This window comes from Bacteroides neonati (assembly GCF_000499785.1).
Classification (GTDB): Bacteria; Bacteroidota; Bacteroidia; order Bacteroidales; family Bacteroidaceae; genus Bacteroides; species Bacteroides neonati.
Map to the genome: position 1 here is coordinate 705,186 of NZ_HG726020.1, position 57,671 is coordinate 762,856.

The 57,671-nt window shown below is 42.6% G+C and carries 44 protein-coding genes and 3 pseudogenes (2 of these 47 cut by a window edge); 21 read left to right on the forward strand and 26 right to left on the reverse strand.

Annotation, left to right across the window (positions count from 1 at the left end; all coding sequences use genetic code 11):
• From TY03_RS05990 to TY03_RS06010, 5 genes are all read left to right on the forward strand, one after another.
• On the forward strand, positions 1-1,079 hold the 3' portion of the coding sequence (locus TY03_RS05990) for a phosphoglycerate kinase (protein ID WP_042368237.1). 181 nt of this gene lie to the left of the window's left edge; 1,079 of the gene's 1,260 nt are visible here — the last part of the coding sequence; the start codon falls outside the window, past its left edge; its stop codon occupies positions 1,077-1,079.
• A gap of 84 nt (positions 1,080-1,163) precedes the next feature.
• A complete protein-coding gene (locus TY03_RS05995; RefSeq protein ID WP_042368239.1) occupies positions 1,164-2,120 on the forward strand; it encodes an ABC transporter substrate-binding protein in 957 nt (318 codons plus the stop codon).
• Positions 2,121-2,135: 15 nt separating this feature from the next.
• Positions 2,136-3,149 (forward strand): porin, encoded by a 1,014-nt coding sequence (locus TY03_RS06000; protein ID WP_042368241.1) that lies wholly within the window; start codon positions 2,136-2,138, stop codon positions 3,147-3,149.
• Positions 3,150-3,153: 4 nt separating this feature from the next.
• A complete protein-coding gene (locus TY03_RS06005; protein WP_042368243.1) occupies positions 3,154-4,335 on the forward strand; it encodes a DUF418 domain-containing protein in 1,182 nt (393 codons plus the stop codon).
• A 12-nt stretch (positions 4,336-4,347) separates the two neighbouring features.
• A complete protein-coding gene (locus TY03_RS06010) occupies positions 4,348-6,546 on the forward strand; it encodes a tetratricopeptide repeat protein (protein WP_042368245.1) in 2,199 nt (732 codons plus the stop codon).
• A 9-nt stretch (positions 6,547-6,555) separates the two neighbouring features.
• On the opposite strand, the gene TY03_RS06015 is transcribed toward TY03_RS06010, so the two are convergent.
• From TY03_RS06015 to TY03_RS06035, 5 genes are all read right to left on the reverse strand, one after another.
• Positions 6,556-7,137 carry a Maf-like protein gene (locus tag TY03_RS06015; RefSeq protein ID WP_042368247.1) on the reverse strand — a complete coding sequence of 194 codons (582 nt, stop codon included), beginning with the start codon at positions 7,135-7,137 and terminating at the stop codon, positions 6,556-6,558.
• Between the two features lie 22 nt (positions 7,138-7,159).
• Positions 7,160-7,681 (reverse strand): KdsC family phosphatase, encoded by a 522-nt coding sequence (locus TY03_RS06020; protein WP_042368249.1) that lies wholly within the window; start codon positions 7,679-7,681, stop codon positions 7,160-7,162.
• Positions 7,682-7,708: 27 nt separating this feature from the next.
• Positions 7,709-8,512: a Rossmann-like and DUF2520 domain-containing protein gene (locus TY03_RS06025; protein ID WP_042369210.1), complete on the reverse strand. Its 804-nt coding sequence runs from the start codon at positions 8,510-8,512 to the stop codon at positions 7,709-7,711.
• A 26-nt stretch (positions 8,513-8,538) separates the two neighbouring features.
• Positions 8,539-9,075 carry a nitroreductase family protein gene (locus TY03_RS06030; protein ID WP_042368251.1) on the reverse strand — a complete coding sequence of 179 codons (537 nt, stop codon included), beginning with the start codon at positions 9,073-9,075 and terminating at the stop codon, positions 8,539-8,541.
• Positions 9,076-9,289: 214 nt separating this feature from the next.
• Complete coding sequence (locus TY03_RS06035) at positions 9,290-9,844, reverse strand: porin family protein (RefSeq protein ID WP_042368254.1); 555 nt, start codon at positions 9,842-9,844, stop codon at positions 9,290-9,292.
• Between the two features lie 503 nt (positions 9,845-10,347).
• On the opposite strand from TY03_RS06035, the gene TY03_RS06040 reads away from it, so the two are divergent.
• The 6 genes from TY03_RS06040 to TY03_RS06065 all read left to right on the forward strand — a co-directional run bounded on the left by TY03_RS06040 (position 10,348) and on the right by TY03_RS06065 (position 16,332).
• Positions 10,348-11,331: a GNAT family N-acetyltransferase gene (locus TY03_RS06040; protein WP_042368256.1), complete on the forward strand. Its 984-nt coding sequence runs from the start codon at positions 10,348-10,350 to the stop codon at positions 11,329-11,331.
• Between the two features lie 356 nt (positions 11,332-11,687).
• Complete coding sequence (gene mce, locus TY03_RS06045) at positions 11,688-12,092, forward strand: methylmalonyl-CoA epimerase (RefSeq protein ID WP_042368258.1); 405 nt, start codon at positions 11,688-11,690, stop codon at positions 12,090-12,092.
• Positions 12,093-12,137: 45 nt separating this feature from the next.
• Positions 12,138-13,691, forward strand: coding sequence for an acyl-CoA carboxylase subunit beta (locus TY03_RS06050; RefSeq protein ID WP_042368260.1), 1,554 nt, complete (start codon positions 12,138-12,140; stop codon positions 13,689-13,691).
• Positions 13,692-13,713: 22 nt separating this feature from the next.
• Positions 13,714-14,712 (forward strand): OadG family transporter subunit, encoded by a 999-nt coding sequence (locus tag TY03_RS06055; RefSeq protein WP_042368262.1) that lies wholly within the window; start codon positions 13,714-13,716, stop codon positions 14,710-14,712.
• A gap of 26 nt (positions 14,713-14,738) precedes the next feature.
• Positions 14,739-15,167 (forward strand): biotin/lipoyl-containing protein, encoded by a 429-nt coding sequence (locus tag TY03_RS06060; RefSeq protein WP_042368263.1) that lies wholly within the window; start codon positions 14,739-14,741, stop codon positions 15,165-15,167.
• Between the two features lie 4 nt (positions 15,168-15,171).
• A complete protein-coding gene (locus TY03_RS06065) occupies positions 15,172-16,332 on the forward strand; it encodes a sodium ion-translocating decarboxylase subunit beta (protein ID WP_042368264.1) in 1,161 nt (386 codons plus the stop codon).
• Positions 16,333-16,422: 90 nt separating this feature from the next.
• Here the strand turns inward: TY03_RS06065 and TY03_RS06070 are convergent, their stop codons facing one another.
• The 5 genes from TY03_RS06070 to TY03_RS06090 form a co-directional block, all read right to left on the reverse strand.
• Positions 16,423-19,470, reverse strand: a complete 3,048-nt coding sequence (locus TY03_RS06070; RefSeq protein ID WP_042368265.1) for a glycoside hydrolase domain-containing protein — start codon at positions 19,468-19,470, stop codon at positions 16,423-16,425.
• 197 nt (positions 19,471-19,667) lie between these two features.
• Positions 19,668-20,144, reverse strand: a complete 477-nt coding sequence (locus TY03_RS06075) for a DUF5018-related domain-containing protein (protein WP_042368266.1) — start codon at positions 20,142-20,144, stop codon at positions 19,668-19,670.
• A gap of 34 nt (positions 20,145-20,178) precedes the next feature.
• Positions 20,179-22,008 carry a RagB/SusD family nutrient uptake outer membrane protein gene (locus TY03_RS06080; protein WP_042368267.1) on the reverse strand — a complete coding sequence of 610 codons (1,830 nt, stop codon included), beginning with the start codon at positions 22,006-22,008 and terminating at the stop codon, positions 20,179-20,181.
• Positions 22,009-22,037: 29 nt separating this feature from the next.
• The gene (locus TY03_RS06085; protein WP_042368268.1) at positions 22,038-25,187 is read right to left on the reverse strand and encodes a SusC/RagA family TonB-linked outer membrane protein; all 3,150 of its coding nucleotides are present in this window, start codon (positions 25,185-25,187) and stop codon (positions 22,038-22,040) included.
• 461 nt (positions 25,188-25,648) lie between these two features.
• Entirely contained in the window at positions 25,649-26,566 is a 918-nt protein-coding gene (locus TY03_RS06090; protein ID WP_042368270.1) for a tyrosine-type recombinase/integrase, read from the reverse strand.
• Between the two features lie 535 nt (positions 26,567-27,101).
• On the opposite strand from TY03_RS06090, the gene TY03_RS06095 reads away from it, so the two are divergent.
• Positions 27,102-28,427, forward strand: coding sequence for a tetratricopeptide repeat protein (locus TY03_RS06095; RefSeq protein WP_042368272.1), 1,326 nt, complete (start codon positions 27,102-27,104; stop codon positions 28,425-28,427).
• 103 nt (positions 28,428-28,530) lie between these two features.
• Positions 28,531-30,381 carry a glycoside hydrolase family 13 protein gene (locus tag TY03_RS06100; RefSeq protein ID WP_042368274.1) on the forward strand — a complete coding sequence of 617 codons (1,851 nt, stop codon included), beginning with the start codon at positions 28,531-28,533 and terminating at the stop codon, positions 30,379-30,381.
• A 58-nt stretch (positions 30,382-30,439) separates the two neighbouring features.
• Here the strand turns inward: TY03_RS06100 and TY03_RS06105 are convergent, their stop codons facing one another.
• From TY03_RS06105 to TY03_RS06115, 3 genes are all read right to left on the reverse strand, one after another.
• Complete coding sequence (locus TY03_RS06105; RefSeq protein WP_042368276.1) at positions 30,440-30,811, reverse strand: hypothetical protein; 372 nt, start codon at positions 30,809-30,811, stop codon at positions 30,440-30,442.
• Between the two features lie 161 nt (positions 30,812-30,972).
• Entirely contained in the window at positions 30,973-31,977 is a 1,005-nt protein-coding gene (locus tag TY03_RS06110; RefSeq protein WP_042368277.1) for a class II fructose-bisphosphate aldolase, read from the reverse strand.
• A gap of 178 nt (positions 31,978-32,155) precedes the next feature.
• On the reverse strand, positions 32,156-33,166 hold the full coding sequence (locus tag TY03_RS06115; protein WP_042369212.1) for an endonuclease/exonuclease/phosphatase family protein: 1,011 nt from the start codon (positions 33,164-33,166) through the stop codon (positions 32,156-32,158).
• Between the two features lie 198 nt (positions 33,167-33,364).
• Here TY03_RS06115 and TY03_RS06120 point away from each other — a divergent pair, with 198 nt between their 5' ends.
• The 3 genes from TY03_RS06120 (at position 33,365) to TY03_RS06130 (ending at position 37,773) form a co-directional block, all read left to right on the forward strand.
• Positions 33,365-33,622 carry a type B 50S ribosomal protein L31 gene (locus tag TY03_RS06120; RefSeq protein ID WP_042368278.1) on the forward strand — a complete coding sequence of 86 codons (258 nt, stop codon included), beginning with the start codon at positions 33,365-33,367 and terminating at the stop codon, positions 33,620-33,622.
• Positions 33,623-33,749: 127 nt separating this feature from the next.
• Complete coding sequence (locus TY03_RS06125) at positions 33,750-36,161, forward strand: transglycosylase domain-containing protein (RefSeq protein ID WP_042368279.1); 2,412 nt, start codon at positions 33,750-33,752, stop codon at positions 36,159-36,161.
• Positions 36,162-36,264: 103 nt separating this feature from the next.
• Positions 36,265-37,773, forward strand: a complete 1,509-nt coding sequence (locus tag TY03_RS06130; protein ID WP_042368280.1) for a M48 family metalloprotease — start codon at positions 36,265-36,267, stop codon at positions 37,771-37,773.
• Positions 37,774-38,138: 365 nt separating this feature from the next.
• On the opposite strand, the pseudogene TY03_RS06135 reads toward TY03_RS06130, so the two are convergent.
• Together TY03_RS06135 and TY03_RS06140 are read right to left on the reverse strand one after the other, a co-directional pair.
• Positions 38,139-38,459, reverse strand: a pseudogene (locus TY03_RS06135) (hypothetical protein); the annotation flags it as partial.
• Between the two features lie 246 nt (positions 38,460-38,705).
• Positions 38,706-39,371, reverse strand: a complete 666-nt coding sequence (locus TY03_RS06140) for an SGNH/GDSL hydrolase family protein (protein WP_042368281.1) — start codon at positions 39,369-39,371, stop codon at positions 38,706-38,708.
• A 309-nt stretch (positions 39,372-39,680) separates the two neighbouring features.
• Here TY03_RS06140 and TY03_RS06145 point away from each other — a divergent pair, with 309 nt between their 5' ends.
• The 4 genes from TY03_RS06145 to TY03_RS06160 all read left to right on the forward strand — a co-directional run bounded on the left by TY03_RS06145 (position 39,681) and on the right by TY03_RS06160 (position 42,268).
• Positions 39,681-40,787: a tetratricopeptide repeat protein gene (locus TY03_RS06145; RefSeq protein WP_042368283.1), complete on the forward strand. Its 1,107-nt coding sequence runs from the start codon at positions 39,681-39,683 to the stop codon at positions 40,785-40,787.
• An 87-nt stretch (positions 40,788-40,874) separates the two neighbouring features.
• Positions 40,875-41,390: a PepSY-like domain-containing protein gene (locus TY03_RS06150; RefSeq protein WP_081713057.1), complete on the forward strand. Its 516-nt coding sequence runs from the start codon at positions 40,875-40,877 to the stop codon at positions 41,388-41,390.
• 3 nt (positions 41,391-41,393) lie between these two features.
• On the forward strand, positions 41,394-41,912 hold the full coding sequence (locus TY03_RS06155) for an FUSC family protein (RefSeq protein ID WP_042368287.1): 519 nt from the start codon (positions 41,394-41,396) through the stop codon (positions 41,910-41,912).
• A 170-nt stretch (positions 41,913-42,082) separates the two neighbouring features.
• Positions 42,083-42,268 (forward strand): hypothetical protein, encoded by a 186-nt coding sequence (locus TY03_RS06160; RefSeq protein ID WP_042369216.1) that lies wholly within the window; start codon positions 42,083-42,085, stop codon positions 42,266-42,268.
• A 119-nt stretch (positions 42,269-42,387) separates the two neighbouring features.
• Here TY03_RS06160 and TY03_RS06165 read toward each other — a convergent pair whose 3' ends face one another.
• From TY03_RS06165 to TY03_RS06205, 9 genes and pseudogenes are all read right to left on the reverse strand, one after another.
• Entirely contained in the window at positions 42,388-44,589 is a 2,202-nt protein-coding gene (locus tag TY03_RS06165; protein WP_042368289.1) for a DUF4838 domain-containing protein, read from the reverse strand.
• A 169-nt stretch (positions 44,590-44,758) separates the two neighbouring features.
• Positions 44,759-45,787, reverse strand: coding sequence for a BT_3987 domain-containing protein (locus TY03_RS21415; protein ID WP_052332405.1), 1,029 nt, complete (start codon positions 45,785-45,787; stop codon positions 44,759-44,761).
• Positions 45,788-45,814: 27 nt separating this feature from the next.
• Positions 45,815-46,972 carry a DUF1735 and LamG domain-containing protein gene (locus tag TY03_RS06175; RefSeq protein WP_042368290.1) on the reverse strand — a complete coding sequence of 386 codons (1,158 nt, stop codon included), beginning with the start codon at positions 46,970-46,972 and terminating at the stop codon, positions 45,815-45,817.
• A 21-nt stretch (positions 46,973-46,993) separates the two neighbouring features.
• On the reverse strand, positions 46,994-48,085 hold the full coding sequence (locus tag TY03_RS06180) for a glycoside hydrolase family 18 (protein ID WP_042368291.1): 1,092 nt from the start codon (positions 48,083-48,085) through the stop codon (positions 46,994-46,996).
• Between the two features lie 23 nt (positions 48,086-48,108).
• Positions 48,109-49,680 (reverse strand): RagB/SusD family nutrient uptake outer membrane protein, encoded by a 1,572-nt coding sequence (locus TY03_RS06185; protein WP_042368292.1) that lies wholly within the window; start codon positions 49,678-49,680, stop codon positions 48,109-48,111.
• 10 nt (positions 49,681-49,690) lie between these two features.
• Positions 49,691-51,046, reverse strand: a pseudogene (locus TY03_RS06190) (TonB-dependent receptor domain-containing protein); the annotation flags it as partial.
• 185 nt (positions 51,047-51,231) lie between these two features.
• Positions 51,232-52,515 carry an IS1380 family transposase gene (locus tag TY03_RS06195; RefSeq protein WP_042366226.1) on the reverse strand — a complete coding sequence of 428 codons (1,284 nt, stop codon included), beginning with the start codon at positions 52,513-52,515 and terminating at the stop codon, positions 51,232-51,234.
• Positions 52,516-52,638: 123 nt separating this feature from the next.
• Positions 52,639-54,588 (reverse strand): annotated as a pseudogene (locus TY03_RS06200) (SusC/RagA family TonB-linked outer membrane protein); the annotation flags it as partial.
• Between the two features lie 266 nt (positions 54,589-54,854).
• Positions 54,855-55,841, reverse strand: coding sequence for a FecR family protein (locus TY03_RS06205; protein ID WP_042368293.1), 987 nt, complete (start codon positions 55,839-55,841; stop codon positions 54,855-54,857).
• Between the two features lie 171 nt (positions 55,842-56,012).
• Here TY03_RS06205 and TY03_RS06210 point away from each other — a divergent pair, with 171 nt between their 5' ends.
• Positions 56,013-56,615 carry an RNA polymerase sigma-70 factor gene (locus tag TY03_RS06210; protein ID WP_042368294.1) on the forward strand — a complete coding sequence of 201 codons (603 nt, stop codon included), beginning with the start codon at positions 56,013-56,015 and terminating at the stop codon, positions 56,613-56,615.
• A 6-nt stretch (positions 56,616-56,621) separates the two neighbouring features.
• Here the strand turns inward: TY03_RS06210 and TY03_RS06215 are convergent, their stop codons facing one another.
• Complete coding sequence (locus tag TY03_RS06215; RefSeq protein WP_074434150.1) at positions 56,622-57,089, reverse strand: lipocalin family protein; 468 nt, start codon at positions 57,087-57,089, stop codon at positions 56,622-56,624.
• 125 nt (positions 57,090-57,214) lie between these two features.
• Positions 57,215-57,671, reverse strand: the 3' portion of a protein-coding gene (locus TY03_RS06220; protein WP_042368296.1) for a DUF6845 domain-containing protein. The gene runs 407 nt beyond the window's last position; only the last 457 of its 864 coding nucleotides appear in the window; the start codon falls outside the window, past its right edge — the gene reads right to left on this strand; it ends in the stop codon at positions 57,215-57,217.

Sequence of the window (57,671 nt, forward strand, 5' to 3'; positions counted from 1 at the left end):
GTCCGAAAGGTCCTGCAGATAAGTTTTCATTGAAACATATCCAGAAACACGTTTCAGAACTGCTTGGTGTTGAGGTTCAGTTTGCCAACGATTGCATGGGCGAAGAAGCTGCCAGCAAATCGGCTGCTTTGAAACCGGGTGAAGTATTACTACTCGAGAACCTCCGTTTCTACGCTGAAGAAGAAGGCAAACCCAGAGGTTTGGCCGAAGACGCTACAGACGAAGAAAAAGCAGCTGCCAAAAAAGCAGTGAAAGAAAACCAGAAAGAGTTTACAAAGAAATTGGCTTCTTATGCCGATTGTTATGTAAACGACGCATTCGGTACAGCTCACCGCGCACATGCATCGACTGCATTGATCGCTAAATATTTCAGTGTAGACAACAAGATGTTCGGCTACTTGATGGAAAAAGAAGTGAAAGCTGTTGAAAAGGTGCTGAAAGACATCAACCGTCCGTTTACCGCTATCATGGGTGGTTCGAAAGTTTCTTCTAAGATCGAAATTATCGAAAACCTATTGGGCAAAGTAGACAACCTGATTATTGCAGGTGGTATGACGTATACCTTCTCAAAAGCATTGGGTGGCAAGATCGGTAACTCTATCTGCGAAGACGACAAACTCGAACTGGCATTGGAACTGATCCAAAAGGCTAAAGACAAAGGTGTAAACTTAGTATTGGCTGTTGACGATAGAATCGCCGATTCATTCTCTAACGATGCGAACATCAAGGTTTGCAATGCTAACGAAATACCCGACGGATGGCAAGGTCTTGATATCGGTCCGAAGACAGAAGAGCTTTTCGGAAACATCATCAAGAACTCTAAAACGATTCTATGGAATGGTCCTACCGGTGTATTCGAATTCGATAACTTTAGCCACGGCTCAAAAGCGTTGGGCGAAGCTATCGTCGAAGCAACCAAGAACGGCGCTTTCTCTCTCGTAGGTGGTGGCGACTCAGTAGCTTGTGTAAACAAGTTCGGTTTGGCTGACGGCGTATCTTACGTATCTACCGGTGGTGGTGCTTTGCTCGAGGCTATCGAGGGAAAAGTACTTCCGGGTATTGCAGCTATCGAGGAGTAAATAACCAATTATGTCCTGAAAGAAATAAGAAAGGCAGCTCTTTGCTTAAAAAAGAGCTGCCCTTTTTTATAAAAACACATTGCTATGAAACAGGTATGGCTATTAATCGGATGCATTTTCATCTTGATATCGGCGTGTACAGGTGACAAGAAAAGAGAGTCGAGCACACATAGAGCCGAACAATTACAACCGGTCAACTTGGGTGTAATGACTACTATGGATGGCTTTCCTTTCGTTGTAGCACAAAGACTGAGCATCTACGACTCGCTCGGTATTACGGTAAACCTCATGCATTTCGACTCGCCAAGCGATCGCGATGCAGCCTTGCAGTCAGGACAGATAGACGGTGCCATAACCGACTATCCAAGCACCATTATGCTACAGGTTCATCAAACCCCTATGGGCATTATTATGAGAAACAACGGATATCTCTGTTTCGTTGTTTCACCATCAAGCGGTATCAGTAATTGCAAGCAATTGCCGACAAAAAACATAGCCGTATCACGCAATACCGTAGTAGAATATGCAACCGATCTGCTTTTACAGAAGAACAGCATATCTACCTCCGAAGTAAACATGCCCGAGATAGGGCAAATACCCATTCGCTTGCAAATGATGCAATACGGACAGATAGATGCCTCGTTTCTACCCGATCCATACGCTACCATGGCCATGAGAGGCGGTTACCGTTCGCTCATCAGTACCCGTGAGTTGGGCATAGAAATGACTGCAACTGCCTTTACCCAAAAGGCTCTGAACGAAAAGGAGGAAGAGATCAGATTACTGGTCGACGGATACAATCGGGCGGTAACCTACTTACAAAAACATCCGCTGAAAGAGTGGAAACAACTACTAATGGAAGAAACCGGCATACCGGAAGCAATGACGGGTTTACTGATTCTTCCTGCATACGAGCCGGCTGCACGTGCATCGACTCAAGAGATCGAAAAAGCCATTGCCTGGCTAAAGGCTAAAGGGCGTATATCGCCCAATTATCAGTGTACCAACTTAGTCGACACTACATTTATCACTTTTAAATAACTATACGTAAATAACATGCGAAAATTACTGATCACCACGCTTACCCTGCTGGCGATGGGCAACTTAATGGCTCAAGAGACACTTAACACGGTAGTAAATACGCTCAAAGAACGCATCAAATTATCGGGATACGGACAAGTGGGATATACCTATGATGATGCCGTAGAGCCCAATAACAGTTTCGATGTAAAACGAGCTATTTTAATGGTCGACGGAAAGATAACCGACAAATGGTCGTGTTATTTCATGTGTAACTTCGCCGACGCAACCAAGTTGCTCGAACTATATACCGACTACCACATCATGCCCGGATTATCGGCACGAATGGGACAATTTAAAACTCCCTATACCTTCGAAAATCAATTATCGCTAAGCACTGTCGAGCTTATCAACTGCTATGCCCAGGCAACCAACTGCCTGGCGGGAGTTACTAATGCAGATAAGCTGATCGTAGGCAACGGCGGACGAGATATCGGTTTGATGATCTATGGAGACCTGTTCAAAAAACTCGTAACCTATAAGTTGGCGGTAATGAACGGGCAAGGCATCAACGTGAAAGACAAGAACAATCAAAAAGATGTAATCGGTTACCTGATGCTGAATCCCACAAAATGGCTTTCGATAGGCGGATCATTTATTGCAGGAACCGGACATGCAATGGCTCAGGCAGAGGAGGCCGGCATAGCCGTAGGTCAAAACTATTCGCGCAACCGCTGGAGTGCCGGAGCTATACTTACCGGATCCAGAGCCAGCCTGCGTACAGAATACCTGTCGGGCAAAGACAATGGAGTGAGAAGAAGCGGTATGTATGCCACAGGCTGCGTGCAACTGATCCCGAAGTTGGAGATGATCGCCTCGGTAGACTACTTCGACCATGGACGAATAGGCAATCAGCAAGCCAACTATGTAGCCGGTCTTCAATACTGGTTCTATCCCAAATGTCGTTTACAGGCACAATACACCCGCCAAGAGCCCAAGGGAGGGGAAGGTTCTAACCTCATACAAACACAAATACAAGTAAGATTTTAATCGTATGAAAGAGAAATTATCCGATAGGAATGCACGCGTAGATGTAGCCGATGTGCTTAGAGGGCTTGCGGTGATGGGAATTATCGTTCTTCACAGCATTGAGCACTTTAACTTTTACTCCTTTCCCGAAAGTGTACCTTTCGAATGGATGAAGTTTACCGATCAAGCCATCTGGCGCGGGCTATTTTTTGCCTTTGGAGGCAAAGCATACGCTGTGTTTGCCCTGTTGTTTGGTTTTAGCTTTTATATTCAGGATAACAACCAACAACGACAAGGAAAGGATTTTAGGTTGCGATTTCTCTGGAGACTTTGCATCCTTTTCGTTATAGGACAGTTCAATGCAGCTTTCTTCACCGGAGAGATATTAACCATGTATGCCCTACTTGGCATCATACTCCCTCTCTTCTGCCGATTGAGCGACCGTACAGTTGCTTGGGTAGCACTGATCTTAATCTTACAGCCGTTAGATTGGGGCAAAGTGATTTGGGCACTCTGCAACCCCGATTACGAAGCGGGCAAAAGCTTGGCAAGCCATTACTTCGGTATAGCCTTCGAGGTGCAAAAGAATGGTACCTTCCTCGAAACCCTCCGCATGAATTTATGGGAAGGGCAAATGGCCAATATGACATGGGCATTGGAGCATGGACGCATCATGCAAACACCGGGACTCTTCCTGTTCGGCATGCTCGTAGGCCGCCGAGGACTCTTCCTTTACAGCGAACAGCACGAGCGCATTTGGCTCAAGGCTCTCGCCATCTCGCTGCTGTGTTTCTTCCCTCTATATGGGCTAAATGCCATGTTACCCGAATTTATAAGTCGTGGAGCGTTATTAACACCACTAGGTATCATTGTTAGTTCATTGAGCAACCTCAGTTTCATGGTGGTATTGGTGAGTGGTTTGTTAATCACATTCTACCGGGTACACGACCGTAGTTTCTTCATGCGGTTTACCTCCTATGGAAAAATGAGTATGACAAACTACATCGGACAATCCGTCATAGGCTCCCTCCTCTTTTACCATTGGGGCTTTGAGTTAGGGCGCTACCTGGGCATTACTTATAGTTTTCTTTTTGGCATCGTTTTTGTTCTACTACAAATGGCGTTCTGCTCGTGGTGGATGAATCATCACAAGCATGGTCCGTTTGAAGGACTTTGGAAGCGCCTTACCTGGATAGGAAAGAAATAAACAGAAAAAGTTATGAATGAACAAACCATCAATCAGCAATACACCCAGATACTTCTTTTGATTAACCAAAGGAGACTGAAAGAAGCGATCTATCAATTGGAGTCGTATCTGTGGCAATGCTCAGATTGGAACCTGCGAAATCGATTTGAGGAGATGCAAGTCGCTTATAACTATATGCTGCAATACATGCAGGAGGGAATAGCAGATCCGGGGCGAAAGAGTTTATACATAAAAATTCAAACTCAGGCATTAGAGATAACCGATCAGACTCGCTTATTGCTTCTCGATAGTTACTCCGACCATCTTTACCATATATACCGCAAAAAGCAAGCCTCGGAATCAACGCATCGCGATATGGATCAGATACGCCACATCCTCGAGTCGTTCAATGACGACTTGGCAGTGAGCTGTCTGCTCACCGAGCAGAAACAGGATGAAGTATTGACGCGGCATGAAGATACCTTGAAATTACTTTTTTTGCAAACATGGACCAATAGCGTATGGGGCTCGGCCGAAGCGGAACAAGCAAAAGCGATGCTGGAGTCGGAACTATTGTTAGAAAGCGACCTGTGCTTATTTGTCAGTGCGGTTACGATGAGTTTGCTCGAATGCTTTGATGTTCGCAAACTCCTCTGGCTGATGGACGCTTATCAACACAGCAACACACAAATTGGGCAACGGGGTTTGATAGGTATGGCTTTCGCCTTTCATCGTTACTCCGATCGCCTGCATCTGTATCCGGCGATAGAGAACCGCATTGTTTCGGTCAATGAAGTCAAGCAGTTGGATAAAGACTTGATGCTCATACAGCGTCAAATACTGTTGTCGCAGGAAACAGAAAAGATTGATAAGAAAATGCGCGAGGAGATTATCCCCGAAATGATCAAGAACGTTTCGTCCATACGCAATATGAAGTTTGGTTTCGAGGAGTCGGACGAAGAAAAAGACGATCGCAACCCCGACTGGACAAGCATGTTGGATGAGCCTAAATTGGGCGAAAAGTTAAGGGAGATGAATGAACTGCAAATGGAGGGAGCCGATGTAAACATGAGTACCTTCTCGGCACTGAAAAGTTTTCCTTTCTTTCGCGAAATACAGAATTGGTTCTATCCGTTCGACAAAAAACATTCGAGCATCATCAAGCAATCGAAAGAACAGAACGACCAGAATGACGTCTTGGACACCATTATACAATCGGGACTGTTTTGCAACAACGATAAGTATTCACTGTTTTTCATCATGCAAAGCTTTCCGAAGGCACAACGCGATATGGTATTCAGTCAGCTAACCGAGCAACAGGCAGAAGCCTTTTCGGATCAAGCGAAATGGGAAGAGCTGAGAAAATTCAATGACCGCCCCACCACCGTAAGCAATCAATACCTGCACGACTTATATCGCTTCTATAAACTCAACCAACGAAGAATGGAGTTTACGGATATTTTTAAAGAGAAGATAGCGCTGTATCAGGTACCTTTATTGAAAGGAATGCTATATCATCCCGACTTCCTGATTCATCTGGCTCATTATCATCTATCCAAAGAACATTGGAACGAGGCTGTCGAACTGTATCAACAGGTGTTGACCATGAAAGAGTGTCCCGAAGCAACCGATGAATTCTATCAACGTATGGGGTATGCACTGCAAAAGCTGGGCAGAAGACAAGAAGCCATTGCAGCCTACTTAAAGGCAGATACGATTAAGCCGGATAATGTATGGACCAACCGACACCTGGCCACGTGCTATCGCCTTACAGGGCATTTCACGGAAGCGCTCATATACTATCGCAGGGTAGAGTTAACAACTCCGGATAATAAAAACATCGTATTCTATATGGCTCATTGCCTTGCCGAACTGAAACAGTACGATGAAGCATTGAACTATTTCTTTAAACTGGATTTTCTGGAAAACAATAGTATAAAGGCGTGGCGTGGTATCAGCTGGTGTTCTTTTGTCAAAGGGAAACACGAGCAGGCTACCCGGTATTATGAGAAGATCATAGAGCGCAAACCCTTACCGGTCGACTACTTGAACGCGGGACACGTTTACTGGGTATCTAAACAAACAAGCAAAGCCATTGCTATGTATAGCAAGGCAGCCGAACTGGGCGAAGGTCGGGATGCATTTATCGAGGCTTTCAAGAAAGATGCTCCGTTCTTGCTCGAACAAGGCATCGCGGAAGAGGATATTCCGCTGATGCTCGATCTTATTTAATCGGTCTGATTATAATTTTACCAGCTCCCGGTACAGCCTCTGTATCGGGAGACCCATAACATTGAAGTAACTCCCCCGGATATCCTGAACTCCAATGAATCCGATCCACTCCTGTATACCGTACGAACCTGCTTTATCCAACGGGCTGTATGTATCGACATAATATTCGATCTCCTCTTTGCTCAGTGTTGCAAAGGTGACACCGGTAGCAGCCGTAAACGTTCGTTGCCACGAACAAGTAGTCAGGCTTACCCCTGTAAACACTTCGTGCTCCTTACCCGATAGTTGGTGAAGCATTGCACAAGCCTCTTCTCGATTAGCCGGCTTGCCCAATACCTTACCATCCAACCACACAATGGTATCGGCTGTAATGATAAGTTCGTCGGGATGCATCGTTTTACGATAAGCCTCAGCTTTGGTTTGGGAGATATAGGCGGGAATTTCCTCCCCAACAAGCGAATCGGGATAAGACTCATCTACGTCGGGTAGGGTTCTCACTACGTAATCGACACCTAAATCGGACAAAAGTTGTTTCCTTCTCGGAGAGTTGGAAGCTAATATAATGTTGAATTTCTTTAAGTTTTCAAGCATAAAGCTCTTTATTAATTATAGATTACCATCCGAAAGCATCATCGGCCATCCACTTGCCGTGCACCTTCATTACTTGTTCAATCACATCCCGACCACAACCATAACCACCTTCGGCGTAGGAGATATAACGAGCTACTGCCTTGGCTTCAAAGGCGGCATCCTTGGGACAACAAGGCAGGCCACACTCACGCATCACTTCAATATCGGGAATATCATCTCCCATATAGAGAATTTCCTCATCTTTGAGGTCGTATTTATCGCGAAAATGACGATAGTCGTGTATCTTCACTGCCGACCCCATATACAGATCGGTTACTCCCAAGCCGGCAAAACGTTGCCGAACGGCGTCGGTTCGTCCACCCGTAATGATAGCCACTTTAAATCCTTTCTTTACGGCAAGTTGAAGGGCATACCCGTCTTTTATATTAACAGTACGCATCGGTTCGCCCGATGGGTGGAGTGGAATGACATCGGCACTCAACACACCGTCTACATCAAAGGCCAGTGCTTTTATCCGGGTTAAATCGTAATTGATAGTACTCATTGGTTCACTTTAAAGTAAATAAAAAAATTAATGCTTATCAGACACCGAACGGTGAAATATACTTTGACTGATCTGCTCGTACAGCTGTTGCATCTCCGAATCATCAGCCAACATTGCCAAATGATCGTTGATCACATTGGTATCATAACGAATGGCAGGGCCGGTTTGCGCAGCATGTGGTTCCAGCTCATGCACCTTGCGGGCTGTTTCATCAATGAGTGGCAACATGACATCAAACGGCAAATGATACTTGTTCAATAACTCCGCAGCCAAGGCATACATATGGTTGGTAAAGTTGCAGGTAAACACAGCCGCCAGGTGAAGGCTTTTGCGCTGTTCGGAGTCGGCATCGTATACTCGTTGAGAGAGTGTAGAGGCAATTGCCTTTAACAATACGGCATCCTCTTCCCTGCTTGCTTCAATGAAAAATGGAATTTCCCGGAAGTCTACTTCACGCGATTTACTAAACGTTTGCATGGGATAAAACACCCCATAACGCCCAGCATAATCTTGCCAGATACTCATCGGAAGGCTTCCGGCAGTATGTACCAATAGGGCATTACCTTTTCCGGCTGCAATGAGCGGTAGCAACTCTGTCAAAGCCGAATCCTTTAGTGAAACAATGTATAGCTTCGCATCCGTGAGCACCTCATCCAACCGGGTGGTATAAGCAGCTTCTACCAGCTCCGCCAACGTACTGGCCGACTCCTGCGTGCGACTATACACCTGCTCTATCCTGAAACCTTTCCGGTAAAGAGCCTTTGCCAGGTTGGTAGCCAGGTTGCCTGCACCAATAAATACGATCGGTGTATCTTCTATACTTCTATTCATCTTATTCTCTTTGACCACATTCACGTTTATTGCCCTCCGAATTTATTGATATGAATTTTCTCCCACTGCAAATGCGATTCATCAAAGGGTTTGCGCTCCATCCCTTTGCGTCCTACCACGATAATCGAAACCACTTGAAGCTGTAAAGGGATGTCCAATATACCACGTACATACTCATCAGAGGGCATGCCTGTACTCGTAACGCGTTCGCGAATCTGTATCCAGCAACTGCCCAATCCGAGGTCTTCGGCCTGTAACTGTATCATGATCGAAGCGATAGAGGCATCCTCGATCCAAACATCACTCGCCAATGGATCGGCTGTTACAACAATGGCCAACGCACCATCGGCCAGAAAAGAGGCTCCATGTTCCTTGCAGTGAGACAGTTCTTTGAGCGTCTCTTTATCGTCTACGGCAATAAACTGCCAGCAGTTGCTACGTTTCGACGTGGGAGCCATCAGTGCTGCTTTAAATAGTGCCACAACTTCTTCTTGCGAAAGCTCTTGATCGGTAAATTTCCGCATACTGCGGCGGTTCTTAATTAGTTCACTGAAATTTTCCATACGATTATTTTAGTCTTTGTAGTTAAAGATGATGGCAAAGATACGGCATTATTTCCAAAAAACGAATCAAACGAAAAAGTGTTTCTATTCAGCAGTTACCCCAATAAGAAAAGGATCCTACTCACACGTATCATGAGTAAGATCCTTATTTTCTTCCTTTTAAAGCAGCGAATTATTATATCTCACTGCTCCGGATAGTTCTAAATCAATCGAATCAGAACTTATATCCTAAAGTGATGGAAAAATTGATATTCTTAGGATTTCCAAGCTTTTGTACTTCAGCCAGTCCGAATTGACCATCAAGCCCTACCACTACTTTACCAAACTCGGCTGCTACACCAAGTCCCAAACCTGCATCGAAACGGTTCAATCCATCGTCTCCGAATGTATCGACGCTGTGATCACCAATAGATGTTTTTCCGCCAATTCCATAAGCGAAATATGGACCAGCACTAATAACAATATTAGTATTGTCGGCTACATTGATACGTGCAGCAGCCATCACAGGCAACTCCAAATAGACTGCATTCAATGTCGCATCGTCATACTTTGCACCTTTAGTAGAAACAAACAAAGAGGGTTGTAACGACCAAAGATCTGTAAATCCGTATTCCAATCCACCACCAATTTTGAAACCGACCTTTGCGTTCATGTCGTTGTCTCCAGTATAATTACTTAAGTTCATACCAGCTTTGGCATTCCATGTTACTTGAGAGAATACAGTAACTGAGAGAAAAGTAAACAATACAAATAAAATACTCTTTTTCATAATCTTACGTTTTAAAATAGATAATTATAGATAACTAAAATATGTAATAAAAAATCACAGGTACAAAGATATAGAATAAACGAATACATACAAGGAAAATATAAAAAAGATAAAAATGGAGAGTCATTTTTACTTAAAACCTGCTATCCGTTTTGTTTTTTAGTTAACTAGTAATCATTCGTACCACACTCATACTCATTCTTCATCTGACTCTAGAAGCCACCAACTTTTAAATAGTCATAAGCATTGAAGCTCACATGGAGCCTCTCTTCTTTGGCACGCTTTTTCATCTGTTCTAAAATTAATGTAACAATCAATATGCACGGGTTTATGAGCAGCATTTATCTAATCCAAAATAACCCTAATCGCTCATAGAAACAGACTTATTCGATTACAAAAAAGGCGCAAAGAAAAGAATAAAGAGCCTATTTCCAACACGATGGCCAACAAAAACATCGTTTCTCTTGTTAAAAGAGAAATAAAAAGTGTAAATTTGTAGCAAGATGCCACTAAAACTAACGACCTATTATCGTGGGATTGAAATACCCGAACTTCCGGGAAACAATACGTTTCATTCCAAAGAGCTGTTTCAAACCTACGAAGCAACCCCGGGCTATACGCCTTTACTTATTGTGGCTTCCGAAAACGAAAAACCAATAGCCAAGTTATTGGCAGCTTCCCGAATCAGCCGACGATGCTTCCCACCCTCCATCATCAAACAATGTGAAGTTTATGGTACAGGAGAATATCTGGATGATGAGATAGATAAAGAGGCGATTTTTGGAGAGATGCTCGAACACCTGACTAAAGAGATGCAACGTCACTCTTTTCTAATCGAATTTCGCAACCTGGAAAATGCGATGTTCGGATACAAGTATTTCCGGCAAAACAATTACTTCCCGGTTAATTGGCTGCGGGTAAGAAATTCCCTACACAGTACCAAATCCCCAGAAGAGCGTTTCAGCCCTTCGCGTATCAGACAGATCAAAAAAGGGCTGAAGAACGGAGCAATCATTGAAGAAGCACATAGCGTTGAAAATGTGAGGGAGTTCTCGAAAATGCTACACCATGTATACTCTTCGCACATCCGTAAATACTTCCCTAATATTGAGTTTTTCCGTCACATGGACAACCGGTTGATACAAAAAAAACAAGGAAAGATATTTATCATTAAGCATAAGGATAAAATTATAGGCGGATCGTCCTGCGTATATTCAGGAGACAATGCATACCTTTGGTTCTCAGGAGGTATGCGTAAGAGTCACGCACTTCAAAATCCGGGCATTTTGGCCGTATGGGCCGCACTAAAAGATGCCCACGAGCGGGGGTATCAGCACTTAGAATTCATGGATGTAGGCTTGCCTTTCAAAAGACATGGCTATCGGGAATTCGTTCTTCGTTTCGGAGGCAAACAAAGCAGTACCCGCCGATGGTTTCGCTTTCGATGGAGCTGGTTAAACAACTTGCTAACCCGCATATATGTTTAGCATCGAACAACTTGACAAATTGAGAAGAAAGCCAACAAAAAAAGAAGTTTTCGCACAAAATCCTACGCATATAGACACGAAGTAATATTTTCAATTTGCTAAACATTTATCGTATAAATCCTTATTATTGGATAATCAGTCTCATAATAAGCCCTTCGCACCCCCAATTAGCTTACATCCCGTCAACTCATCACCTGCCTACTTATTCATTTTTGATAATGCAAAAAATACTTCTCGAAATCAAATAAACCCATAATTAAATGAAGAAATATTTCTTTATTATGCAATTATTGTCTTTCTTTGTGCTGTTTTAGACCCTTTGAAACATATTTAACACTAAAATAAAAAATATCGTTATGAAGATTTCACACATTGAACACCTCGGAATCGCTGTAAAAAGCATAGAAGAGGCTCTACCGTATTATGAAAACGTATTAGGTTTGAAATGCTACAACATCGAAACTGTAGAAGATCAAAAAGTAAGAACCGCTTTCCTTAAAGTAGGCGATACTAAAATTGAGCTTTTAGAACCTACCTGCGAAGAAAGCACAATCGCTAAGTTTATTGAGAACAAAGGAGTAGGTGTTCACCACATCGCGTTTGCTGTAGAGGATGGTGTAGCCAATGCATTAGCCGAACTCGAATCGAAAGAGATTCGTTTGATCGACAAAGCACCTCGCAAAGGCGCCGAAGGCTTGAACATCGCTTTTCTTCACCCCAAATCAACTTTAGGTGTACTGACAGAACTCTGCGAACACTAAGCAATTGATTCATCGTTAATATTAACTCTTAAAAATAAAAAATTCATGAGTAACCAGCTTGAAAAAGTAAAAGAGCTTATTGAACTTCGTGCTCAAGCTCGTTTAGGTGGTGGCGAAAAAGCTATTGAGAAGCAACACGCCAAAGGCAAATATACAGCCCGTGAGCGTATAGCCCAACTGCTTGATGAAGGCAGCTTCGAAGAAATGGATATGTTTGTACAACACAGATGTACCAACTTCGGCCAAGAGAAAAAACATTATCTGGGTGATGGCGTCGTGACAGGATATGGTACCATCGAAGGAAGATTAGTATATGTTTTTGCACAAGACTTCACCGTATTTGGTGGTTCTCTGTCGGAAACCATGGCGCAGAAAATTTGCAAAGTAATGGATCAGGCCATGAAGATGGGTGCACCTTGTATCGGTATCAACGACTCGGGTGGTGCACGTATTCAAGAAGGTATCAACGCTTTGGGTGGATATGCAGAAATTTTCCAACGTAACATCATGGCATCGGGTGTGATTCCTCAAATCTCAGGAATCTTTGGTCCTTGTGCAGGTGGTGCTGTTTACTCTCCCGCATTGACCGACTTTACACTGATGACCGAGGGTACTTCTTATATGTTCCTTACCGGCCCTGCTGTAGTAAAAACAGTGACCGGCGAAGATGTGTCACAAGAAGACCTGGGTGGTGCAAGCGTACATGCTTCCAAATCGGGTGTAACACACTTCACTGCCTCTACCGGCGAAGAAGGTTTGTCTATCATCCGCAAGCTGCTGAGCTTTATTCCACAAAACAACCTCGAAGAGGCTCCGGTTATTACTTGTACCGACCCTATCGACCGTTTGGAAGACTCATTGAACGAAATTATCCCCGATAGCCCCAACAAACCGTATGATATGTACGAAGTGATTGGTGCAATTGTCGATAACGGCGAATTCCTCGAAATCCAAAAAGACTACGCAAAGAATATCATCATCGGTTTCACTCGTTTCAACGGACAATCGGTAGGTTTGATCGCTAATCAACCTAAATTCCTTGCCGGTGTGCTTGATAGCAACGCTTCACGCAAGGCAGCACGTTTCGTTCGTTTTTGCGATGCGTTCAACATTCCATTGGTAACATTGGTCGACGTTCCCGGATTCCTTCCAGGTACAGGTCAAGAGTACAACGGTGTTATTCTGCATGGTGCTAAATTGCTTTATGCATACGGCGAAGCAACTGTGCCTAAGGTAACAGTTACCCTGCGTAAATCGTACGGTGGTTCGCATATCGTAATGAGCTGTAAACAACTTCGCGGCGATATGAACTATGCATGGCCAACAGCCGAAATCGCTGTAATGGGTGGTGCCGGTGCTGTAGCTGTATTGTATGCTAAAGAAGCCAAAGAAGCTGCTGATCCAGCTGCATTCATGGCCGAAAAAGAAGCAGAATACACCAAACTGTTTGCTAACCCATACAATGCTGCAAAATATGGTTACATTGATGATGTGATCGAACCGAGAAATACTCGTTTCCGTATCATTCGTGCATTGCAACAATTGCAAACCAAGAAGTTAACAAACCCTGCCAAGAAGCACGGTAATATTCCATTGTAACATTAATAACGAACAAACTGTTATGAATAAAAGAAATATAGGAATACTTATCGTTCTGTTCATGTTCGTATGCGGAAGTGCATACGGGCAGGGAGCAAAGAGTCTGGTCATCAACGAAGTATTGACATCAAACACAGATGGCTTTCAGGACGACTATGGTCAACACAGTCCCTGGATAGAAATCTTCAATACCTCTTTTGCTACTGTTGATATCAGAAGCTGCTACCTAACGAACGATAAACGAGTTCTGAACCCGAACTTAAGTGTGGAAGAACGGGTAAGTATGATGTACCCTATCCCCAAAGGAGACATGCAGACAAAGATCCATCCGCGTCAGCATCTGCTTTTCTGGGCAGATAACTTGCCACAACGCGGTACGTTCCATCTAAATTTTACACTCGATCCTACACAAGAAAACTGGATCGGACTTTATGACTCTAACGGTACTACTTTACTTGACCAGATTACCATTCCGGTATTGGCTCCTAATGCATCGTTTGCATTGAAAGAAGACGGAAAACGTTTTCCTTTCGAAGGCAAAAACTTTGCCGAAGCTTCCATGAACGATTTAAAAGCAATGTGGGAAGTAAAAGATGGCAGCAACGGTAAATACGTTACTCCCAGCACTAACAACGTAACGTTAGATAAAAATGAGAAGATTGACAAGTTCCGCAGACTAGATTCGAGCGGCATCGGCATGGCTATCATGGCTATGACTGTGGTGTTCTCTGGTTTGTTGCTGCTTTATATCTCGTTCCGTATTGTAGGCGGTATCGGTCTTAAACTTGCGAAGAGAAACGCAATGAAGGCTCACGGTATCACCGACAAGAAAGAAGCGAAAGAGAAAGCAATCGGAGCTGAATCGGGAGAAGTATTCGCCGCAATTGCTATGGCACTGCACGAATACCAAGACAATGTACACGATATCGAAGACACCATTTTGACTATCAACAAAGTGAAACGTAACTATTCACCATGGAGTTCTAAGATTTACACACTGCGTCAGGATCCTAAACGATAAATCAACATTTTAAATAAAAAATCAAGATGAAACAGTATAAATATAAAATCAATGGCAACCTCTACAATGTCACTGTTAATGATATAGAAGATAATCTGGCACGTGTAGAAGTGAATGGTACGCCCTACAACGTAGAGCTTGACAAACCTGTACAAGCTGCTAAAACAGTAGTACGCCCCGCAGCAGCACCTAAAACACCAGCGGGCGCACCGGTGGTAGCACGTCCTGCAGCAAGCTCATCAAAAAGCGGAGTTAAATCTCCACTTCCGGGAGTAATCCTCGACATCAAAGTCAAAGAAGGCGATGCAGTGAAAAAAGGACAAGTAATCCTTATCCTCGAAGCTATGAAGATGGAAAATAACATCAATGCTGATAAGGATGGTGTTGTTTCTGCAATTAAAGTAAATAAAGGTGACTCTGTACTTGAAGGAACAGATCTAATCATAATCGAATAGTTTTATGGGAGAGTTTATATCATTCTTAGGAACTAACCTAGCCGATTTTTGGGGATATACCGGTTTTGCCAATGCAACTTCGGGACATCTTATCATGTTATTGGTTGGATTATTCTTTCTCTTTCTTGCCATCAAGAAAGACTTTGAACCGATGCTCCTCATCCCAATCGGATTTGGTATACTTATCGGAAACATACCTTTCAAAATTGATGCAGGTCTCGAAGTAGGTATCTACGAAGAGGGCTCTGTGTTGAACATTCTTTATCAAGGAGTAAAAACCGGGTGGTATCCACCATTGATCTTCTTGGGTATTGGTGCAATGACCGATTTCTCGGCACTTATTTCGAACCCGAAATTAATGCTTGTAGGTGCAGCTGCACAGTTCGGTATCTTTGGTGCATACATGGTAGCATTGGCATTGGGCTTTGAGCCTAACCAAGCAGCAGGTATCGCTATCATCGGTGGTGCTGATGGCCCTACGGCTATCTTCCTTTCATCGAAACTGGCTCCTAACCTCATGGGTGCAATTGCCGTATCGGCTTACTCGTACATGGCACTGGTACCTGTGATACAACCGCCTATCATGAAGTTGCTTACTACCAAGAAAGAGAAACTGATGCGTATGAAACCGGCTCGTGCCGTTTCTCATACAGAGAAAATCATGTTCCCTATCATCGGTTTGCTGCTTACTTGCTTCTTGGTTCCATCGGGCTTGCCTCTATTGGGCATGTTGTTCTTCGGTAACCTTTTAAAGGAAAGTGGTGTTACCCGTCGTTTGGCCGAAACCGCTAGCGGTCCGTTGATCGACTCTATTACCATAGTATTGGGACTAACCGTAGGTGCTTCTACACAAGCAAGCGAGTTCTTGACTCCAAGCACTATCTACATCTTCTTCTTAGGTTTCATGGCATTTATCATTGCTACTACTTCGGGCGTACTGTTCGTAAAGGTATTCAACTTGATATTGCCTAAGAGCAAAAGAATCAATCCGCTTATCGGTAATGCCGGTGTATCCGCCGTACCTATGTCGGCACGTATCTCACAGAACGTAGGTTTGGAATACGATCCAACCAACTACCTGTTGATGCATGCTATGGGTCCGAATGTAGCCGGAGTTATTGGTTCTGCAGTTGCAGCCGGTGTATTGTTGGGCTTCTTGATGTAATATCAGTAAGGTCAACATAAATATTATAAAAAAGAAAGGCAGCTCACAATCAAGTGAGCTGCCTTTCTTTTTTTGAAAAACCTGTATCAGCTAGTTATTTTCTATATAAATCAGCCATCCTTTGCACGGAGCTACTGTGATAGGTTCATTCACATTCCACTCTTTGGCTTCCTGCATATCTTGAATCGCAGGGGCTATACATTTTACCTGCTTCGGGTTCATTTTCAATTGCTCCCAGTCGATATTCAAGCGAACTGTTTTCGGTTCATCCGAGTAGTTGCCTAATGAGAATAGCACCCGTTCCGACTTACGATAAGCAGTTACTTTTACTGCTGCATCGGTAGTAGTAACAGCCGGATGCTCTTCCCAAAACCCCAGCATCGTAGCATCGGCAATACCGAAAGTATCCCATACTTTCCAAACCGGACGTGGATCGCAAGTAATTCCTTCGGTAAGCCAGGGATGGCGTACAGTCATACCGTACTGCATACCCAACCAGCGATTTCCTCCTCGATGGAGCATATCTCCCGTAAGTCCAAAAGGAATACCCGACGACTCGACTAAATAGTTGGCAGGCGTCATCTTATCGTATAAGAAACTCTCTCCAAACCATAGTTTATCGACATACGGAAAGAATTCGGTATATTGATTGGCCGGTCCTTTTGAGAATCCTGTATTCGAATGCAGGTCGATCAAGCATCCCGGCTTTACATCATCCATTGCCCTACGCATGCGCTTTAGAATACGACGGTCAAAGGAAACATCATCGAGATAGATGCCATCGATGTCCATATTCTGAACCATCCATCGCAATCCCTCTACATAATAGTTGTACCATCTTGAGTTAGACTCGGCGGTCAACACAGAAGCATCTGCGGTAATTCCCGTATCGTCTGTGTGATCAAAGTGCTGATACCACTGCGGGGTATAATCTGTTACCATGTGCTCGCGCAGCCAAGCATAACCTCCACCGCTACCTCCTCTGAGAATCTCATGCCCAAGGCTACGGATTGCCCATATCTCGGTAGTAGCACTTGTTAGTTCGCGCAGTGTATAGTACAGCTTCACCTTGCAGCCCTTCTGATGCCATTGAGAAGTAAACTCTTTCAGCTTATCCACTGTCAGAAACGGGTAATTGATAAACGGATTATACTCATTGGCGTGATGCACATTGATGATCCGCACACCTGCCTCTACATCCTCATCGGTAGGAACCGGTTTACTTCCATTGTGATAATAACGGTCGGTAAACTGATTTTTCATACTAAGAGGCTTCAGCGGAGTGATAATCATGGCAAAGTCAAATGTAATCGGTTTGCCTACCTGCAAAGTGCGCTCACCGCTATAAGCTACTGCCTTTACTTCATCGGCTTCGCGTCGTACCGAGAATCCACCTTTCCCTTCGTTGAACCAACTTTCCGGATAAGCCGGACGATACAAGTTCAGCAACGGACCGCTGTAGGTGCTTCCTCTGAATTCACAATGAATACCTGCATGCTGATTTCCGATCCAAAAACTATCGAATGGCCAAAGCCACTGCTGCTCTTTCGACGTGGGTATTGAAACCCCAAAGCTGTTCACCGTCTGTTCGGGTGTATCCCATTTCCCGTCATATCGTTGAGGAGTCTCTTGTCCCGGTAGCCCCATGCCCATAAAATAAGTACCCACTTCGCTCTTTACCGGAATTTCAAGTCGTATATCTTTCACTTGCAGGTTTTTCTTGGGCGTTAGGGTATAAACATAATTGACCCAACCGTCAAACTCCATCACCTCTTTGCATTCGATATGCAGCTCTTCATCTTCTGCCGTCCAGCTTCCCGATACGTGTCCTTCGGTTTGCTCATCCAGCCGAGGAGTAGCCTTCAACTCCTTCACCCCATTGGCAGTATGAATGATGAAACGCATCGGCTGATGCAGAATCCCCTTTCCCCAAGCGGTTATCTGCGAAGGCAATCCGGTTGCCTCGTCGACCGTTACCATGCGTCCCAAACAACCAATACGGTTTCCGTTTACGGTCATCGGTGTATATGGACTGGTTGGCGTATCGGCAATTCCCAATGTAGAATTAAGCCATCGCAAGCGGCTGTGTCTCCACGGTTCATTGTCTCCCCGATCAGGCAACGGATTTCCTGATATGCGAATGCTTACCGGTAGTGTAGCCTGCTTTCCCCCGGCATCACTTACTGTAATGCTTCCTTCATAAACGCCTGCTTTTTGCTGCGAAGGGATATCGACACCAAACCACAACGCTTGCACCTGCCCTTTGGGTACATTCACCTCTTTGGTGAAGAAACGCCCATAGGGATCTGTACCTTCTACGTTGAAACAGGTAATAGCCTCAGCAGGAATCACCTCTGCACCACACGTCAGAGCCGATGCACGATAGGCTATTTTATTCACATCCTCTTTACCTGCCCATACTCCGACCTGAAATGTATAATATTCATTGGGAGCGGCATCTCCTACCACCGTTTTTCCTTGTTTATCGACCAGCCATTTTGCGGGGATGTTACTACGCATTCGGATAGGATTCTTCCGGTCTTCCGGAAATAGATAAAGCAGCACCTGATTATTAATCAGATAGGTACTCATTTCGGCACTAGTAGCCGTTACTTCCATCGGGTAGAAACTATCGAATTGAGTTCTCGACTCAACCTGTATGACTTTTGCCGGAGGATATTTCTTCATTGCACAAGCTCTTGTTTGCCAATTTATATCCGGTGCACTCTCCTTTTCCAGATAGCCACCACTACAGAAACCATGTCCCGGTTGTACCCGATAGGGCAGGTAATAGAAATAGTAGGTTCCTCTTCTTTTCACGGGACCAAAGAGCAGGTTACAATTCTCGTTATTGACCGATATCCGTTGTATGTTCGGCACGGTATCTCCTGTTTCTGCCTCGATAATTAAAAAACGAGACTGATCTACATTGCTATCTGCACGACGCCAATCGAAATCCAAACTGATTGCTTCCGAAGGAGCATTGATTTGGAGCACCGCGCGATGATTGCCAAATGATTCGAGCCAAGCCGTCTCGACTACATGGTATCGGTAGGTTTTGCTATTTTGGGCATATAGCATCATACTGTTTCCTACTACGAACAGAAGCAGAAGGTAAATTGATATTTTTTTTCTCATGTTTATTAATTATTTGCGATTTTCACTTTTCCAGAAACGAACTACAAAAATAATGACTATTCATCTATTATAATTCTCACCCAACAAAACTTTTACTTTGCACGTATTATCGTTTACAGCAAAAGCCGCCAATGAAACAGCCCCACTTGTATAGGTGTCCATTAGCGGCTCTATCGCATTGGGTTATAATAGTCTTTCTATTTGTTTAGTACGACTTTGACAGTCCAGACTTTGGTCATTCCATTAGCAGCTACAACATTATATTTATGTTCCTTACTCCAGTCGGCAGGTGTTCCGAATTTCGGTGCATCACCCAAAGGGAAAACTCTTGCAGCAGTCGATACATTGACATAGACCACCAGATTACTTACCGACACTTTGGCTCGTTCCACCTCGGTAAACTTTCCTCCAGCTGCCGGAACCGTAAAGACGACACTAGCCAAGGCATTGTTAGAATCGAGAGTGTTCGTTGCCGACAACTCTTTTTCTGCCACGATATTATCACCTGTAATGGCATCTTTATCCTCAGTATAAAAACGATGATAAGCACCTACTTTTGTTATTTCAGCCTCTTCGTAAGACGGTAGATCGGCTTTGCTGCAAGCAGCCACGAGCGGCAAGCACACCAATAGGAGCACAAACCATGTTATATTTGATAATTTGATTTTCTTCATCTTTCTTCTTTTATCATATTAGTAACTAAATTGTCTACCATCCTTCGTTTTGATCAGCCTCTGTCAATGCAGCATTGGCATTGATTTGTCCTTGTGGGATGGGGAATAGGTAACGACGGGTTCTAAACTCTCGGCTGTCATTGGTGAATTGTACATTACCTATAAACATACGCTGCCTGTCTTTACTTATTTCAGGGAATGTAGCAGGCATATTAAGCTCTTTAATCACACTGCCCGGGTTTTGTCCATGATTGGCCTCATAACCATATTTTCCCCAACGCAAAAGACTCCAATAATAGTCTCCTTCCATAGCCAAATCCACACGGCGTTCTGTTTTGTAATCACTCCATGCCTGAACCAACGTAACGGCTTCCGATGGTGGCAGTCCACCGTGTACCATACGGGTTCGATTCATCGTTGCTACTGCCTCAGACAACTTAGAAGCGTCTTCTTTCGCCATACAGAGCAGAGCTTCAGTTTTATTAAGTAATGCTCGACCATAACGAAAAATAACCGAATGATAATCGGTCGGTACTCCACTATATATGCGCCATGATACATTGTAGACTCCTTTTCGCCAGATATAATTCGTTAAAGGCATATGCGAAGTGCCGGGTGCCCCCACACGAGCTGTGCGGTTTAGGTTTCCCTGTTTGCACAGCGTAACTGTTTCACCATAAAACTGACAAGAGTCGTAAACAATCGTTGCATAGAAACGTTGATCGCGATTTTCATACATCAACTCATTCAGCTTAGAGCCATCTATCGATTCATACCCAATGCTCTCTGCAGTAATTTCCTTCGGGTCAAAAGCCAGATTCAACGTGGCCGGAGCAACCACTTTGGTGCTATTCTTAAACTGAGTCGATTCATTCCATCTCACAGCCTTGCCTGTTAGTCTATCTATCACCAGATAGTCATCCACTAAGTTTTGAGAAGGTGCATGAGACATCCACGCTTCAAATATATAATCTTTTTTAAACGTGGGCGAACATTTATAATTATTAATAGCATCGTTATTTTGATTCGGAATCATCTCTTGCATTAAGGTATTTTGGCAACTGGTATTCTCCTTGCTACGATAATGTGCAAAGATAATTTCTGGCGAACTGTACGCACCATCTTGATTAAACATACTCTCATATTTACTATCCAGAGAATATCCCTTGATGGCATCTACAGCCTCTACTGCTTGCGCATATAAACTTTTATTTCCGGTGTAAGCAGCTGCCGTCAAGCATACTTCCGACTTCAAAGCCAACGCAGCATTTCTGTTTAAACGTCCGGTTTTAGATTCATTCGGTAGTCCGTTGATTGCATCATCCAGGTCTTTTAAGATATAGCTATAAGATTCGACAATGGTTTTAGTGAGCGGCAGATTAAACTCATCGGTTTCGGTCAATACTCGATCAACCCAGATTACACGCCCTGTGTGTTTGGCCTGATAGTAGTAGGTCATAGCACGCAGCATTTTCCCTTCGGCTATCAATTCCTTCTTTTCGGCTTCACTCAGCGTTGGCGAGGCTTGCACCTTTTCAATAATAAGATTGCATCTCCTCACTGTACCGAAGTTGCCGAATCCAAAATCCCAATCCCTGTCTTTTTGTTCCTTCACTTCGGCAGGACACCCCTGATACACCCATACGGAGTTCGTGGTAAAGCAGTCTTCTGTTTTAAAATCAGTATAACTACCGATAATGGAATTGTATGTTTGCAAAATAAAAGCTTCGGCGGTATTGCGAGTACTCCAAACCAAATCTTCAGTATAAATAGCCGACGGTTTGGTGTCTAAGAAATCATTGCAGCTTTGCAATCCAAGTGTGCTGCACAAAAGCAACGGAAGTATATATTTGATTATTTTCATAATAAAAATCTTATTAATTCTTTTTTATATTAGAAACCTATATTCAAACTAATAGAGTAGGTTCGTTGAACCGGATAGTCGTACATATTCGCATTACCGATTTCAGGGTCCATACCGTATTTAGTTGCCGGACTGAATGTGAGTATATTGTATCCGGACAGAGATAAGTTGCACTTCGTGATCCACGCTGTCTTTTTCAGTATCTTATGCTTAAAGTTATAGCCAATATTACAGTTTTTTAAACGCAGGTAAGCTCCATTGATGAGCCAGAAATCCGATGAGCCGTAGTTATTATTACCGTTGTAGTTGCTACTGCTTCTCAAACGAGGATACAAAGCATCACGGTTATCAGAAGTCCAGGTATCTGTTTGGAAACCATAAATTACCGGCAAATATCCTCCCGATGGATTGCCTTGAATCATATTACCCATATACATATCCCTAGCGGTAGCTCCCTGCCATAACATACTCAAGAACCATCCTTTGTAATTCAAATCGAGATTCACACCATAATTGGCACGCGGAAATCCATTTTTACCAATACGGTGTTGATCGGCTCCATCAATGATACCGTCTCCATTAAAGTCTTCGTATTTAATGTCTCCTGCTCCTAAGTTTACTGAGCCCGGACGCTTTGGAGAGTTCATTACATCTTCCTTACTCTGATAAAATCCTAAATTAGTATAACCTATACCATAATACCCTTTTGCCTGTGTACTACGTTTATAAGGATTCTTTAGATCGACTTCCGACTCAAACGGATTGATATTCCAGTATTGGTCAAAGTAGGTAAGATTGGCCGATACAGTATACTCAAAATCACCTCTTTTCTCTTTCCATTGCAAGATGAACTCAGCTCCCTGACGAATATTTTCACCATTTGTTTTTACATTCGGAAGACTGGTTCCCAAAGGAGCAGTGTAACCGACATTGGAAGGTGAAGCCAAATATCCTGTAGTAGACATGCGGAAGTAGTCGACAGAGCCCGAAAGGCGATTATTCAACGATCCGAAATCAAAACCAATATTCATATTCTTGCTGGTGTACCAGCTGATATCTTTACTAACAAGTGCTCCTTCGGAGAAACCCGGTACAAATTGACCTGCAATGAGATACCCTCGTTCGCTCAATCCATAAGACGCCATATACGAATATCGATTTGTTTCGTCCAACCCGATTTCACCATAGGATCCTCTAATCTTGAATTGATCGAAGATATGTTTATTTTTTAGTGGTTTCCAAAATGATTCTTCAGACAACACCCAAGCTAAAGAGCCCGAATAGAAGACTCCCCAACGTTTGTCCTTTGGAAAATTATCACTACCGTCATAACGCATACTTGCTTCGGCCACATACTTGCTGGCATAATCATATTTCAAACGAGCTACTACACCGGCTTTAGCCATTTCCGCTTCGTATGCACTGTTTTTAGAAGTTGATACAGGACCGGCTCCTATTTGATCTACATCGAGTAAATACTCCTCACGAGAGAGAGTTGAGTTATCGAAAATATATTTACTGGCTTCTATACCAACTGTGGCTCCAACGGTATGTACTTCATGAAACGTACGGTCGTAGTTGGCAAAGAACTGGGTTGTATAGTTATTGCCTGTGTAATACCATTTGGTCAGATTGGGCTTATTCGGTGTACCCGGATTACCTTCCTGATCGTACATAATTGGTGTCTTCGTCCACTGTTTTGTCTGGTCACTGTTAACGCGGTAATGCCCCAACGCTTTTAGCCTTAATCCCGCTACCTGGGGCACACTCCATTCCAAAGCTAAGTTCGCATTAATTGACAGAATTTTTGATTTGTTATATCCGGCTTCAGGACTGATTTCGACCAAAGGGTTATCACTCTGTTGATAAAGTTGTCCAAACTTGTTATAGGCCAACTCCATCGGTTTCTTATTCTGTATATGCCCCCACACATAGTAATAACCGGTGCCGAAGTGAGAAGACGGAGCAGTAGTATGACTAATATAGCCATCGAGACCCGATGTCACCTTTAACCCGATCTCTTTAAAATCTGCAACCAGATTGGTACGCATATTATAGCGTTGCATATTATGCGTATTAAACTTATAAATTGACTCCTGATCATAATAGGACAATCCGGTGAAAACTTTCACCTTTTCGCTACCTCCGCTAATAGAGAGCGTATGCTTCTGTTCGGGAGCAAAACTTCTTAGCGTTAAACCTTGCCAATCAACATCGGGATAGTTATAGGGGTCTGAACCCGTACGAAACTTCTCCATCTCTTCAGGGCTGTATGAAGGTTTTTGCCCATCATTGATCTGGCTCAAATTGAGGTAGTAAGCAGCGTCATACGATCCGAGTTTTTTCGGTAAGTCGGTTAGCTGGCTCATGTTGTAATTGTAATTGTAGTTGATGCTCATCTTTCCAGCCTTTCCTTGTTTGGTTACCACCATCAAAATACCATTAGAAGCTCGCGCACCATATACAGCTGTAGCCGACGCATCTTTTAAAATCGTCATCTGATCAATATCATCAGCATTGAGGTTCTCAAAATCGCGATATTCAGCAATTACATCATCGATAACAACCAGCGGAGTTCCACCACCTCGAATAGATACGGTAGAGTATTTACCAATACCACCACCCGAAGTGCTTACAATCAACCCAGGTGCTTTACCAGCCAAACTTTGAGTAATATTGGCTGTGGGTACTTTGGCAATACTTTCGGCATCAACAGTAGCAATGGCAGAGGTCGTTTTCCGCTTGGATGTCGTACCATACCCCACTACCACTACTTCATCGAGTGCCTTAGTATCTTCTTCCATTGTTATACGCAGATTTTTAAGCTTACCAATAGGTACTTCTTGCGTTTTGTATCCGATGTAAGTAATTTCTAAAACTCCTCTTTTAGGAGCTTCAAGTGTAAACTCTCCATCCAAATTGGTGATCGTTCCGATAGCTGTACCCTGTACCTTAACAGAGGCTCCAATAATTACTTCTCCGCTTTCATCAACCACCTTACCTGTTATTTTATCGCCTTTGACTTGTTGTGTGGTTGTGACGGTCGTACTTTCATAGATATCAGCCACAACAAATTGTGGTGTAGTACAAAAAAGCAGGAAACTAATACCTGCTACTTTTAAAAAGTTTATTTCTCGAGCTCGTGTAACACTCGGAAATCGGTTCATTCTTTTTGTCATAAATTAAATTATTCGGTTAAACATAAAAATGTGTTTTTTAGTATAGCACACAAAAGCTATATACAGGATAAATTGTCGTTTTTCATTCATTTTCCATAGGCTCATCACATTTTAATTCATATGTATTAAATAGGTTATCTATGCCGAACTATGCTGAGAATAATATTCGGCTTACATCTGTTACTTAGTAGGTAACGGAAGTAAGCACAACTTACAACCGTACAATGGCTATAAATAGAAAATAAGACAACAATGATTGCATACAAGCCTTATTTGACTTGTATAAAATCTGGTTTCGCTTTCTAGAAAAGAGAGGGAAGTATCTATTATTGGTTATTTTTTAAGTATTTTTTTTGTTTTTCCAGAATTGTTCTTATATTTGTCGTGTATTTTAAGTATCCGTTACCTACTAAGTAACAGAATTGTATTGTGTTATTAATAAGGTGTTTACAAATCGCACTTCAGCTTAACGAAGTAGCTAAATAGCCTATTACCCCTTGATTTATTGTCTTCATACGAGCATCACCCTGAGCTTTAAAATAAGTTTCTGTTATTTTCAGCGACGAGTGTCCCATGCATTCACTAATGAGCTTCTTATCGAATCCCAAAAAGTTGGCAAGGGAGGCCCAAGTATGTCGAGCTTTGTAAGAACTTAAACCTGTACCTAGTCCTAACAGCAGACTCAATACGGACAAAGATTGATTAAATTTACGCAAAGCGTTCTGATACTGTCGATACCCATCTTTACCACAAGCATTGATAAAAGGGAATAAATAAGGCGAATCAACATCGGTGCTTCGATATCTTTCAATTATTCTCATTGCTTGGGCATCAACGAGCACCTTCAATTCACTACCTGTCTTCTGCCTACGATATATTATTGCGCCATCTCTTAGGTCGCACTTTCGCAAATGAACCAAATCGACAAACGGCATACCTTGCAGCATCAGTAATAAAAGAAACACCGAGCGGGTAGCTTCCAAATCTCTCCGGAGCAAGCGAGAAGGAGTAATCAACTCTTGCAATGCCTTGGTTTCCAAACTTCGGTCTCTCTTGGCATCGACCCCGGTATGTACTTGCTTGAAAAGACGGGGAGTATACGCCACCAAACCAGCATCTACAGCTTGGTTATATACCGCTTTGAGCATACGCAGATAGGTAGAAATAGTGTTCTCTTTGAGTTGTTCAAAGCGCAATTGCTCCTCGAACTTCTTCAACCACTCACGTGTAAGTTTAGCAAAAGACATCCACTTACTTCGTTCGTACTTTCGAATGCGGTTTAGCGTACTCTGGTATACATGAGCTGTTCCGAAACGTTGCTCTGCTCGTTGCGTTCGGATTAATCCCTCCATAAAAAAGAACAAATCTTTTGTTTTCATACATAAAAAATTAAGTTATACTTTTTATAGACAATTACGTATATAGAATCACTCAATATCTAATACGCAAAGAATATGCAATACAAAGGAAAAATCAAGGTAAATTGTTTATCCGAACAATACAAAATATCTTTCGCTTGTGTATTCATTCAAAATTAGTCAATGTAGCTATCTCTAAGTCGCCTTTCCATCTTCCTTCATTTTAACATTGTTAATACCATTTTCACTTCCATATTTCCTTATACACAAGAGTATATACTCTTGGCACAAAAGAGTACGTACTCTTCCATACCAAGAGTACTATTTTAACGCACCGTTAAAATAGTACTTTGACAAACAAAGAAAAGTACGACCACCAACGTCTAACACAAACTGCACAACCTACTCATAAACAAAAGATTACGACCAAAAAAGGAATAAATTAAATAAATAGGCTTGTGTTAATCTATATAAAATAATCTACGAATTTATCGTAGATTATTTATTTTTAGTAACTTGCGGAAATAATCAGTCAAAACTTAAAGCAAATAATACCATGAGAACAGTATTCATTTTATTCTTTTTCAGTATAGGTGTCTCAATTATGGCACAAAACAAGTCTATTCAGGAAGCAATGAGTAGCTACAACTACGAAACAGCCATTGCTTTGATAGAGAAAGAGAAGCCAACCCCTGCCCTACTCTTTCAGAAAGGAAAAGCACAGAAAGGGCTGAGTCGCAATGCAGAAGCACTGCGCACCTTCAAGCAGGTGATAGAGGCCGATCCGACTAATCCGCTACCTATCATTGAAGCCGCCGAATGCTGCAAGACGATGGCCAAAAACGATGAAGCCTTGCAGTACTACCGTTTGGCATTGGACTTAAACCCCGAAAGCAAATACGTACGGCTACAATACATCAATCTACTTTGTACGCTACAACAATTTGAAGAAGCATTGGGCGAGAGTAGCCTTCTGGCTGAAACGGACAGCTCGGCCGTTGTACTACATCTGGTGGCACAAAGCACAGAGGGTATGTATCCCACTGAGCTAGATGCAGCGTTGGGCAATTATCACATCATTCAAGACAAATATCCCGATGACTATGTGGCAGCAGCCAAACTCGGCAGTATCTATAATGCCATGAAAGAGTATTCATCGGCCATCGAAGCGACTGAGAAATACAGGCAGATAGACTCGACAAATATGGCAGTGAACCGACAAAATGCATTGGCCTATTGCCTATCAGCCGACTACCCAATGGCAACCCTACGATACGAATACCTCATTGCTCATGGCGATAAAACATATCTGACACTCTATTACTCCGGAATATGTTACTATGCCAACGAAAACTTCTACGCAGCACACGATATGCTCGAGAAAGCTTTACCTTATGATCCGCGCAACATAAACCTACTTTATTACCTGGGAAGATCGTGTGCTAAAACATCATGGAAGAAAGAAGGTGTGGAATACTTAAATTTAGCCATCGAACTGGCTACGCCACAAGACAGTGCCATGATCCGACTCTACAAAGGGATGGTAGAGTGCTACAAAATGGCCTTAATGCCAGGCAAACAGATAGAGAGTATGAAAGAGCAATACAAATACGACAAGGCAAATCACCGGCTATGGTATGAGATGGCACAGGTATACGACCGCTCGCTAAAAGATAAAAAAAGTGCCGAACAATGTCTTGAAATATTTCTGAAAACCAAACCCAAAGAAGCGAAAGAGCAACCCGCCGTATTAAATAATAAAGGAGAAGTGGAGGCAGATATTAAAAACTACTACAACGCAGCAGAGAACTGGCTAAACGATCTGAGAAACGAACGAAAGAAAGAGAACTTCTTCAAAGATGGTGCTCCCAAAGGGTCATGAAAACGTTTGCATAAATATATAAGTAGCAGCTCTATCGGGCATAAGACTATTTCAAGAAATTACAACTATATTAGCATCGTTAATTATTATAGTACCCTATATCATGAAGAAACTTTTATTTATCCTTATTACATTTCTAACATCGCTTAGTACCTATGCGGCTATCAACGTAAGTAAGATAGATCCTCCCTGCTGGTATGTAGGCATGAAAAATCCCGAACTACAGCTGATGGTTTCGGGGCAAGGCATTGGCGATGCTTCCGTATCACTCAACTATCCGGGTGTTTCGCTCAGTAGTACCGTCAAGGTCGAAAGCAATAATTACCTGATCGTCTATCTCCATCTCGACAAAGAGGTGAAGCCGGGCAAATTTCCGATTACCTTTACTGTCGGAAAAAAGAAAATAGTGAAAGAGTATGAGCTCAAAGCCCGCAAGAAGAAAGGAAGCGAACACAAAGGATTTGATGCCTCGGACGCACTCTACCTACTCATGCCCGACCGCTTTGCCAATGGCAACCCCGACAATGATGTAGTGCCGGGTATGGCTGAATCGAAGGTAGATCGCAACGATCCGAATGCACGTCACGGTGGCGACTTGGCAGGTATAGAAAAGAACCTGGATTACTTCAGCGACCTCGGTGTTACTGCACTCTGGTTCACACCCGTACTCGAAAACAACATGACCGGTGGTTCGTATCACGGCTATGCCACGACCGACTATTATAAGGTAGATCCTCGTTTCGGTAGCAACGAAGAGTATCGTCAACTCATAGAGAAATCGCACGACCGAGGCATCAAGGTGGTGATGGATATGATTTTCAACCACTGCGGTGTAGAACACCCTTGGATCAAAGACATGCCCTCGAAGGACTTTTTCAACAACCCCGATCATCAGAATAACTTTGTGCAAACATCGTTCAAACTAACACCACACGTTGATCCGTATGCTTCGAAATACGACTTCGATCAAATGAACGACGGCTGGTTTGTAACAGCCATGCCCGATTTAAATCAAAAGAACCCGCACGTATACAAATACCTGCTGCAAAATAGCATCTGGTGGATCGAGTATGCCGATATCGATGGTATCCGCATGGATACGTATCCCTATGCCGACTACGACGCCATGAGCAATTGGATGAAGGAGCTAAACGAAGAGTATCCGAACTACAACACCGTAGGCGAAACCTGGGTAACCGAGCCTGCTTATACCGCTTGGTGGCAAAAAGACTCCAAACTATCGGCTCCCCGAAACAGCAACCTGAAAACGGTGATGGACTTCAGCTTCTACGATAAAATGAATACAGCCAAAAACGAGCAGACCGAAACTTGGTTCAAAGGACTCGACCGGGTTTACAACAGCTTCGTATACGATTTCCTCTACCCCAATCCTGCCTCGGTGCTGGCGTTCATTGAGAACCATGATACCGACCGCTTCTTGGGCGAAGGTAATAATCTGCCTATGCTCAAACAAGCTTCGGTAATACTATTAACTACCCGCCGCATTCCGCAACTTTATTACGGAACCGAGGTGATGATGAATGGTACCAAGGCTCAAAGCGATGGCTATGTACGTAAGGACTTCCCCGGTGGATGGGCCGATGATAAAGAAAATGCTCTTACCGCATCGGGACGCACCAACCAACAGAACGAAGCGTATGACTTCTACAAAACCTTGCTCAACTGGCGCAAAGGAAACGAAGTGATAGCCAACGGCGATATGGTGCAGTTTATGGTACAAAACGGCGTGTATGCCTACGCCCGACAGTACAACGGTAAAACGGTTTTCGTACTACTAAACGGAACGGATAAAGAAACGACGCTACCGCTAAAATTCTATAATGAGGTATTGAAAGACAGCAAACAAGGCAAAGATGTACTGACCGGAAAGATCGTACAACTGAATGAAGAGCTCCGAATGACACCGCGCGAATCGCTTGTGATCGAGCTATAATTCTTATTATAGTGAATCTAACAAGAAGGTGTATCAGACTGATACATCTTCTTGTTTTTCAAATTCTTTTCTCTTTACTAGCGTAGATATCGATTAATGCATACAGTAAAGAAACAAAACCAGCCAACATCGTTTTTACATAGATTGTATAAACCTCTCCAGGGCCGGCACTACAGTAACTATTGACAGACATGCAAACACCAACCACTAAAAAACCAATTCCTCCGTTAAGAAAATAAACAGCTTTCTTGCTCTTTTCCACTTTTGTTTTGTTATCAACCTCCTGAAGAATTTGTATAGCTTGCTCTTCCGTCGCCCCTTGGCGTAGTAAGGCATTTTTCATCTCCTCCACCGAAAGATTATTCTCATACAAAGATTTTGCATATTCAGACAGTTCGCCTAAATCCAGCTCATTGTTCTTATTTTCCATGTATTGTAGCTATTAGGTAAGTTTACCCCACAAAGATATAAAATTCTATATCAATATACAAAAACAGAGACTTGCGTCATCTATTAATGCAAGTCTCATAAAAAAGGCTGCCCCATCAGGAGCAGCCTTCTTTTTATTTAATACCGATTAGGTAAGGAGTCTTATTCAGCCAACTTATTGTTTGAACCCAATACGTTGATGATTTTCTCTTTGTAAAGTTTCTCCATGCTGTCACGAGCCGGTCCTAAGTACTTACGTGGATCGAATTCAGCTGGTTTCTCTGCAAATACCTTACGGATAGCAGCAGTCATAGCCAAACGGCTGTCAGAGTCGATGTTGATTTTACAAACAGCAGAAGCAGCAGCTTTACGCAACTCTTCTTCAGGAATACCAACAGCAGCCTTCAACGCGCCACCATATTTATTAATGGTATCCACTTCTTCCTGAGGCACTGAAGATGAACCGTGAAGAACGATAGGGAAACCTGGAAGTTCTTTCATTACACCATCCAATACATTGAATGCCAAAGGAGGAGGAACCAAACGGCCTGTCTTCGGATCAATAGTACATTGCTCGGGAGTAAATTTGAAAGCACCGTGAGAAGTACCGATAGAAATAGCCAAGCTATCGCATCCGGTCTTCGTTACGAAGTCTACTACTTCGTCCGGTTCAGTATAAGTGTGGTGGTCTGCAGACACTTCATCTTCAACACCAGCCAATATACCAAGTTCACCTTCAACAGTTACATCAAACTGATGTGCGTACTCAACAACCTTCTTTGTAAGAGCTACGTTTTCATCGTAAGGAAGATGAGAACCGTCGATCATTACTGAAGAGAAACCCATATCGATACAAGACTTGCAAGTTTCGAAAGAGTCACCGTGGTCCAAGTGAAGAACAATTTCCGGTTTAGCACAACCCAATTCTTTTGCGTATTCTACAGCACCTTCTGCCATATAACGAAGCAATGTTTGGTTTGCATATTGACGAGCACCTTTAGATACCTGAAGGATAACCGGAGATTTAGTTTCCACAGCAGCCTTCACGATAGCCTGCAACTGTTCCATGTTGTTAAAGTTAAAAGCAGGGATAGCATATCCGCCTTTAATAGCCTTTGCAAACATTTCTCTGGTGTTTACAAGACCTAAATCTTTGTAGTTAATCATTTTGTTTAAAAGTTTATTGTTAGTGAATAAAAATTCTATGCAAAAGTAAGCATAAAACTTTTAATAGAGAAACAGCAAGTCATAAATATACCCAATTATGAATACGATTCAATCTCATTTCACAGCTATGCATATCATTTAATACTTTATTGTAATCTCGATGTAGCAAAGTGAGAAACTATTTCTTCAGATAGATAATGGTAGGCAAATGATCGCTATATCCGTTGAGCCACAGTTTACCTCCGTGAGTGCGCAAGGGTGATCCTTTGTACTTTCCGTCTTGCTGAATCAGGTAGTCGCGAAGAAAAACCTCATTGCCGGCATAAGAAAGTCCTTTCTTGGCATTGAGCAATGAAGACGAAACGATAATCTGATCAAACAGGTTCCATTTGCCACGGTAGAGCAGCGTGCCCACTCCCTTGTCTTCGAGTACTTCCCAAAAGGGGTTGAAGAACTCTCCGACCTTCACTTCCTGCTGATGCTTCTTAGCACCCAAGGCAGCCAAACTTTCGTCCATGGGGTCATCGTTCAAATCGCCCATCACGATAAGTTTCAGATTCTTATCGGTTTTCAGTAATGAATCGGCCAAGACTTTTACCTGACGAGCCGCATGCACACGTACAGGAGAATCTGCCCCGCGCGAAGGCCAGTGATTAACGATGAAGCAAACATTATCGCCTGCCAGCTTTCCATTCACAATCAAAAAGCCACGGGTAAGGTGAACCGTATCTCCCTCGAATGGAACCGAAGGAACCAACCGGCTCGATACCACCTCGAACTGCTGGGGATTGTACAGCAATGCACAATCGATGCCGCGCTTATCGGGTCCTTCGTAGTGCACTACTTCATACCCTTTCAAGGAGGGTTGATTCACTAAATCGTCCAGTACCCGACGGTTCTCCACTTCGGCTACACCGATAGCTGCGGGTCCTTCCGCTACTTTATCACGCGAGAGCTGACTCAATACTTTCGACATATTAGCCAATTTAGCCATATACTTCTCTGTATTCCATTCTTTGGCAGCATCGGGCAGGTATTCGTAGTCGTCCTTCCCACTGTCATGAATCGTGTCGAACAAGTTTTCAAGGTTGTAAAACGCTACGCTATATACTCCCTGTTTCGCATTCTGCGCTTGTGAGGCAAAAGCAACAAGCAGCATCAAATTCAATACAATAATTATTCTCTTCATATACATATAATGTGTTAATAGATCAATCGGCGGATTATTCTACTACAAAAGTCACAAAAAAAAGTGAGAAAGATTGTTTTTTATCGAAACTTTTTTCTTATTCGCAGAAAAGCATTATCTTTGCGCACTGAAAAATGTCCATTACACTATTCTTACCAAATAGTTAAACGATATAATAATTAAAAACAAATATTCAAAATGAAAAAAGGTCTTCATCCAGAAGGATACCGTCCGGTAGTATTCAAAGATATGTCAAACGGCGATATGTTCTTGTCTCAATCGACTGTTAACACAAAAGAGACTATCGAGTTCGAAGGTGAAACGTATCCGTTAGTGAAAGTCGAAATCTCAAACACTTCTCACCCTTTTTACACAGGTAAGTCTACATTGGTAGATACAGCAGGTCGTGTTGATAAGTTCATGAACCGTTACGGTGACCGCGCAAAGAAAAAATAATCAGTCGATTAACCGACAGATAAAAAAGAGGTAATTCTTTCGAGAGTTTCCTCTTTTTTGGTATTTGTGCATGGAAATATCAAAACAACTTCGTAATTTTGCAGTCGTTTTATATGATAAAGCTATTATGATAAAATTTGATTCCCATCAATGGGTATCACGCGCAAAAAGCGTCTTCCATTATCTTACTGAAAAATGTAGATCCTTCGGGAACTGGTATATAAATCTTTACCATGGTGCCCGTTGGTATAAAAAGGGAGGCCTGTCTATTGCCACCTTCCTGTTACTCTTCCTGCTTTATCTGGGCATGGTAGACATTAACTTCTTGTGGCTATTCGGAAAGTCGCCCAGCCTATCGAGCATACACAACCCCAATCAACCCATTGCTTCGGAGATATACAGTGCCGATGGCAAAATGATCGGCAAATACTTCCGCGAAAACAGAAGCCCGGTCAAGTTCGAAGAAATTTCTCCCAAGCTCATTCAAACCCTCATCAGTACCGAAGACGAACGGTTCTATCAACACTTCGGGGTTGACCTGCAAGGTGTGTTCTCGGCAGTTAAAGACATGGCCAAAGGACAGGCACGCGGTGCAAGCACCATCACCCAGCAATTGGTGAAGAACATGTTCAAAGTGCGTTCGCAATACTCGACCGGCTTATTAGGTTATATCCCGGGAGTAAAGCTTCTCATCATGAAATCGAAAGAGTGGATTACAGCGGTCAAGATCGAATGTTTCTATTCTAAAAAGGAGATTCTGACCATGTATCTTAATACAGTCGATTTCGGGAGTAACGCTTTTGGTATCAAAACAGCCAGTGCAACCTATTTTCATACCACCCCACAAGAAATTACCTACGAGCAGGCCGCCACGCTTGTGGGACTATTGAAGGCTACTACGACCTATAACCCAAGACTCAACCCCAAGAATAGCCTCAAGCGTCGCAATGTAGTATTGGAGAATCTCATGAAGAACCACATAATCAGCCGTGAAGCATTCGATTCGCTCAAGCAGATTCCCATTCAACTCAATTATAGCATCGAGACCAACTACGACGGACAAGCACTTTACTTCCGCGAAGCTGTGGCCTCGGAACTGGAGGATTGGTGCAAGGAGAATGATGTAGACCTATATGCCGACGGTCTGAAAATATACACGACCGTAGATACCCGTATGCAGAAATACGCCGAAGCGGCCGTCGATAAGCAGATGCGTACCGTACAACGCAACTTTAACAACCACTGGGGCAACCAGCACCCATGGCGAGACCGCAATCATCAGGAAATACCTAACTTTATCGAAGACTTGGCCAAAGGCACTGTTGCTTACAAGCTTCTGGAGCAGAAATACCCCAATCAACCCGATTCTATCAGTTATTACCTGAATCAGCCTCATCGCCTCAAGGTATTTGATTACGATCGTGGCACACGCGATACGACCATCAGCACAATGGATTCCATTCGCTATATGGAACGCTTCATGCATTGTGGTTTTGTGGCTATGGAACCACAGACAGGCTTCATCAAAGCATGGGTAGGAGACATCAACTTTGGCTCGTGGAAGTACGACAAAGTATTATCTAAACGACAGCCTGGCTCTACGTTTAAGCTTTTTGTTTATGCGGCAGGTATCAACCAAGGCATGGCTCCTTGCGATGAGCGTGTGGATCAGTATCTGACCTGGGATGTAGTGGAAGATGGAAAGCCGGCCAAATGGATTCCACGCAATGCCAATGGTGAGTTTACCGGAGACACCCTTTCACTTAAAGCAGCTTTTGCCCGCTCCATTAATACAATCGCCGTGCAGGTAGCCAAGGAAGTTGGTATTGATAAAGTGGCTCAAACGGCCAAAGTCATGGGTATTCGAACTCCACTCGAAGAAACTCCCGCCCTCAGCTTGGGTGCTTCGGATGTTTCGCTGTTGGAGCTAGTCAATGCCTATACTACGGTTGTTAACGAAGGCATCACACACGATCCCGTATTGGTAACGCGCATCGAAGATCAATCGGGAAAGGTCTTGTATGAATATCAGCCTCAACCAACACAGGCACTTCCGTACGAAACAGCCTTTTTAATGACCGAGATGCTCAAAGCAGGTCTCACTGAACCTTTGGGTACCTCGCAAGCTCTCTTTGGTTACGATCTATTTCGTTACGATACAGAGTTTGGAGGTAAAACAGGAACTTCATCCAACCACTCCGACGCTTGGTTTGTGGGGGTTACTCCTCATTTAGTGGGAGGTGCCTGGGTAGGTGGCGAACACCGAAGCATCCACTTCCGTACAGGCGAGCTGGGACAGGGAAGCCGCACCGCGCTACCCATCTTTGCTTATTTCATGGAAGGAGTACTCAAAGACCAGAGTTTGAAACAGTACCGGGGCAAATTTCCGCAACCCAAAGAGAAGATCAATAAATCTTACGGTTGCCGCAGTACCTATCCACCCAAGGATACCGACTCTGTAGCCGTTAGCTTGCCCGATAGTTTAGTCAGCGAAGAAGAAATGATCGATATCGGTGAAATAATCAAAGAAGCAAAATAGGGAAAACCCTATGTTCATTTAGGTAAAAGCCAACCGCCAAACAAAATTTACTTTAGTATCTTCGCCATACTAAAGTAATAATAACGCTTTGAATAAAGGAGCTATGAAACAACTGATACTTTCGCTTATTCTAGTTTTGGTGAGCATGTGCACCTATGCGCAACGCCAAGACCTCAGCGATGCCTTAGCCGTCAGAGGTATATTGAAAAGTGATTACGGCAACTTCCCCAAAGGTACACCCGTAGTACTCCGAAAAGTGATCAAAATGAGCAACCAGCCCAATGTGAACACCAACGGTATCATGATGGCCATAGAAGTAAATGGAATTCAGCACCCCTTCCCGGCAGATATTGCGAATAAAATCAACTTCACGCCCGAAGATCAAGAACAATTTTGGCAAAGTATATTCTTACAGCACGAAATGTATCAACATTACGACAGCAAAGGGTATCGTTATGAGCTGCGTGAAGAGTTAAACGATGAAGCTAATCAATACCTTTCGGAGCTATCCGATCTGTGGTATGAGGATGCCTATATCGAAGATTATGTGCAAGCACTTTTTGCGCAAACAACTCCACTGAGTGTATCCAACAAACGTCCCGAAGTGCTCAGCATCCGCATACTCAAATCGCCTGTTCCAGATGCATACATGCTACCTAATGGAGCTTTATTGATCAGTACCGGACTTCTCTCCACCCTCGACTCCTCCGAAGAGCTGACCGCTATCATCGCCAGCGAAATGGCTCACTACATACTCGATCATCAAGTGATCAACACCGCCAAAGCCGAAACGCGTGCTCTAAGAGCCCAGTTTTGGGGAAATGTACTATCGGCCGCTGCCGAAGGACTGGATCAGGCCTTGTACAATCGATACGAATACTATGTTCCCGGCACCACTTACATCGCTGCCGATCTCATTGCCAGCCTCATCAACACACGCATCAGCAATCGCTTCGGAATGGTTTATACCCGCAATCAAGAGAAAGAAGCCGACAAAATAGCCCAACGCTTCTTAGCCTGCAAACAAATTGAGCCGGGAGCACTTGCCTCGGCACTAACAAAGATCAAAAACTATTATCTGGCAGAGCGCGACTATTACAAACTATCACGTTATGGCAACTATGCAGAACTAGACAAACGCATTGCTCGGTTGGCCGCACCGCAAGAGATCGATAACAGACCCTATCTTAAGGCCATGTCGGGGGTTACTACCTATAATGCCATTTTGCAACAAACCAATAAGCGCTATGAATCGGCCACCCGATTGGCTCGAAAGAACATCGACAACAAAGTCTGTTCAGACGATGACTACATCATTCTATCCAAAGCCAACATGAGCCTTTACAATACGCCCGAGGCTAACCAAGAAAGTTTAGTCCTTATCCAAAAAGCGAAGGAGATGAGCGACGTACCCAATTTGAACGCTTATAAACAAGAGATTCTACTTCTGTTGCGCATGAACAAACAATCGCAAGCATCTAAAGCACTCAAAGAGTATATGAACTTGATTGCCGACTATCAACAACAAATAGCCGGCAGCAACGAAGCCGGTTGGGCTGCGGCAGAGGCGAGTTGGGCCAGTAAATTACTACAACGCATCAATATACTTTAATAAACAAGACACACTATCTCTAGTCAAGAGTTTGTCTTGGCAAGGAGCAAACAAGATAGCAAGAGGTGCAAAATATTATAAGAAAGCAGAGAAACAACTGTTAGAAGCGTACCATTTATACACTCCTTTCAAACAAGGTCAAATAGCAAGAAATCTAAGTTCTTTTCTAAGCACCTTGTATAGTCGCATGAATAATATACCCAAAGCGCATCATACTAAAAAGGCAACTCAGAAAATGAGTTGCCTTTTTTAGTATGAAGTCTTGCTAATGTTTATTCAGCGGGTTGTTCCGGTGCGGTAGGCTCTTCCGGTGCAGCTGGTTCTTCTTGTGCCGGAGCCTGGGATTGCTGAATCAACTCACCTTTTTCTGATACCGCCTCTCCTTTTTCATTGAAGAATACGGTTGATTCCTGTCCGTCTTTTGCTACGGCTACTACCTTAAAGATTTTGCCCGATGCCTTCTCAGCGACGAAAGCCTCTTTAATTGTTCCACCGTCAAAGTCTTTGGCCAATGCGTTCATTACTTCCGATGGAAGCTCTTTGACTTCTATACTCTTAAACTCATCCTGTGGGTTCTGTTGAGACTGTGCAACAGCCGTGCTGTCTACCGATGTTGAAGCGAATGCTACTGAAGTTCCCAATCCCATGACCATTGCTACTGCTACTGCTACTAATAACTTTTTCATAATCGTATGTTTTTAATGTTGATACTGTTGTTAAACTCTTATGCTAATTACAAAGCAAAGGGCGTGCCACAAGGCGGACAAAACAGCATAACCACTAGTTATCAGTAATATACAGAATCACAGCAATAGCACACTATTGGGGAAACAGTGAGGATTGGTACACAAGTTGTGGAAATTATACACAACATACGCTCGGTTCGTCATGAAGATGGCACCCCATTCAGAGAGGAATGACTTTCTTTTGTATCAATGCGCCAAAATAAAACTTTCTGCTACATTCAAAAAGCGGTCATGCCCTTTCGAGTTCAGGTGTGCATTATCTTCGGGATACTGAAAATATATTTTTCGAAAAGCATCGCTATGCGCATAAATTCCTCCTTGCCTTGCACAATCGAGTATGGGAATGCTGTAGTTCCCACAAACTTCGATCATGGCATCGACTATCTTCTCCGCATTGCTCCCTTGGAAGTCTTTGCAGTTCCACCGGGTGAAGAAGTAAATTTTGGCAGCGGGATATCTTTCGATAAGCCCTTGACAAAGAATGCCTACCCTTTCCTTGAATACATCAAGACCACCAATAGAGTCGAGCTTAGAGCTATCATTATGTCCGCCGATAACGAACACATAGTCGAGATTGTCCGGCATTTCCTTATAGCGAATGTACATTGCCGTTCCCCAACGCGGGCTGGTATATGCCATGCTACTACCGTTAATACCATAGTTGAAATATTCCATACCGTGCTTACGGGCAAACTTATAGTGCCACGTATTCTCCATAGGATCTACATGATTCTTTACATAGCTATCTCCAATAACAGCAATGCGCTTGCCGTTCAATGGATCGGTCTGAGCATAACCGGCCAAACTAAAAAGGGCAACAATCGTAAGGATGTAACATTTTAATCGTTTCATAGTAATCTTTTTTTAGACAAATGTAGTAAATAATAAATAGATTATCAATCAATTAACAAAAAATAAGGAGATTATAAAAAAGCTGACGGTCTTTAAAAAAAAGCCCGCGGGAAATTGAAAAAAGCTGGCGGCCTTTCACAAAAAGCTCGCCAGCTTTTTTCAAAGAAGTATACACGTTCAGATTATATTATCCTCTTACCCATTCCACAGTATGCTGCGAACTTGCTTTGAATTATAGGGTATGGGTAGGGTAGATTCGTTTTTTTACCGTAAATTTGCCTCCTATTTTAAATACAAGCAGCCCATTCTATGCCTAGCAATTTACGTATCCATTCCGCAGCACCGCTCCATTTCGCAGCTTTCGTTCGGTTCATCAGCCTAGATGATACGCTCGAACTTCTATTCGATACCCCGACAGCGCATGGGCATGTATGGTATTTTTACAGCCCCTCTTCATCGACTACTTTTTATACGCTTACCTACCAAAAGCCGTACACCTATATTCTATCCATGGACGATCTGGCTTCGGTAGAAGATTATAAGCTTTTTCCTTATCTGGCAGATTCGCTGGCTCACTTTTTAGAAGGCTCCATCGAAGAAACAAGCCGAGAGAATACGATCTATCAACTACTGAATGAAGAGTGGATGGAAGGTGCCATCGCCGATGAAATAGCCCGTTTGAAGGGTTCATTGACGATCTTTCCCAAATACTACATCCATCAATCCTTGCAGGGAGCAGCTTACGTGTCCGTCGATACGCTCAGCCGCTTTGGGGTAACACTTACTTCGGCCACTCCCCGCATCTATGGATATATTCAATATATGATGCAGCACAACCTGCTGCCCGTTTCAACAGCGGAAGAAATTAAGCAAGAAAGCCAAAGCGCCTTGCTCAAAACGCACGAAGAGTACGATGTGAATATTCCGCAGCACCGCTCCATCGGACGCGTAAAATCATGGCAATTAAATGGAGAAGAGACCTTCGAGAGTTATAGCCGGGAAGATGTAGACTTACTGCTGCTGCTTGCCAACAATTATCTGACTGGTGAAAAGGTAGAGGGAGTCGTTCTCAATGACATTGGCACCATCTATCAGGAAGGAATCGGCGTAGCAGCGGATGGCAGCATAGCTGCCGAATGGTTTATGAGAGCATACAACGAAGGCGATTCGCTCTATGCCCCAACCAATATGGGCGATCTCTATCGCAAAGGGGGAGTTCATATCAAGAAGTCACTGGCAAAGGCATTGGAATATTACCGAAAATCGACCGATCCTTATGCGTTCTATCGCATTGGGCAAGCGTATGAAGAGGGATGGGTAGACACTCCCAATCCGGATAAAGCAATGATATGGTATAAGAAAGCAGCAGAGGCAGGGCATCACTTGGGTATCAAAAAACTAAACGAGCAGAAATAAAACAGCAATTTATCTTACTTATTCAGCTAACAAATAGGAATGCCCGTGTGTTATAGACCGGCATACTAATTTTAAAACGTGAAAGTTATGAAAGTAAGAGTTTTTAAATCGATGGCATCTCTACTCTTTGCCACGCTGCTAAGTACCAGTTTTGCATTTGCCCAAGTTGGTCCTGTTGTGAGTATCTCGGAAACACAGCAATCTCTCCCGAAAGATATTAAAGTCTTTCTTAATCGTTATTTCCCAACCGAATCGATACAAAGTATTCAGCTAAAGACCTTGTTAAATGTCTATGACATAGAATTGAACAATGGCTATGATTTGAAGCTGCTATCGACAGGGCAATGGCTTGAAGTCGAAGCACCCGATAAGGCAACTTTATCCGAAAGCATTCTTAGGAGCCTCCTTCCGGAGACAATCTATAAGCATTTGAAAGAGAAACGAGCATTGCGTAAAGTCAAAGATCTACATTTTAATCCACAGAAAGGATATAAGGCCGATTTGAAAAAAGACAAGACTTATTGTTTTGACCTAAATGGCAAACCGATGAAAAAGTCACATCTATGCGATCAAGATAAAGAGCACCGAAAGTATTATGAATAACAGATGAGTATCAAAATATCAACAATACTCCATAAGATAGACCTAACAATGGCTGCGGCCAAAAGTGTCGCGGTGTTATTGTCCTATCTGGCTGGTTTCTATTTGACAGGAGGATTCCATTGTGAGTCTCGCTATTGGGGTGCTATGCTGGCTTCGATAGCTTGTGTAGTGACGCTCCAAGTAGACCTAAAAACTTCACTTAGGCAAGGATGGCTCCGAGTATTAGGGACATTTATCGGGGCCATTATTGCAACGATTTATCTTCTGTTATTTCCTTTCTCGATCACAGGATTTATTCGAACCGTCTTCATCCTAGAAATTATTTGTATGATACTGAGTATTCCTGATAATGGTAAAATGGCAACCATGGCTCTAATTGTGATCATGCTTATTTCTCAGAGAACTCCAGACATCTCTCCAATAGTCAACAGCTCATTGCGTTTTTTAGAAACAGTACTCGGAGCAGGTATAGGCATTGCTATCGCTTGGTTGGTCGAAGTAATAAAATCTAAGCTTACTTAATGGGGAAAAGATGGAAACCGTGTAGCCAAATAAGTTATCAGATTTGAAGAAGCAGAAAAATAATTGTCCTTTCTTCTACTTTTCATTTCAAATATTATGTATATTTGGAGCAGAAACCAATGTGCTTGTGTACCCATCAGGCACAAAAAAAGGAACGAATCATTACAGAAATGGCAGATAATTATTTAGAGAAGCAATATGCTGAATACGAAGCGAGAAAGGCAGCATGGGAAAAGGAGCGTAAGTTTGGCATAGCCAAGAAAAAAACAGTCGCTAACGCACAACCTACCCCTAAAGTTGTGGAAACAGAAAAGCCGGCTAAAGACCAGCCGCAACAAAAAGCTGATAATCAATAAAAACAAAAGTACGTATTTAACGGTATGTTAAATACGTACTTTTGGTATCAAAGAATACGTACTCCTGCATAGCAAAAGTACGTACTCTTGTCATCACTGAAAAACAATCGTTAACAACCTTATAATATCGTTATTTCATCCATAAAAAACCACGACGGATGGCCTACGCCATAATGCCATGTAGGACACTCCTTGGTACCTGTTACCTCTACTTTAATGTAACGTGCCCGAATGGGTTGCGGCGATTCGCTGCGAATGCCACGAAACTTAACTTCGATCGAACGATCTTCGGGCAGGTTGTGAGTCTCTAAATGGGTATAGGTAACACCATCATCCGAATACGAGTAAACGACCCGAAGCGGAAACAAAATCCACTGTCCAACCTGATGCAGAAAATCGGTTTCGATGCTCCGAAACTCCTTCGATTGTCCCAGATCGACCACCAATGCGCCATCTTTTCCTTCCCAGCCTACCCAGCTTTCTACAAAGGTAGAACCGCCAAAGAGCCCGTCGGTGAGTGCCGTTTCTCCTACCTCTTTATATCTTCCTGTGGGTTCGGTCAGGTAACTCACTTTAGCTCCCAAAGCAATACTTTGCCGGGCACGAGGCATGTAGCGTTCTTTGTATAGTTGGCAATACTCTACCGGAGAGTTATTTCTCTCGTTCAGGGTAGGTACTTTAAATGCCTTTACACGTTCTTCGAACAGGGTGAGTTTTCGGTTGATATCGTCGAGATCTTTCTCGTTTTCGGTACGGGCTATTTCAAGTTCGGAGTACTGCAAAGGCAAACGGGCACGCTGCACACGCTTCAACAGCCTTTCATCTCCCGACACAGCTTTCTCGGCCTCATCAAACAGGGCATTGTACCGCCTCATCAGTTCGGGCTTAAGCATTCCTTTTTTGTGCGACACGGGCGAATCGTAAATCCACAACCGCTGTCCGCTACCGATCAATGCACCTTCCATCACCTTGATGTAGCGATAGATCGGAGCAGCTGCTTCGCCATAATACCCGTGCAGAAAATGCTGCATGAGCGAATCTGTATTCGCCTCCGGATTCCACATCAACTTCGATACGAGATAGGCACGCAGTTCGGCAAAATCGCCTCCCCGACTACCGGCAATCTGCGAGAAATGCATCGTAGCATGGTGTTGCTTGAAGAGGCGTATATTATCCTGCAAAATATGAAAATTAGGGAAAGGGGCGAGATAGTTATCAAAATTGATACCGTAATCCCAAACAAAAATATTATCGGTGATGGCCGACCATCCTTGCATTGCCTTCACAAACTCGCGTCCCGAAGCATTCTCGGTAAGCGAGACCTCGCGGTTACAATCGATATCGCAAAGCATAATATTGACGTTGGGCAACGGCTTGAGGTGTTTGGGCGGATTCATGGTATAGAGATAGGCCAAGGTCGAAAACTCTTTATCGGGGAAGCGTGCTGCCAGCTTGTTGAGAAACGTAATGACACTACCCGAGAGTGCTCCCTCGCGATCATCGATCGCCTTGCAGGAATCGCACGTACAATTGGTGTAGTTTCCATCGTTCTGACTTACCGAGATGATGTGCTTATCGGGATTGGCTTTAAAGATGGAGTCGATACGTTGCGATACAATCTCAAACACATCGGGATTGGTAAGACACCATTGACTGGCTTTGCCCGGATGACGTTTCCCTTTAAAGAAGGAGTAGTATTCGGGATGAGTTTTGCCATATACATCGGATGGCAGCAGTTTATCGAACGTATGTACCCAATAGGTCGCGGCAAAAACCTCGCTGGGTTCTTCGAGACGATGCCACCATTTATACAGAGAATCACGGGTGGCATAACACTGGCTCTGCCGATAACGGAAAGCCGGATTATCGATCTTGTCGATGAGCGGAAGGGTAATGGTTTTTCGGGGAGTGAACGAGTATTCGTTTTCGCCCCAGTAGTCTACCCCAAGGTATTGTTCGAGAAGTGTCACTACACCATAAACAACACCATTGTCATTGCCGCCACTGATTTTCAAGATACCATGCTGCGTAGAAAGTGAAAAACCATCAGAAGTTACCGAAGGTAACTCTTGGTGACTACTAATCAGCACATCACCTTTTTTAGCAGTCTGATTACAATGTATCGGCAAAGACGAACCACTTATTTTTTGAATGAAATTCTGCAAAAGATTAGCTGCTGTACGTTCTGCAGATGTATCGTCCGAAAGGATAATACGGGCAGTTGGTTTTCCTTTTTTCACCAAAGATACCTGGGCTCTAAGTTGGATACTCAGGATAGCTACAAAAAGGAAAAAGCACAGTTTCAAAAAGAGTCGATTCATGTTTTATTTCAATTAAAGGTTATCTATTTATATATAATACAACTGAAAGGAATAATATACTAACAAAAAACCCCTGTTCTTTCATTGTAAACTGAAGAACAGGAGTTTTTAAGGTTATCGATTACCTTTCTATAATTCCATCATAAAGAGTAATATAGAAAGGTTTACTTTATTCAAATAAATTTATTTCCGATAAATTTATAAAGTTACCATAGGCGGTTAATGGCTTAATCTGTACATAACGCGCCTCGCTCGATTTCTTAAATTCAATATACTGAATAAACGGATTGGCAGCCGAAGAACCTCCCTGAGCTGGTTGAGCGATAGAAGTCTCGCCATAGCTCACCCATTTTACACCATCTTTACTAACCAAAACCTGGAACTTATTCAATGCGTAGTTTGAATAGGAATATTTTCCATATCCTGCTGTAATCGATAGCCCTTTAGGGGTATGCGCCGCGTGCATATCTATTTCAATAGGAGCAGCACCTCCTATTGATCGTAGATAAGAGCTATTGTTATTGCCATCCAGCAAATATGCGATTGAATAAGAGTCGTCATAAGCCGGTGCGGCACATTTAATCTCAAAATCTGTCCGCTTGATATTGGTAAGACCGGATAATGCCTCAGTCCCTTTAAAAAGTAAATTGCCCGGATAGGAAAGAGCTACATTTACCTTTACATACACAACGCTTCTGTTTGAACTGATAGTACCGCTATTTCCACCTTCGACAGATGAAAGACGAAGTGGAAGCAAATAACCATTATCGCTAGTCAACGTATTCACGTTTGCCAAAGAAACCGAAATAGAATCGGTTGAGGAATATGCTCCGGACTTAATGGTCGCTTTATTGGTAAGCGTATAGTTCTCGGCGGGCAGCAAAGCATAGGTCGTTTTATTCGCTGTATTATAACTGGCAACCAACGCATCATCGGGAGTAACATTGATTTGTACATCGTTGGGAGCGGGCATAGTAGAGCGAACAATAAAACTATATTTTGGCTGTATGCTTCCGGTGACTACATTCTCTGTTTTATTGAGCATCAATGATACAACATAAGCATCTGAGGGATCTATTTCTGTTCCGATGTAGTATTTAGACGGTACAGCTATAGTCTCTTCATTATCGCATGCAACGCAGCAAGGCAGTATAGACAGCGCAAGCGCAGCTCTCCAAATTATATTTCTTAATTTCATTTTTACTAAGTGTTTAATACATTATTACTATTTTCCATCCGATCTGACGCCATGCTCCCATCTTACCACTCCATTGGTAGCAGTACCCGTGTTTCCGTGGCCGGTTGCATCCTTAAATGTAGACCCTTCGCCTTCATTCAACTTCCAATAGCCTTCGAGTCCCTCTGTATTCGGGTTGATAGTAAACATATTGTTCTGTATTTGCGTTTGAGAAATAGCTTTGGTCCAGAAACGAAGCTCACTCATCATAACATCCGCTCTTAGGTAACTGCCTCCACCACAAAGACCAAATTTATCTTTACTCAACACAATTGGTCTATTGGGTAAATCGAGCACTGCATCGACCTTACCATTAATATAAATAGTTAGTTTAGGTCCATCGCATACAAATGCCAAATGATACCATTGCTTAGCATTGAACGGCGTGGGACAGTTAATTTGAGTACCCAATGTTTTAACCTGCAAAATATTACCGGCTATAGGAGCATCGCCGAAACGAATATAGATTTCATCGCCTCCAAAAGCACCAAAGACTGCCTGATTGTTTAGCTGACCGATACCGGTACCCAACATACTCATGTTAACACGGAACTCAACCGACCATTGCAACAGGCTGTAATCCTGTCTCATGGCCAATGTAGCCGGTTTGCTACCAGTCATTACCGGAACCGAAGTAATAATGACCGGATCAAGGATATAAACCATTGTGCTTAGGCTATTCATAACATCGCCATTTGTCTGAGCAATGCTAATCGGTAGCGCATATTTATTCCCCGTATCAAGCATTTCCTGAGTGATAGGCTTTATGGTAATAGGGGTTACACTAGCACCAACTTTGCCCGTTTGTATTACTGCCGATTTTTCGGCAAACTCATAACATGCGTCGGGAAGCAAAACATATTCCGTACCGTTCTTTTTGTTAAAAGCGTCCAATGCACTTTGACTCACATCTAACGAAACGTTTACATCGTGAGTGACCTTTTCAGTAGCCCTCACCGTAGCTGTTACTACGACAGGAGACTCCATATCAATTGTTACTTTTTTGGAAGTGCTCACAAAAGCTTCCGACAAGTAAATAGCATCATTAATTACCTTATATTCGGCATCATTACACCCTGCGAAGAGGAGTAAGGAAAGTGCTAATGTTGCTGCCGACATCATTTTAAAGTCAAATATCTTTTTCATAATCTTCTTCTTTTTCGTAAACTATTTAACAGAAGGATTCATTATCTGAATGGCATTACGCAAGAAAGGATACGTTCCTTCTTTGCCCGATACGGTAAATTCATACTCCATATGGAAAGTACCGACACCGCCTTTACGTACTTTACGACCGTTAATGACAGGATTCCATCGTGCCATACCTTCTACCGACCGTACGACTTTTCCATCGGGTGTAGTGAATGAAACCCCACCCGTTTGCGCATAGCTCTCAAAATTTTCGCAAACAACAAACTTAGCGGCACACTCCTCCGGAGTTAAAACACCTTTATAATGTGAGATAACTCTATTTAAGCGATTATTAAGTCCGGATTCACCCGTAGCAGCATAAGCCTGCGAAATAAAGTAGTCGAAGTACTTACCCATTTCGGCGGGTATTTCACTATGTTCGGGCTCTCCATCTATAGCGAGTATGCGTCCTGTACCCGAAGCAGGTCCTATGCGCTTAGACAAGGTCTCGATAAAAAGAGCAATGCGGCCATTATACGCCATTTCTTTGTTTGTTTCGAAAGGCTGTGCATAGCTCGGTTCCCAATCCAAATCGAACCCGTCATAATTATACTTATCAATAGTGTCGCATACGGCATTTGCGTATCTTACGATAGAAGCTCTGATCGCTTCTTCATCGCCATCTACCCATCCCCAAAACTTATGCCGATCATCCCGACTACCGGCATGCTCAGTAGGAGTAATCTGATCGCCCATTTCCAACACAATGAAACAAACCAACGCTTTGGTTCCTCTTTGCTGCTGTACTAATCGCAAATCTCTAAGCATATTTTCTGTTGGATTTTTCCAACCACCCCACATACTTATTACATCCACACTATCGGGTAGGCCAGCCATACAGTTAACTAAACTAGCACCTTTTCCACTCCAGTTACCAAACCACCCGAATGCAATAGGATGATCGGATTTTCTGTAAGCACGCAATTGTTCATAATATTCAGGCGTTTTGTTCGACTCCAACAAGTTTTCTTTTATTTGGGGTTCCAGATCAGTCCAATCATCGCATGAGGCAATCATGCAACCCAAGCCTAAAAATGGCAGTATGACTCTGCTTAATATCTTTTTCATAATTCAATTTCATTTAGTATTAGTTAGTTTCTTTGCCACCATAGTTTTGTAGCATATGTATCTGCTCCGCCCAAAAGTGTAACTGCCGCTTCGACATTCGTCTTATTGGTAGTGTACTCATTGTACGAAAATGGCAAACGATTTGGTATCTTTACCGGATACTTTGGAGTTTCGACCAGATCAAAAACTTTCGGATAACCGGTTCGTCTCATTTCACTCCACGCCTCTTGTCCCAACGGCCAAAGAGCAATCCATTTCTGTGTGATGATACGCTCTAGCTTTTCTTCGCTTGAAGCTCCATCATTCCATTTGATAGTAATGGTGCTAACAGCATTAGTAGATGGACCCGCTGTGATAGAACTAGGATTAGTATAGTTGGCCTGTGTACTCGTGCCATCCGCTAGGTAAGTATCTGCTCCGCTTACTCCCCATTGACCGAAGGATAGTTTGATACCTTCTTCATAAAAACTCTGAGCAGTTCCTCCCATATTCCAACCGGCCAAAGCTCCCTCTGATCTAAGGAATGCTACTTCGGAAGCATTCATCCACATCAAACGATCTGCCTTAGCTACAGCAGGAGAAGAAAATTTACGAGCATCAGCTTGAAGAGTTATATTAATACCCGAACGCATACCGGCATATGTTATATCTCCCCATGTATCACTAGTTACTTTCCGGAAGTATTTAGATTGACGAGGATCTTTATAGCCTTGCATATAAGTAAGAATGTCTGCACATACACGAGCATCTCCATAAGCATCCCACATCACATTGAGCGGATTGCCTTTTGCATAATAGTAGCTGGCATTATCGGCATTGGAAGTAATCAAACCGATCATATGCCCAACAGCCTCTTCGGCTTTCTGCTTAGCCAGTGTAGGATTGGAGAAACGAATACGAACTGCCAAACGTAATTTTAATGAATTAGCAAACTTTACCCATTTCGTAAAATCGCCTTCGTAGGCATTATCGTACTTCTTCATCGGAGCTGCGCCCGGATTAGCAGCAATATAGTCGGTGAGCGTTGAAATAGCATAATCCAAATCTTCAAACATATGCTTATATACCTCCTCCTGGCTGTCATATCCTACATATAGGTCTTTGTTGTTGATCTTTGAATAAGGAATAGGACCATACATATCGGTAACGCGATGCATGACTGCCACGCGAAGCAATTGTGCCCAAGCCCAATAAATACCTTCGCCGTTGGTCTGTTCCTTTACTTCACTCCATGCCTGATAAAAACCAGGTACAATATCTTGAAACGGAGCAGAGTACCAACTGGTAGGAACCACATACAGAGGTGGGTTCTTGGCTGCACTCCAACCATCGTTCGTAAACATCATGTAGCGGCTATACATATCACCCACCAGATTTTCGTCCATCTGATAGTTGTTCTCCTGAGCCGAAACAACAAAATCGGTCATTTGAGGGAAAAATGCTCCCAACAAATAATTATCTCCTTCGAAATCCTCTTTCGAGACTTGTCCGATCGGACGATTCAAACTGCTATCATCCATGCATGAGCCTAAAATAGAAGCTCCTGCAAACAGAGAGCCCAAGGCCATCACTTTTATCAAATATTTATTTCTCATTGTCTTCGATTTAAAATTGAAATTTAACACTGAAGCCGAAGTTACGTAAACTTGGTTGCATAAAATAGTCCAAACCTTGATAGTATGTACCTGTAGAGGCAGTAGATTCGGGGTCAAACGGTGCCTTGCAGTAAATCATCAACAGATTACGTCCTACAAGAGATAAATTCAGATTCAGTTTATTGTTGAACCATTTAGCGGGCAATGTATACCCCAAAGAAACTTCTTGCAAACGCACATTAGTAGCGCTGTATACATATTGAGAAAGAATACCGTTGGATCCACCCACAACAGAGAAGTATTTCTGTGTATCTACCACCCCATTATTAACCGGAACACCACCATTGTTGCGTATATCTGCACTATGTTGCGAAACACCGTACTGATCAAGAATAGCTTGTGTTTGAGACATAACAATACCTCCAAAACGAGCCGAAACCATCACACCAAGATTGATACCTTTATAACTAAAATCATTACGGAATCCCAAATTGCTTGATGGTAATACGCTACCTACCTTCTCGGGATCAGTCAGCGTTTCTGATTCTACATTTTTAGTATCCGGATTAATCCAGACATAGCCCTCTTGATCTCTTTTCAAACGGTTAGTTACGTACAAGTCGCCCATCGTACCACCCGGTTTCAGGATGTACTGACAACCGTCATTTCCACCTTTTCTGATTTGATCGATTGAATAGTAATTACCATCGGACGCCAGATAACGATCTAACAACGAGGTGATCTTGTTTTTATTGAACGAAAAGGTTACATTAGAGTTCCATCCGAAATCGCCCCAACGTTCGTTAAATCCAAGAGCAAACTCCATACCCCAGTTTCGTACATTACCCGATTGTGCATACATCTCGGTATAAGTAGACGACGCAGACAAAGGAACTGTAATAGTCTGATTTTTAGTGTTTGAACGATACCAGGTTACATCTAAATTCAATTTATTATTGAAGAATTTGGCATTCAATCCTGCTTCCCATGAATTGGTTCTTTCGGGATATAACTTATCGAGCGGACGATAAGACTTGGTATTCCATTTGCCTGTAGCCGGATCCCACTTATAAGAAAAAGGAGAGGTAAGCCCATTAGGGATACCCGAACCAACAGAAGCGTACGAACCACGTATCTTTAGATAACTAATAAATTGGGGGAGGTCAACCATTTCGCTAATAACGCCCGACAAACCGATAGAAGGATAAGGGAACGAACGGTCGGGCATGCCGATCAAGGAAGAGTCCCAGTCGTTACGACCTGTCAGAGTCAGATAAATCATACTTTTCCATCCCATTTCTACGCTGGCAAAGATAGAAGTAACACGATGTTTCGGTGCTCCTGCAAAAACCGGATACGAATCGCGTCCATTCTTATCGATCCTCAAATCCGCAGCTAATTTATAACTGATTCAAATAGCGATTTAATTCACCTAATAGTTCCTACTCGTAGCTTTTCCCCCTGCTTTTCTCCTTGATTTCAGGTTATAGGGCATAGCTTCCCCTTTCCCCAGTTAGCTGAAGGCATAAGTAATCCCACGAAAAGTTGTTTTTACGGACTCCAAAGCAACTTGTATGGTTTGTCGGAATAAATATTGAGTACCCATTGTCTGCCTGTCTTTACCCATTTCGCAGGAACTGTAATGAATCGAAAGATAAATCGTTTGACTCGGCTTACCGGTTCAATATCTTCAAACACGGCTGCAACCTTCTCAATAAGGTAAGCATAAAAGTTTTTAGCCATGGCTGTAAGTAGCAGGAATACTGTATTCTCTTTGAGGAATGAACAGGGAAGATGACTCCACCCGAAATCGTTATTCATCATGTCGAATGTTCTTTCACAGGCTCCACGAGCATTGTAGAAGAGTACAATGTCTTTTTCAGAACTTTCATGGTCATTGGTTAAGATGCACCGATAGGTGTATTCACCATCAAATAGGTCCAATTGGTTGTCCTTACGCTTTTGCCTTTGAATAACAAGTCGGTAGTTTTCTTCTTGCAAAAAGGAAGTAAAAGGTATGGAGGTCACTTCATAATTCTCGAAGTTGATTTCTTCTTTTTTCCAATCTGTGATTTTCGTCATTTCTTCATACAGAGACTGACATTTGCCGGCTCGTATGTAGAACTTGTTGCAGTAGCCATGTGTCATACGGATAATCTCTTCCGAATAAGAACCACAGTCCATCCGGCAACGGTCTATGAATATTCCCCTATCGGCCAAACGACGAAAAGTCCGTTGGAGCGTATCCGCTTGACGAAAACGGACATTTGCGTTTGCGGCCCGATTTTCCACACCAACAATGTTACCACCAATAGTTGCCGTGCCGGGGAAATAACCACGTTTTTTCTTGTAAGAATACTGAGTGTCATACTTTTCTGTGGGAATAAACTGGTGGTCGAAGTCCAAGTTATAAAGCGTGTTTGGCTTGAGTTGTTCTGTTTGAAGGAGCATATCGAGCATCAAACTATTAAGCTGTTCCGCCTTATTGAAAGCATAGCTTGCTCCTTTTTGGGAAGTATAGTGGATATCCAATTCTGCGAGTTCTTTTATGCCTCTCAATAAAGTATCCGGACTGGGGATTTCAGTATCCGGGCGTAATTCAAGATGTTTGCCAAGGTGTTTGCCGATATCTTCGATGTGGTCACCGCCGCAATAGTAGATCCAAAATAGGCTCGAAATAATTTCGCTATATTGGTAACCGGCGTAGGAAGAACGTAATCCTAAAGATTTATCGATCACGGAATTCAGTCCTAAACGAGAAAATTCATCCATTGCGTAAAATATACCCCCAAAAGGAGTGATATTATCTGATTTTATGGCTATTTTTGTTGTCATATGCACAAGTACCTTTATGGTTTGTTTGGTAGCACTAATTTAGGTGAATCTTGTGACATAACCAAACCTTGAGGATGTTATTCATCCTCAAGTGTTTGGATTCTCTGAAAATAATATGACTGCGGATTTAAGGTCGATATTGAAATAATTAAAAACATTCGGCATTGCTCCCAAAGCACCTTGATAGCCGGCAATACTGGAAGAAGTCTGTGTGAAACTAGTACCCATATTGGCTGCAATTGAATAGTCTCCAATACGTTTATTTATATTCAACATCAAATCGGCATATACTTGCTGATCATTTGATTTATCAAATCGATAGAATCCTGTTTCGCTGGCAAACAATGTATTAGTGGATGCATAACGCTTCTCTTCATAATCCGCATTCGCATTATCAACACGTACACGTCCGGTAGCGTCTAGCCAGTCAAGTATCTGATATTTCAAAGTGGCATTGGCCATATAGCGTTGTTTTTTTGAACCATGTTGCATACGTTTGGCAATCCAGTATGGGTTTTGCATCTGCATGCCTTGTCCACCCCAGTTCCAGTTCTGAACATTGATTTTACGGCCTTCGTCGTAAGTTTCAAACATTCTGACAGCGTTGAAGTCTTCGCCACGTGGAAACAAATACACAGCCGGAAGTGGATTAAAATACTGTCCTTGTGCAATCATGTTTTGATCGTTCTGAATGATATAACTAAAGCCAACATCAAGCGTCATTTTGTTATCAAGAAAACTAGTCGTATTTCTCACATTAAAATTATAACGATCATATTTATTATCGACGATCAATCCGGACGCATTGGTTGTACCAACCGAAAGATAGGTTTGATTCTTATCCGTCCCTACAGACATAGAAACGGTATTTTGCACATTCACACCTGTATTGAAAAACTTCTCTGGATTATAGTCGGTAGCTGTTCCTTTTTCGCCCCAACTCATGAAAGTATTCGGTTGATTTCCATATTGGTTTTGGAATTGAGGCATGATAAAGGGTTTAGAAAAGGTTGTGCTATTTGAAATATTTACTCTCACTCGTCCTTCTTTACCTTTTTTTGTTGTAATCAGCACTACACCTTGAGCGGCAGTCGATCCGTATAACGCCGCTGCTGCCGGACCACTCAACACCGACATACTTTCAATATCGTCGGGGTTAATATCCGAGATACCTTCACCTTTAGGTTGCGTTGAGTAGAGACCTGCGGTTGAGCCGTTATTTACATTAAAGATAGGTACACCGTCAATTACATATAATGCATTATTGTCTGAAGAGATAGACTTGACTCCACGCATCACAACACGCGTAGCACCACCCATACCTGATGAAGAGGCATTGATATTCACACCGGCCACTTTGCCTGCCAATGCATTCATAAAGTTGGCATCTTTTACAGTTGTCAAATCATCGCCTTTCACCTCCTGTACATTATAGCTCAACGCTTTTTGCGAACGCTTAATACCCAGAGCAGTAACGACAACTTCATCAAGAACTTTCGTATCCTCGAGCATGACAATCTTCAAAGGCTTATTGTCCATTATACGAATATCTTGCGATGCATATCCAATATACGAAACTTCGATAACATCACCCTTGGGCACTACAATAGAGAAATTTCCATCGATATTTGTAATAGTTCCGTTGGCCGCACCTTTGGCCAATATACTAACTCCAATAAGTGGTTCGCCTTTGGCATCTGATACATTTCCTGTTACGGTGAGCTTCACTTGTTGATTTACCGACATGTCATCTTTCCCCTTACTGGAAAGAACCAGATGTTTATCTGCCACCGAATAAGAGACATTGGTACCTTTAAACAAACGATTCATGACCGAAATGATTTTTTCATTCGAGGCTTTAATAGAAACCATTTTATCCGGATTAACATCCTTCGTGCTGTAAACCACAGAGAGCGATGTTTGCCGCCCTATTTCATTTAATACACTTCCGAGCGAAGCATTGGTTACGTCGATATTTATGCGGGCCTCTTGCGCCGAAGCAACAACAAAAGCCGGAATCGACAATAGAAAAAATAACAAGTACTGAAACTTGTGTTTCATGTTTTTCTTCATTTTGTACATTTTAAGTTAGTGAAATGTTTTAAATAGTAAATGTCTATATTGATAAGCCTTGAGAAGCTATCAATAGAAAGAAAGTTTTTTTTAAGGAGCACTATTCATACATTAGATTTTTTGTTTAACAATACAGTTTTCTCAATTTTATTATAATACAGTTTTGTCGTTTTATATACTAAAACATATAACGAATATTTTTTGCATAAAAAAAGAGCCACACCTAAAACATGTAGGTATGGCACTTTTTTAATAGCTTCCGTTCTTTATTTTTTCCTCATCAAATAAACTTGCTTGGCTTCTTTTCGATACGTCAACCGATCTGTCAATGATATAACAGCCAATATATCCTCAATATGATCATCTGTTGAAAACTGACAGGTAAAGCGTTCGTTTTTAATTTGATTATCAACAAATATAAAATGCACATCAAAATGCTTCTCCAAAGCTGCCACAATATTAGCCACAGTAGCTTGCTCAAATATTAGTTTGCCATTAATCCATAAAAGAACATCTGCAGGAGTTGCATATTCTTTTAATTCCGCTTTACGTGTCTTTACATCCACATCCAATGTCTGTCCCGGCTTCAAAATAAAACCCTCACCTGCAATATTAGGATCGTCTACACACACTGAACCACTTAATAAAGTAGTCACTACACGTTCTTCGGTAGCATGTGCACGTACATTAAACTTAGTACCTAATACCGACACATTGATGTTTTTACTATGCACTATAAAAGGAGTATATTCATTACGCTTCACCTCAAAGTAAGCTTCTCCAATTAAATCGACAGAACGATTATTGCTCCAAAATTCCTTCTTATAAGCTAATTGAGTAGAAGAATTCAACCAAACATGTGTACCATCGGGCAAAAGAACCTGAGCGCGCTGCCCCGGTTCGGTAGACACGATGTAAGAATCTGCATGTTTGTGGGAATACCAGGCAAAGACACCAACGGCAAAAACAGCCCCTATCAGAAAAGCCGCTACATTCGCAACATATCTCTTCCTGCCGAAGAAGAATTTCGGCTTCAGCTCTTTTTTCTTAAGACTCCTTTTGAATACAGCAAGAGACTTCTCGGTGTCTACCGCATTCATAGCAGCCTCCCGATCGCTTAAAAAAAGTATGTAATACAGATCTTCGAGTGTTTTTCTATTTGCAGCCGATGCTTCAGACCAAGCTTCTACCTGAGTGCACTCTTCCTGACTGGCTTTGCCCTTCAGGTAATTCATTAAAATCGACTCATCCATTATCTTCCAAACAACGGTTATTACCTAACATATAATACCTATTTCAATAGGTAATACATTTATGAGGACAAAGATACTAAACCAGAAACAAAAAATATATATTTATTTAAAAATCATTTTGCTGATCGCGAAATTTAGAGTACGTTTGCTTAAGATATATGGAATAAAAGAATGACCCAAACTTACCTAAAATCGAATGTTGAAGACAACGAAGCCATTATCACTGCCTTAAACAGAGGTGATGAGACTGTATTTGATGATGTTTATCGTTACTACTTCCGCGGATTGTGCGGATTTTGTTCACAGTATGTAGCGGCGGCCGAAGCCGAAGAAATCGTACAAGACACCATGATGTGGCTATGGGAAAACAGAACAAAACTGGTTGCTCACCTAACATTGAAAACACTCCTTTTTACGATTGTCAAGAACAAAGCGCTGAACCGTATTTCGCACCTTGAAATAAAACGCCGGGTGCACCAAGAAATTGCCGACAAATACGAAAGCGAATTTACTTCACCCGACCTATACCTGAACAATGAATTGTTTCAAGTATACGAGCACGCACTTAGCAAACTTTCATTCGAATTCCGACAAGCTTATGAGATGAATAGAAAGGAGAACATGACGCACAAAGAAATAGCTCAAAAACTAAATGTATCGCATCAAACGGTAAATTATCGCATCTCGCAAGCTTTAAAAATATTAAGAGTAGAATTGAAAGATTACTTACCCCTGTTCCTTTTGTTTTCTTATTGGAATAAATTCCTCCTTTAAAACAGCTTATCCATTATGTTGCATACGAATTAGCAATGACGTATCAAAACCATTTGACTGCAACCGATCTATGATAGGCTGATATAGCGACTCATCCATCGTCTTTGTACGACATAATACCCATAAAGTAGAACGCCGGGGGTTAGAAACTACCACCCAAGAGTAATCGGAAGCTAAATCGATAATCCAGTACTTACCATAAAAGGGGCGGAAGAAACTCACTTTCAGACGGGCGTTTCCAAAGCCTTCAACAATCACAGCACGACCGTTAGCCCTCTTAAGTTTACCATTTTTATAGCCCGAGTTAATCACTTTAACATAGTCTTCTTTAAGTACATAAAGAGCCGACACATCGGTCATACCCTTCTCGAACCACTGAGGGTAGCTCGATATCTCGTACCATACTCCCATGTAGCGCTCTAAGTCAACAAACGGAACGGTGTGTATATCTTCGGTAAGAGGTGTCTTTATCATTGGCTTATTGTTATATATCGATTCACATATCAGTTGCTTACTCTTATTATTTGAGAGATGATCTACCATACATCACCTCTCAAATAATAAGAGTAAGCAATTATTCATACTCGCAAGTGATGTAATCAGTCAAGACTTAATCCATAGGAATTGATCAACATATCATACCCTGATTCGCTGTAAGCACCGTTGGCTCTAACCTGAGGCAATACTTTTAAAAACGCTTCCACCTGAGTCAGAAAATGGTTATAATCCTTCATCTCCTTTTCATGACCGGGCACTGCAGGCAGTTTTTTAGCAAGTTCCAACTCTTTGGTTAGTTTGGCTACATCATCATTGATACGGGCATCACGCATGGCGTGTCTACCGGCATATAAGTTGATAATATTTTGTACTTCGCCAGACATCTTACCAATAGCTACAATGTGTTCTTTCAATGGATTCTCAGCTAATATCACTTGTTCTGCTTGTTCCGTAAACGGAGTCAGAATATCATAAATATTTTGTTTGTACTCAGACATTTCTATGCTTAATTGATAATTAGCCTGCAATAGCTTGTCGGCTTCCGTCACATTCTTCTCT

Excerpts from the sequence above, each read along its gene's own strand:
- TY03_RS06105 (WP_042368276.1), bottom strand. The coding sequence starts at position 30,811 with ATGGAAAATAAGAACAATGAGCTGGATTTAGGCGAACTGTCTGAATAT.
- TY03_RS06060 (WP_042368263.1), top strand. The coding sequence starts at position 14,739 with ATGAAACAGTATAAATATAAAATCAATGGCAACCTCTACAATGTCACT.
- TY03_RS06070 (WP_042368265.1), bottom strand. The coding sequence starts at position 19,470 with ATGAGAAAAAAAATATCAATTTACCTTCTGCTTCTGTTCGTAGTAGGA.
- TY03_RS06080 (WP_042368267.1), bottom strand. The coding sequence starts at position 22,008 with ATGAAAATAATCAAATATATACTTCCGTTGCTTTTGTGCAGCACACTT.
- TY03_RS06180 (WP_042368291.1), bottom strand. The coding sequence starts at position 48,085 with ATGAAAAAGATATTAAGCAGAGTCATACTGCCATTTTTAGGCTTGGGT.
- TY03_RS06095 (WP_042368272.1), top strand. The coding sequence starts at position 27,102 with ATGAGAACAGTATTCATTTTATTCTTTTTCAGTATAGGTGTCTCAATT.
- TY03_RS06035 (WP_042368254.1), bottom strand. The coding sequence starts at position 9,844 with ATGAAAAAGAGTATTTTATTTGTATTGTTTACTTTTCTCTCAGTTACT.
- TY03_RS06125 (WP_042368279.1), top strand. The coding sequence starts at position 33,750 with ATGATAAAATTTGATTCCCATCAATGGGTATCACGCGCAAAAAGCGTC.
- TY03_RS06145 (WP_042368283.1), top strand. The coding sequence starts at position 39,681 with ATGCCTAGCAATTTACGTATCCATTCCGCAGCACCGCTCCATTTCGCA.
- TY03_RS06185 (WP_042368292.1), bottom strand. The coding sequence starts at position 49,680 with ATGAGAAATAAATATTTGATAAAAGTGATGGCCTTGGGCTCTCTGTTT.
- TY03_RS06055 (WP_042368262.1), top strand. The coding sequence starts at position 13,714 with ATGAATAAAAGAAATATAGGAATACTTATCGTTCTGTTCATGTTCGTA.
- TY03_RS06210 (WP_042368294.1), top strand. The coding sequence starts at position 56,013 with ATGACCCAAACTTACCTAAAATCGAATGTTGAAGACAACGAAGCCATT.
- TY03_RS06140 (WP_042368281.1), bottom strand. The coding sequence starts at position 39,371 with ATGAAACGATTAAAATGTTACATCCTTACGATTGTTGCCCTTTTTAGT.
- TY03_RS06165 (WP_042368289.1), bottom strand. The coding sequence starts at position 44,589 with ATGAATCGACTCTTTTTGAAACTGTGCTTTTTCCTTTTTGTAGCTATC.
- TY03_RS06005 (WP_042368243.1), top strand. The coding sequence starts at position 3,154 with ATGAAAGAGAAATTATCCGATAGGAATGCACGCGTAGATGTAGCCGAT.
- mce (WP_042368258.1), top strand. The coding sequence starts at position 11,688 with ATGAAGATTTCACACATTGAACACCTCGGAATCGCTGTAAAAAGCATA.
- TY03_RS06090 (WP_042368270.1), bottom strand. The coding sequence starts at position 26,566 with ATGAAAACAAAAGATTTGTTCTTTTTTATGGAGGGATTAATCCGAACG.
- TY03_RS05995 (WP_042368239.1), top strand. The coding sequence starts at position 1,164 with ATGAAACAGGTATGGCTATTAATCGGATGCATTTTCATCTTGATATCG.
- TY03_RS06160 (WP_042369216.1), top strand. The coding sequence starts at position 42,083 with ATGGCAGATAATTATTTAGAGAAGCAATATGCTGAATACGAAGCGAGA.
- TY03_RS06010 (WP_042368245.1), top strand. The coding sequence starts at position 4,348 with ATGAATGAACAAACCATCAATCAGCAATACACCCAGATACTTCTTTTG.
- TY03_RS06065 (WP_042368264.1), top strand. The coding sequence starts at position 15,172 with ATGGGAGAGTTTATATCATTCTTAGGAACTAACCTAGCCGATTTTTGG.
- TY03_RS06020 (WP_042368249.1), bottom strand. The coding sequence starts at position 7,681 with ATGAGTACTATCAATTACGATTTAACCCGGATAAAAGCACTGGCCTTT.
- TY03_RS06040 (WP_042368256.1), top strand. The coding sequence starts at position 10,348 with ATGCCACTAAAACTAACGACCTATTATCGTGGGATTGAAATACCCGAA.
- TY03_RS06155 (WP_042368287.1), top strand. The coding sequence starts at position 41,394 with ATGAGTATCAAAATATCAACAATACTCCATAAGATAGACCTAACAATG.
- TY03_RS06050 (WP_042368260.1), top strand. The coding sequence starts at position 12,138 with ATGAGTAACCAGCTTGAAAAAGTAAAAGAGCTTATTGAACTTCGTGCT.
- TY03_RS06015 (WP_042368247.1), bottom strand. The coding sequence starts at position 7,137 with ATGCTTGAAAACTTAAAGAAATTCAACATTATATTAGCTTCCAACTCT.
- TY03_RS06025 (WP_042369210.1), bottom strand. The coding sequence starts at position 8,512 with ATGAATAGAAGTATAGAAGATACACCGATCGTATTTATTGGTGCAGGC.
- TY03_RS06100 (WP_042368274.1), top strand. The coding sequence starts at position 28,531 with ATGAAGAAACTTTTATTTATCCTTATTACATTTCTAACATCGCTTAGT.
- TY03_RS06175 (WP_042368290.1), bottom strand. The coding sequence starts at position 46,972 with ATGAAAAAGATATTTGACTTTAAAATGATGTCGGCAGCAACATTAGCA.
- TY03_RS06115 (WP_042369212.1), bottom strand. The coding sequence starts at position 33,166 with ATGAAGAGAATAATTATTGTATTGAATTTGATGCTGCTTGTTGCTTTT.
- TY03_RS06085 (WP_042368268.1), bottom strand. The coding sequence starts at position 25,187 with ATGACAAAAAGAATGAACCGATTTCCGAGTGTTACACGAGCTCGAGAA.
- TY03_RS06110 (WP_042368277.1), bottom strand. The coding sequence starts at position 31,977 with ATGATTAACTACAAAGATTTAGGTCTTGTAAACACCAGAGAAATGTTT.
- TY03_RS06075 (WP_042368266.1), bottom strand. The coding sequence starts at position 20,144 with ATGAAGAAAATCAAATTATCAAATATAACATGGTTTGTGCTCCTATTG.
- TY03_RS06120 (WP_042368278.1), top strand. The coding sequence starts at position 33,365 with ATGAAAAAAGGTCTTCATCCAGAAGGATACCGTCCGGTAGTATTCAAA.
- TY03_RS06000 (WP_042368241.1), top strand. The coding sequence starts at position 2,136 with ATGCGAAAATTACTGATCACCACGCTTACCCTGCTGGCGATGGGCAAC.
- TY03_RS06215 (WP_074434150.1), bottom strand. The coding sequence starts at position 57,089 with ATGATAAAGACACCTCTTACCGAAGATATACACACCGTTCCGTTTGTT.
- TY03_RS06030 (WP_042368251.1), bottom strand. The coding sequence starts at position 9,075 with ATGGAAAATTTCAGTGAACTAATTAAGAACCGCCGCAGTATGCGGAAA.
- TY03_RS21415 (WP_052332405.1), bottom strand. The coding sequence starts at position 45,787 with ATGAAATTAAGAAATATAATTTGGAGAGCTGCGCTTGCGCTGTCTATA.
- TY03_RS06130 (WP_042368280.1), top strand. The coding sequence starts at position 36,265 with ATGAAACAACTGATACTTTCGCTTATTCTAGTTTTGGTGAGCATGTGC.
- TY03_RS06150 (WP_081713057.1), top strand. The coding sequence starts at position 40,875 with ATGAAAGTAAGAGTTTTTAAATCGATGGCATCTCTACTCTTTGCCACG.
- TY03_RS06195 (WP_042366226.1), bottom strand. The coding sequence starts at position 52,515 with ATGACAACAAAAATAGCCATAAAATCAGATAATATCACTCCTTTTGGG.
- TY03_RS06205 (WP_042368293.1), bottom strand. The coding sequence starts at position 55,841 with ATGGATGAGTCGATTTTAATGAATTACCTGAAGGGCAAAGCCAGTCAG.